We start from the raw sequence: 52,809 nt of genomic DNA, 5'->3' as shown, positions 1-52,809 counted from the left end.
CACCACCCGGCTGCAGCAGTGGTAGAAAGGGGTGTCTTCGACACTGATCTGAGTTCTTCTGGGACGCGGCATGGCAAGACTCCAACATCGACAATTTATCTCAGTCTAGAAGAGGCCGTTGGATCACACCATTTATTGTGGGTGGCCTGATTCAGCATTTGTTGCCTTATAACGCACGCAACAGCCGGGAGCGTAGCGAGTCGGATGCTTGCGTTTGTTATGCATTTTTTTCCAGCAACTGTGAGACAGTAACAAATTTGTAGCCCTTCGACCTCAGTCCATCAATTATCAGGGCTATAGCGCCCCGCGACTCATTATTTTTAGACCCCAAAACATGTAATAGAATAATTGAACCTGGTGAAGAAGACTCAACAACATACTCTGCTATAGCCGAAGAACTTCCTGCTATTTCCGGATATGTTTCAGGCTCCACATCCCATGTAATTGTTTTTATTCCTTCTGACTTCAAGTAGTACGGCAGAACAATAAGCTTTTTTCCATATGGAGGCCTAAAATATATCTCGCCTTCAAATCCAACTTGACGAATTAATGTTGTTGTGGAATCGATTTCCTGCTTTACTTCGTCAAGCCCAATTAGCATCATTCTTTTATGGCTATAGGAATGATTACCTATCTGATGGCCAGCATTGACCAAATCTATGGCCGACTGCATGTTTTGTTGAATCCCGGACCCATTAAGAAAGAAAGTTCCCTTTACATTGTATTCTTCAAGCGTACCCAATACTTGAGTAGTGTATTCCTCACTCCATGGACCATCATCAAAAGTTAATGCGACAACCTTTTCATTTGTTTCGATCTTTGCAATTATTTCACCAAAAAATTGAAAAGTTCTGGATTTGCCTATATTCCATGCGCCTATGACAACAGCCGCGGAAAGAAACAATAAAGATAGAAATACTTTTTTCAACGGTTCTCTTCCTTTGTAGCATAACGCTTCAATAACCGGCGCGCGTTAGCGCGTCCGGCGCCATAGGCGCGTAGTTAATTGACTTGTTAAGCATTTTCTTGAGTACCATCCCGCTTTGCGACTGCCTTAAGAGCTCCCTCAGGAAGAATTTTGTATAAAGCAGCAACTTTATTTGGTCTTGAGATTCGGTCTTCGACAATGAAATTGATCATCTCAAAAATGCTATGCGCAATCTCTGGATTGTCGGTTAATTCAATTTCTCCAGGATGGACTCCGTTATTTCCGATTACTCTGCAATAATCAAGAGCTTGTTGAACTTCAACGGGCAAGCCCTTTTTTACCAAAGCACCAATATCATCATTGATATTTTTTCCTTTCTCTCCCAACTCAAACATAAGCTTTTGAACACACAAGCGGAGTAATGCCGCCGCAGCTCTAGGTGATCGCGCAACAATATCTCTAGCTTCATCGTACTCCGATCTACACGATTCAGGGAGATCAACATGTGGTGGAGGAACCGGAGCTTCGCTAGGGACAATCATTCGGTCTTGATACCAGTAGCAACGCTCCCAACAATGCGTACACCTAGAACTAGTAAAATCAGAAGCGCCATGATGCTGAATAAACAAATTGTGCCACTCTTGCTTTGCGTACACACCGCAGTGAATGCAATGAAATTGCTCTTGTTCGTAAGTTGGTGGGTAGTATTTGCTCATTTTACTCTGCGACTTCCATTTGAGTGCTTAACATTTTAATAGTGCGCATGCGCATATGTACATTAGTCCAATGCAAACCACGTTATCACAAGTTGCTGTTGTGTAAAGCATTAAGTTTGGTTTTAGTCCAATGTCTTCCGGCTAAACGCGCATGCGCGTTTACACCTCTTTATGAGCGGGACAAGATCTCGTTATTTCATTCTGTAACAGAAAAAGATTTGGATGTCCCATCTTTTTGTTTGAGCCCCTTGTTATACGTGTACTTATTCATTCACGGATTTCAAATATAGCGAGGCCATAATCATCTAGTTCATTGCAAACCGTAGGGTAAACTTCTTTACCACGAATTTCATAAACAGCTAGGCCATAGTCATGAATTTCGTTGTGCACGGTTGGATAGATTTCGTTACCTCGAACTTCTAACGCAGGTAAACCATAGTCATCACGTTCGTTGTGAGCGGTCGGATATAGTTCGTTTCCACGAAGTTCAAAAGCAGGCAGCCCATATTCGTAGCTATCACAATATGAAGTAGGATAAAAATGAGACATGCACTCCTCCAATATTTTTGTTGACTGAGCCTAATAGTAGGCGCTGGCTATGCGCGTATAACGCCCGGCTCTAGCGAATCCCCAGATAATTCCTTTTGGTAGACACGCATGGTGTTGTTTGATCTAATCAATTTCGCCAAAAACCTACCAGATCCAACACCATGCGTGACATCCGTATCTTACACGATTTACTCAAAAAGCAATGCCCTCAAATACACCAAAAACGCCTTAATTCTCTGGTGGTTGCTACAGAAGCCTTACTCGATGGCAATCAGCTTTCATTGACTCAGTTAGGGCGTAATATTTCCGGCTCCGTGGCCCCTAAACACAACATCAAGCGTATCGACCGTTTGCTGGGAAATCCTCATCTGGTTGCTGATAAGTTTCTGATTTACAGCTGGCATGCGCTGCATCTTTGCGGTGCATTCTTTTAAGACAAGAGTTATGCCCATCATTCTGGTTGATTGGTCTGATGTCCGCGAACAGCTCAGGATGATGACGCTGCGTGCATCGGTCAGTGTTCAAGGCCGTTCGGTGACCCTGTATGAGCGCACTTTCCTCTTTGCCCTAATCCCTCAGAGAGAGCAATGCGCCCCGCAGTCATGATGCTTTCCTGGCCGAGCTGGCTAAGGTCTTGCCGCCACGCTGTTGTCCGCTGATTGTCACCGATGCCGGTTACCGAAATACCTGGTTTCGAGAAGTTGAGCGCCATGGCTGGTTCTGGCTTGGGCGTGTTCGTGGTGATGTCAGCTACCAGCCTTGTAAGCAGTCGTCGTGGTACTCAAATAAGTCTTTGTATCCAAAGGCAACAAACATAGCCAAACATATAGGTCAGGTGAGATTGGCCCGCAAAGCTCCCTTGCTGTGTCACTTGCATTTGTACAAAGCCAAGCCCAAGTCGCGTAAAGATACCCGTTCGTCCAAGGCTGGTCGCAACCACACTGCGCAAAAAAGCTATCGTCTGGGAAGCAAAGAGCCTTGGCTGCTGGCGACCAACTTACCCCCCGAGTCTTTCCCGGCAGTTAAGATAGTGGCGCTATATGCCAAACGGATGCAGATAGAAGAAACCTTCCGGGATTTAAAGAGCCCTCAATATGGCATGGGTCTGCGGCAAAGCCGAAGTAAAGATCCAAGACGCTATGATGTGCTTTTACTCATCGCCATGCTGGCCGAGATGCTCTTGTGGTGCATAGGTATCGCAGCGATGCATCTTGGTTGGCAGAGGCATTTTCAGGCCAATACGATAATAAACAGGGCTGTATTATCAATCGTCCGGCTTGGGAAAGAAGTCCGACGGCGACCTAAATACCAGATTAAAGAGTCAACTTTTCGTTGGGCTATGATGGAATACATCAAACGGGTTCATGCCGGAGGCATGCCTGGATTATGAGGGGATCCTCCAGCGCCTTACTAATGGGCGCAAAAATGCTTGGCTAAAATTAGCGACGAAGGAGCGCAATCCAAGCGTTTTGCGTCCTTTTGAGTAACTTGTTAGCTGTATAAACTTGCAGATACAGCTTTTAAACTTTCTATGAAAGATGGCAAATAACTTTGATCGAAAGCAAAACCAAAATAAATATTCTGTTGAATTTCACCATATTCCAGAAACTCCCCAGTAACTTCAATATGCCCTAATGATTTAGCTTCAAATTTAATATAGTCACTTTCATGGTGAAACCTTAATTCAGCAGAGCCTTTTAGTTTTGAGTACATAAACTCTAGATTTTCTATAAATTGGGGGAAACCTTCAAAGTAGAACTCTTTTTCAGAGTAAGTCAGCTTACTACTGACAATATTAATGGCTGCACAACATGAACCGTCCAATTGCTTCTCAAAAGAGGATAAAGAGATTTTTCTATTTGTATCGACGATTAACTCAACTTCCATGATTTCCCTGTACAGCTAGACATAATGATTCCCTGTGCAAGTGTCGGCCTCCGTGTTTTCTCGTGGGTTAGCAAAACCAGAGCCACACTGTTTGTTGAACATCAAACATTCACAGGAGGCCGACATGTCTAAAGCTAACACGCTTTTTATCGGTTTGGACGTGCACAAGGAGACCACAGATGTGGCCTTGGTTTCAGATAAGTTAACCGACGCGGTCCAATACTATGGCACCTTGCCAACCAACCTGCGTTCTTTCGATAAACTCATTAAAAATCAAACTGCCAAGGCCAGCAAGCTGTGCGTCGTTTATGAAGCCGGTCCTTGTGGTTTCTGGCTCTATCGTCATTTGCAACGCCGAGGCATTGCCTGCTGGGTGATCGCGCCGGCACTCATCCCCAAAGCTCCTGGTGACAGAGTGAAAACCGATAAGCGCGATTCCATGACTTTGGCCAGACTGGCACGCAGTGGTGATCTCAAGCCTATCTATGTCCCGGACGAACGGGACGAGGCCATTCGCGATCTTATCCGCTGCCGGGAAGACGCCATGCTCGATTTGCGCCAGGCGCGGCAGCGGCTGAAATCCTTCCTGTTGCGCCATGGTCACCCCTGCAGTGGACGACAAAACTGGACCGAGGCTTATCGGCGCCATCTGGCCGACATTAGCTTTCAGGAAAGCGCCACCAAGCTCACCTTCCAGCATTACGTCAACATAGTCACCGAGCGTCACGAACGTCTGCAACGACTGGAACTGGAGCTGCAGAGCCTGGCAGAAAGCTGGCGTTGGTATCCGCTGGTGCAGCGCCTTACCGTGCTGCGGGGGATCCGTTTCTTGTCGGCCATGACCATTATGGCCGAGCTGGGCGACTTGCGACGCTTTGACTCACCGCGCTCCTTGATGAACTTTGTTGGCCTGACACCCAGTGAGCGCTCAAGCGGACAGCGGGAGCGACGCGGCGGGATCACCAAATGCGGGAATGGCCATGTACGACGCATTTTAATAGAGTCTGCCTGGGCCTATCGTTTTCCAGCCAAAGTATCTCGGGAGCTGGAGAGTCGGCAACAAGGGCACTCAATCCGGCTGCAAACACGTGCCTGGGAGGTACAGCAGCGATTGTGCCGCCGCTTCCATGCCCTGAAAGCACGAGGCAAGGAATACAACAAGGTTGTCACCACGGTGGCCCGGGAACTGACAGGCTACCTTTGGGACATTGCCCGGGAATTTGAGGTAGATATGCCGATAACGGCTTATTAATCTAGCGTTTAGAGTTACGAATACACTCTGACAGTAAAGGCGGCGGCAGCGGTGAGAGCAACCCTCGAGGGCGTTAGGCGGTCACATCCGCGCTCCTAGACTGAGGCAAGGCTCCAGCGGCGCAAACAAGTAATGCGGTTAAAATCCGCGGATATCAGCAAGGTCAACCGCCGACACTTACTGGCCAAAGCCCACTGTCAGAGTGTCCTTACCGGAAATTTTTTGGGTTTCCGGTAAGGACACTATTTGCCTATTTGACAAAGGGAATCATATCAACGCCCGGCTCAGGCGCAAACAATCAGAGCGGGATTTGTGCCAAAATCGGCGCTCGCGCCACTAGCACAAATGACGCGGCGGTTGGTTGTCACTTGGAGCCGTTTGTTAGGCATTTGTTAGTTTCGATGCAGCAATAGACTTGGCTACTGTAAACTTATGAATCTTAATTGGGTGATCAACACTGGGCCATCCACGGCTTGAAGCTAACGCTAGCCTATTGTGCATACTTAAAGTATCTTCTCTAGGCTGATCAAAGTCTTTGCCACGGTAGTCAATGATACAATATGCTCCATTGTCTGTGTCATGACTGGCCATGTAACTGGGTAGTTGAAACTCAATGCCTCGATAAAGATCTCTAGAATGTGCAAGCTTAAATTCTGCACAAACTTTCGCCATTCCAACTCCCTTAACATATCCTATAAATAAAAAGTCTAGGCGACCCACGCTGCTCAATGCCTCAGGTATAACTTCTATAGATGCTAAGAAAAACTGATCTGACAACATTGCATGTATGACTCCATGCAAGTCTTCTTCTTTTTTTGGGCTGCGACACTTGACCTGATTCCCATTGCGGGAAACATTCCAGAAAATATCTTTACTGCTCATTAAGTCTATTTTGTCTTGAAGCATAGACAATCCAGTATGTACTCTGGCAACAAAATCAGCTTCACGGTGATAGACCTCAGTAGGGATCAGAGATTGGTGCCTAGTCCAACGAATGAGGCTAGCAGGCACAGGCCGTGGTTCTATTTTCATCTGCTTTCGTATGCTCGGTCCATCAAAGCCTCTTTTCCCAAGCAGTACAGTCAATGAATCAGGCGTCCATGAAGCAATAAAGCTGGTATCTTCTGGTAGTTTTTTAAAGAGCTCTTCAGAGACCCTCAAATCGTAGTCACATCGCTGTAGTGTTAATTCCCCATCAATAAAACCCAAGTTAAACCAAAAGTTTTCACCCGCCACATGGAAGATACAGACTTTTTCTTTGGGAAAAGCATTCATCTTTAGGTTGACATCAACGCTCCCAGTGGATCTTAATAAAGCTTCTGTGGTTAAGCGACCACCACTATTTTCATTAATATAGACTTCTTCCATAAACTCCTACATGGCGTCAGTGCCTAACGCCGCCAGCACGCGCGGCTTTGTAGTGAAGGCGTAGCCGCAACGAAAAAGCCGTCGCTGTGCCTGGCCTTGTTAGCTGTGCTATCTGCCCATAGATGGACCACTGCGCTCGTGCTTTATTTCTCTCTTTATTTCAGGTTTTGGCTCTAGCTTTAAGCCATGATCCAAACCAAACTCATATAGATTCATACAGCTTGTTATTTTTTTGTCGTTGCTGATGCCAGCAACGAAAGAATAACTACCGACGGAGCCGCCACTTGATTCATCAACTTTTGACTTATGCACAATAAGTCTTTCAAGGTAAGAGATAAACTCTTCTTTTTCTTTACCCGCTTCGAATATCTCACTGATTTTCGATACAGGACTATTTGAAAAATACGTTTTACCTCCAAGGCCAAACTTTCCATTTTTAATTTGGCCATAAATTAAGAAATGATGACTGTCATTCGGAGATAGTTCAGTCACTGCCAAATCATAGTTCTTATATTTTTTCTTTTCAGAAGCCAAAGATTCGAAGTTTTTTTTAAACTCTAAAACGACCCACTTTTCATTACTAGAGAGAAATGCGTCTCCAGCTTTTTCTTGCTCGCCGTCTAGGGGAGATAGGATCATCTCATCAGGAATAAACTTCCTAATAAAGTAATACTCAACGGTTTTTTCCCACCACTTCATTCATCACTCCTTGTACAGCTAACGCCGCGCTCTGCGGCAATTTTGGAGCGCAGTGGAAAAATTGTCCGACAGCAGCGCCTTGTTATAAATCTCATGCTTCATTTGTAATCTTTCCGAAGAATGCTATTTGAAAGGTAAATACGGCCATCTTCCTTTTCATTTAGAGCTTTGTCACGAACAGCAAATACGAACGAAAAAATTGCAGAACGAGTTAACTGAAAAAGACGTTCAAGGTGGTTAATGAAATCGTCCTCATTAATAAAAACGATATTTTTTATAAACTCATATGATTTATAAATATCACTAGGGCTATCTGTTTTGTGAACAACCACAAACTCATGCTCCAAATCATTCCTCAACTGCTTAAAGAATGACCATTCACCTTCTTTTCTATCATTCAAATCTGTTGCAATGCTATACAAAGCCAAGAGTCCTGGGCTTTTATGGATATTGAACTTTTCTCTCCGTTTGTCTCGGTCGAGTTGCCAAAAACTCTGAAAATAAACTGTGCCGTTAGGAGGATAAAGGTCGAATAATTCGCAAATAGCGATGGCTATTTTATCTAATATGCCAAAACATGACCTAAAAGCTGTTCTAAGTTTCTCAACATCTATACCCAACATCTCGTCATTAAACAGCTCGGAAAAACATGAATCATGAAGCAATTCATAATCTTGCTCTTCAGTTCGATATTCGAAATACAAGTGTCGGGCAAATGAAAACTCTGATTTTAGCCTATTGAGTACCATTTCCATTGGAACAACAAAGTCGCCGACTACTCCGCCTGAAGTTGGTATAGTTAAGTTATCTCTGGAGCTCCCCGCACAAGAACAGTACAACCCATGCTCTGACAAACTTAAATTATTGTCTAAACAAAATTTTCTGTAATCACTTAGCTCATTATACTCAGAATCAGTTTTGTCCAAATCATGAGCATCCATCTCAATTTCAGCGTCTTTACAGGCCTCTACTATCTTAATTTGATGATAAGCAACTTGTTGCCTGTAATATTCTAACCACGAAGGAGGAATCTCTTTCGACGATAATACATTCTCATATCCGTTTTTAATCTGCTCTAACATCTGAATGGAGTATGTATTAGAAACCTGATTCAACATCATGAGAGTTTCAGATCTATTGATCCAAGATTGTGGAATATCTAGATCAAGTGAGTTAACTCTTTCATAGCAGTCTAGGGCTTCAGATATACGGAACTGCTGCTTTAAGGAATTACCTAAATTAACAACATAGGTTGGCTGAGCCGTCACACTATCAATGTCGCCACAAGACTTTATGGCTTTCCAAAGGTCATTTTTTACTTCAACAAGCTGTTCAATAGTTGAGAAGGTATGATTGAATGGATTTTTCTCAACTATAAAATTTGATTTTGCGTTACTCAGGTTGTAAAAGTAAGCATCCTTTCCAATCTGCTCGACTATTTCATCTTTGTATTGACTAAGAATATCCATGCCTTTTTGAGACGATTCAACGCATGGCTTCATATGTCCGACATCAACAAATAGACTCGCAATATTAGATACGATTCTGAAAAACACAGCGTTTCTTTCGCTGCCTTCATTGATGAAGGCATATAGCGTGTCGATACCATTCAAAGCTTCATCAAACTGTCCTATACCTACCATTTCTGACAGTCTGGCAAGTTCGAATTCTATGCTCTCGATGTCCATGAGATCTCCGATCGAGATTTATAACGCTTTGCTAATGGGCTGCCGCAGCGCAGGCAGTCCCGTGGAGGCCACGCTGTTTGTGGCCGGAACGAAATTAAGCAACTTGTTATAAAGCTACTCTCGGAACCCAATACATTACTTTGTTTACACCTTCATTTTCAATAACTTGAGGATGAGATGCAAAAGTCATTATTCTGGATTTAACTTGCTCAATTCCAAAGGATCTTACACATGGTGCGATAAACCATTTATTAAAACTCGGATCATTTTCAATAAGTGCAGCAAAGACCAAGTCATCAAAGAGTGCTCTAGGCACGGGATTAACTTTTTCCAAAATCTTTGCGACAAACCATTTTTTATCGTCGTGGACTAAGCCCGCTGTAAACCAAGCTAGAGCTTCAGGATTATCCCTCGGAAAATTAGAAGCAATCCTGCCCACAATTTTACGAATAGCATGATGCCCAGCATTTTTATCTTTCAACGATTTTTCTTGAGCATATTCTACGAAAAGTGCGTCGAGGTTCATCCGATACCTTAGGCTTTATAACATTTTAATAGTGCGCATGCGCATATGTACATTAGTCCAATGCAAACCACGTTATCACAAGTTACTGTTGTGTAAAGCATTAAGTTTGGTTCTAGTCCAATGTCTTCCGGCTAAACGCGCATGCGCGTTTACACAAATAACGAGATCTCGTTATTCCAATACAGTATTCATGTAACACACTGAATTATAATAGTTATTTCGTGACACTCTTGTGCAAATGCGCATCGCTCAGATACTTTTTCATGCAAACGCGGCAGTTTTAGGCTAAAACCAAAAAATCAACTGGATAAACATCCAGTACTCCAGTGCAATAACTCATGCGAATAAATTTTATGTTCAAGAGCCGCTTTCTCACTCAAATAAGTGAGAGTCTCAGATTGCGGGGCTACTGGCTGCGGACAGAAAAACCTACCTGTATTGGATCACATGCTAGATACGTTTCCATTGTCTTTGAGCATCCTGACACTATGGGGGCACCGGAGGTCATGGCATTTCTGTCCTACCTGGCGAACCGACATCATGTAAAAGGATAAAGACAGCTTAAACACTCTTGCCCTGTCATAAAACATCCTGAACAGAGCGCATGCGCGACACATTGATGAGCACGCCCAAGGCTGCAACCTGGCATCTATCGGCAGCATTATGCCGGTAGTGTCAGTCGGCCAGTCTCTGCTGAGTGGGGTCACACGAGAAAGGCAAAACCGGAGGCCATGGCTACCGCAGGACGCCATGGTTATTGCATGGCATCTGGATTTTTAGCAACCAGCGGTTAAGGCATTTTTGTCGGCAAGCAGTGAAGGCGGCCTGCAACAGGGCGGCTGCGTGGCGGGACAAAGACGTGGGGGGATTGGCAGTTTTGTTGGTTATCTTCCCTGAATCTGTGTCCTTGGCCTTATGTGTGCGGGCGCCGGCCGGCCGCACACAACCGGGATCAAGATTACAGCAGTAACAGTGGCTTAACAAGTAGTGGCGTGGAGATAGGGCATGAGAGCTGGGATATAGATAGTTGGGATATGGATAGTTGGGACAGGCATGACTTTGGTTGGACTTTGATGCCACATGGGACACAAGTACAGGCATTGTCACGCCAGTGGTCGTTGGCGGCAGGGTGAGCATCGCAGAGTTTAGGAGTGAGTGTTTAGACCACCTTGGTGATGGATTCTGCCAAGTAATCTACATCGGCTTCACTGATGCGGCTGGCACTTACCATTGCAGTGTCGCAACGGCTATCTGGGAGTCAGCTTGAGAGGGGGGGAGTGCGATTTTGGCCTTCGAAAAGAGGGCCATTTGCGTTCCATACGCAAATTGGCATTTCCACCATCCTTGGCGGTCAGATATTTTCGTAGAGCCCACAGGGAGGTGCTCGTGGCGTGCCCAAAAGGGCACTCGCGCCTGCGCAATTGAGTTCGTCATTCCGAAATTTTGGGCCAGGAATCATTCCATTTGGCTTGGAACTTAGTGCTTACAGCACCTTGGCTTTAGACTCGGCCAAGTTGTCGACTTTGGTTTCGCTGATGCCGGGGAAGGAGAGCATGCCTTTCTGGCGGGCGATGAAGCCGAAGTCGCGGTCGACGCCTTTGGCCTTGAGTCTGTCGACCAGGACGGCGCTGCTGCCTTCGATGCCTTCAGCAATCTTGAGCTACTTGGAATGAATCCATGATATCTCTTAAGCGAAGCGCCAATTCCCGGCATTCTTCTTCGGTGCCGATATTGGTGAAGCTGAGAATTAAGCTCGGGTGAACGGGTCTCGATGACCACTGGGATAACCCCTGGGCAAACAGGCCTGCCTGCATCATCTTATCGGCGAGCTCAGCATCATCAATATTGGGGTCGGTAAGCTTGACCAGCATGTGCATGCCGCCGGGTTGGGGTTCAATAGCTATCCTGGAACCCAACACTTGCTTAAAGACTCTGGCGGTTAATTCCCGGCGTTCACGATAGAGTTTTCGCATACGTTGAATATGCCGGGAAAGGTGGCCTTCCTGCATGAAAGTCTGCACGCAAGCCTGAGTTAATCCAGATACATTGCCGCCATAGAGCTCGGAGCATTGCTCAAATGCCGGGACTTGGCTTTTTGGCACCACTATATAAGCCATGCGCAAACCGGGAAACAGCACCTTACTGAAGGTGCCCGAATAGATGACCCTGTCTTGAGTATCCAAACTTTTTAATGCAGGCAGTGGCTGCCCTGTATGTCGGTATTCGCCGTCATAGTCGTCTTCAATGATCCAGCTTTGGTTGTGCTCGGCCCAATCGAGTAATACCTGCCGGCGTTGAAGTGATAAGGACACACAGGTTGGACTCTGGTGCGCCGGCGTCACTATCACGGCTGTGGCCTGGGTGTTCGGCGGCAGATTGATGCCTTCGCCATCGACAGCTATCGGCACAATATTGACGTTATGATTGGCGAGGATTTTCCGGGTCAGGGGGTAACCCGGATCTTCCACCGCGACCTTGGCTTGTGGCCTGAGCAGTACATGGGCTATCCAGTTAATGGAATGGACATATCCTGAGGTGATAAACACTTGGGAGGGCTCACATTGAACCCCACGGGCAAGTTGCAAATACTGGGCTATGGCGATTCTGAGTTGCGGGCTGCCATAAACGGAAGGATAAGTCAGATCATCAAGGTTGATGTTGCGGGCACACCTTGCCGCCATCCTTGCCCAGGCTTGCCTGGGAAAAGCATCCAACGCCGGAATACCCAATTGGAAGGGGAGGACGGCGGAGGTTGCTACTTCAGTGTCAAAGCCGGGTTGACGTGTACTTACCTGACTGGGTTTGAGCTTGGCGGGGTCGAACAAGTGCTGACTGACCAAGGTGCCGGCTTGGCCTCTAGACTCAATGTAGCCTTCGGCTTTCAAGATGGCATAACCTTCCTCTACCGTGCCGCGGGCGACGCCCATTTCCTTGGCCAGGGTACGGGCCGAGGGGAGGCGCTCTCCGGGCTTGAGTATCCCTTGCATAATTGCCGTATGAATTCGTTGATAGACTTGCTTATAGGCCAAGACTTTAGCCATTTATCTGCTCCCGGGCCCAAGGTATGAGCGACATGCATCTGCCACTATGATCTACACGAATGGTCTATAAAAATAGACAATTTATGGCTCTTATTGTGAGCCATGGCTATTTGTATCATATCGGCGCAAAGGGCGAAACCGGTGCATGCCAGTGTTTATCTGTAGGATGAAAATATGAACGTTTTAGTGATCAACTGCAGCCCGCAAAGCCAGCCTCTTCAACCTCTAAAGTTTTTACTCTTTCAGTTTTTATTCTTGCAGTAAAAATCACGATAGGAAAATTGTTATGAAAACAGGCTTTAACACCTTGGTTAAAACGCCACTGATCGCATTTTTATGTTTATTGACCTTGGCTCAAGTTGCCCACGGCGCGGACGATGACTATTCGGCCGAGGGGGAACGAAGAGCAAAATCGGCAGGGGAGTCTTTAGTGGGGACGCCGGCCCCTCAAATGCAGCTCCAAACCCTTGATGGCAGGACCCTAGATCTTGCCGAGCTTTATGGGACAAAGCCGGTTTACATTAAATTCTGGGCAACCTGGTGTGTACCCTGCCGTGAACAGATGCCTGGCTTTGAAGATATCTATAAGCAATACGGTGACAAGATCCAAGTGATCGCGGTGAACACAGGGATCAGTGATTCCGTAAAATCTGTTACCGAGTTCAGCAAGAAAATGGGGTTGACCATGCCCATTACCATAGACGATGGCAAGCTGGCTCGAGCCTTTCATTTGCGTGTTACCCCTCAACATTTGCTGATTGATAAAAATGGTAAATTTGCCTATTTCGGCCATAGGGATGATGCAGAGTTCCATCAGGCTCTGGATAAGGTTATCGCCGAAAAAGCCAGTGGCAAGCCTTTAGCCAATCCGACCTTCGTCGCTAAGGATTCAGGTTATAACCTGGGTGATACAGTGCCGGATCTTGCTTTCTCAACCATAGATGAACAGCCGCTCAAGTTTACATTTAATACCGACGGCAGTAAAAAACTGGCCCTGGTGTTCTTCGGCCCCTGGTGTGAATGGTATTTGGAGAAGACGGAGCCCAAGACTTCCCAGGCCTGTACTCAAGTGCGTGAGCTGCTTGAGCAAAAATCCCAAGCGGCCTCGGTGCAATGGGTGACGGTATCGACCAATTTATGGTCATCGGTTGCCGAGCTTGAGGACTACCGTAAAAGCTATGGCACCAGCATGCCAATAGTGTTCGATAAGGAAGGGGACTTATTCAAGCAATTTGGTGTTAATCAAGTGCCGAGCATTACCTTAATCGATGCCGACGGTAAGGTAAGCCTTAAATCTTCGATTCAGGATGAGGATTTCGATGCCGCTTTACACGCAATTTCAACATTGAAATAAGCCCGCCATCCTGAAAACCAAAGGTTAAACATGAAGCAGTTAATTAAGTTTGTTGCCGGGTTTATTATCCTGATAAGTTCATTGCAGGTCATTGCCGATGAGGTTAATGAAAAGCAGCACCTGATTGCCATTTCCATGATGCTGGCGTCTGGAAAGACGGCCACAGGCACCCGGGAATTGGCCATCACCATGAGGCCACAAAAGGGCTGGCATGGGTATTGGCTGAATCCGGGAGATGCAGGTTTCCCAACACGTTTTAATTGGCAGCTGCCAAAGGGCGTGACGATAGGAGAGGTGCAATACCCGGCCCCAAGCCAGCTGGTGACCCGTGATATCATGAATTACATTTATCACGGCGAATATACCTTGCTTGCACCTGTCACCGTCGACAGCAGCATCGCCGTTGGCACTTCACTGCCCATAATACTCGATATCGGCTATCTGGTGTGTAACCCGACGAGTTGTTTACCAGAGCAACAAATTATCACGCAACACTTCACCCTGGGTGATGCCCAGGTTGGGCAGGATGAGCAGCAGCAATTTAGCCAATGGCGGCAAATGTTGCCCAGGCCATTGGACGTCAATGGCCGGTTTTCAATCGAAAACGGGGTATTCAGGCTTGCTTTGCCGCTGCCCGCCTCGGTCGATAGCAGTGATGCGCATATCTACCCCATCATCAATAATACCTTGGTAAACAATGCCAAGCAGACACTGACCCATGAAGGTGATGTGCTGAGTATGCAAACTCAAGCGGGTGATGCGTCGGTGGCATTGTTTCAAGGTGTCCTGGTGTTGGGCGATGGTACGGCACTGAGCTTCGATGCCCATAAAACTGACGCCAGCGCCTTTGCCGCGCCATCGATAAAGGAACAGCACTCCGGCAGCCATGGCAGCTGGTCCCCCAGTGTCACCATGGTTGGCATCACGGCTTTTTTTGGCGCGGTGCTAGGCGGCTTATTGCTTAACGTCATGCCCTGCGTGTTCCCTATCCTGAGCTTGAAGATCTTGAGCCTGTCACACTCAGGCTCGGAGAAAGACGCCAGAATGGGCTCGGTTGCCTATACCTTGGGAGCCGTGTTGGTCTGTGTCTGCTTGGGCGGTGTGATATTGGGTCTCAGAGCCTGGGGGCATCAAGTCGGCTGGGCATTCCAGTTGCAAAGCCCTGCCGTGATTGCCGGCTTGATCCTCTTGATGAGCGCCATCGGGTTTAACTTGGGGGGCTTATTCGAAATAGGGACATTAACCTCAGGCTCCAGATTGCAGGATCAGAAAGGCCCCATGGGGGATTTCTGGACCGGGGTGTTAGCGGCATTTATCGCTACTCCCTGTACCGGCCCCTTCATGGCGACGGCTTTAGGCGCCGCCCTGGTATTGCCGACGGCGGTGGCATTCGTGATTTTTGCCGGTTTAGGTTTTGGCATGGCCTTGCCGTTTCTGTTGGTGGGATTTGTGCCGGCCTTACGTACGCGCTTGCCCAAGCCCGGGGCCTGGATGGTCACAGCAAGGCGGATCCTCGCTCTGCCCATGTTTATTACCGCATTGGGCCTGGTGTGGATTCTGATGCGTCAATCAAACGATGCTTATGTCTTGTCTGTGCTTGCAGCCACCATGTTATCCACCTTTGGTCTGTGGCTTACAGGTCTGTGGCAACACTCGCAGCATAAAGGCAAATGGTGGCCGAGCTTGTTGTTGACCTTATTGCCTTTATTGGCCCTAATTTACTGGGTTCCACAGGCGAATACGGCTCCACAGCATGGGCCGGAAGAGGCCTCGGAAGTGACTGTCTTTAACAAGGAACAGCTCAAACAGTTAGCTGCGAAGCAAGATGTGTTCGTGTATTTTACGGCCGACTGGTGTTTAACCTGCAAGGTGAATGAGCAAACATCGATAGCGCGCCAAGAAGTCAAAGCGGCGTTTAGACAACATAATGTCGTGACCATGATTGGCGATTGGACTCGGGGTGACAGCCGGATCACCGAGTTTCTATCACAACATCAACGCTCGGGTGTGCCTTTGTACTTGTGGTATAAAAAGGGCACAGATGAGCCCATAGTACTGCCGCAAATCTTGTCGCCCTCGATACTGATTGACCTGGCCGAAATTGACCAGGCCAAAAGCTAGCCACAGGCTGAGGCTTACCGCTACAGAGTGCTGATTTTCCGCTGCAGACAAAAAAGCGAATGCCGGGGCATTCGCTTTTTTATGTTTGTAAACCTGAAGGCTTACAGCACCTTGGCGATGGATTCTGCCAGGTAATCTACGTTGGCTTCGCTGATGCCGGCGATGCTGATGCGGCTGGAACCTACCATGTAGACGCTGAACTCGCTCTGCAGTCTGGCGACTTGCTCTGGATTGACGCCGAGGAAGGAGAACATGCCTTTCTGGCGGGCGATGAAGCTGAAGTCACGGTCGACGCCCTTGGCCTTGAGTCTGTCGACCAGCATGGCGCGGTTGCCGTTGATGCGATCGCGCATCACCTTGAGCTCGTCCAGCCATTCCTGTTTCAGCTCGGCCGAGCCCAGGATGGTTTCCACTATCGCCGCGCCATGGGCCGGTGGCATGGAGTAGATGCAACGCACCACATACAGCAGCACCGACAGGGCCACGTTGGCCATGGCACTGTCTCTGGCGATGATGGAGCAGGCACCGATACGCTCACGGTAGAGACCGAAGTTTTTCGAGCAGGAGCTGCAGAGGATCATGTTGTCGACGGCCGCCGCCATCTTGCGCACCCCATAGGCGTCTTCATCCACGCCGTCGCCGAAGCCCTGGTAGGCCATGTCGATGAGCGGGGTGAAGCCCTGTTGGCGGGTGACTTCTACGACCTTATCCCACTGCTCTGTGGACAGATCCATGCCGCTGGGGTTATGGCAGCAGGCATGCAACAGCACCACGTCATCGGCGCCTATCTGCGCCAGGGTGGCCAGCATCTCGTCGAACTTGAGGCTCTTGCTGTCGTAATCATAGTAAGGGTAGGTCTTGACCTTGATGCCCGCGGCCTCGAACAGCCCTGTATGGTTGGCCCAGGTCGGATCGCTGACCCAGAGCACGGCATTGGGATTGCAACGTTTGATGAAGTCGGCGGCGACCCTCAGTGCGCCCGTGCCGCCCGGGGTAGATACGGTGCGGATGCGGTTGGCCAGCAGGGCGGGATGATCAGTGCCGAAGGCCAGCTGGGTCATCAACTCGTTGAAGGCGGCCGAGCCGGTAGGGCCTATGTAGACCTTGGTGTCTTCGGTATCCAGGCGGTATTGTTCGGCTTTCTTGACGCAACTGAGGATAGGCGTATGGCCCTGGGGATCTTTATAGACACCGACGCCTAAATCCACCTTGTTGGGGTGACTGTCTTCGCGGTACTTGGTCAACAAACCCAGAATGGGATCTGCAGGCATAGCGGTTAGGGTGTTAAACATGGCTCCATCTACCTTCTTATCAGTTGCTGTGACCCATGGATTGCGTCTTGGTGTCGGATAGGGCGACCCATTGATGGCCAGTGAGCTGTTTTTGCGAGTTGTCCGTTAGCATAACGTGAATGCCGGCGTTTATTAAAGACAAATGATGTATTTATCCCGGTCCGGGGCGGCAAATTTAACTGCCGAAATGCGCCATAAAACCCAAGGAAACGGCGTGGTTTTTATGTTTTTGTCATTTTTGTACCAAATCAGGGTGAAAATTTCGACTAAATGCCGCATTTAGCCGAAAAAACGGTTGAATCCTGGCGGACAATGGGTAACTTTATCACCACGACCAGCCAATTCTGTCTGAATAACCTCAATTTTGGAATGTTAACTTGACGCCATGTAGCGTCAGGTTGCCACTGTCTTTATGCTATCAGCGTAGATCAACTTGCGACCGACACACAGCTCGGCGCCTAAATGGAAGAAGACCCAGTCAATGAAACAGTTACGTCTCGAGCCAATTCAAAGTGTCAACGGGGTGGTGAACATTCCCGGCTCCAAGAGCATCTCCAACCGGGCCTTATTGCTGGCGACCCTCGCCAAAGGGAAAACGACCCTGACCAATCTGCTCGACTCGGATGATATCCGCCACATGCTGGCAGCGCTGAAACAACTGGGTGTCGGCTATCAGTTGTCCGCTTGCAAGACCGTCTGTGAGGTCGAAGGCCTCGGCGGCCCCTTGTCCGCCACCCAGGCCCAGACCCTGTTTCTGGGGAATGCCGGCACCGCCATGCGTCCCCTGTGCGCCGCCCTGACTCTGGGGCAGGGCGAGTTCACCCTGACGGGCGAGCCGCGCATGGAAGAGCGTCCGATAGGGGATCTGGTCGATGCCCTGCGCCAGCTGGGTGCCAGAGTCGATTACCTCAAGAACGAGGGCTTCCCGCCACTGACCATCACCGCGACCGGCCTCGACGGCGGTGAGGTCGAGATTGCCGGCGATCTGTCCAGCCAATTTCTGACTGCGCTGCTGATGGTGGCACCGCTCGCCAAGGGCGCGGTGAATATCAATATCAAGGGTGAGCTGGTGTCCAAGCCCTATATCGACATCACCCTCAAGCTGATGGCGCAGTTCGGCGTCGACGTGATCAACCACGACTATGGACGCTTCGAAATTCCTGCCGGCCAAGCCTACGTGTCTCCGGGCAAGGTGCTGGTGGAAGGCGATGCCTCGTCGGCGTCGTATTTCCTGGCCGCCGGAGCCATCAAGGGCGGCGAGGTCAAGGTCACAGGCGTCGGTCGTCTGAGCATCCAGGGGGATGTGAAGTTTGCCGATGTGCTGGCGCAGATGGGCGCAGAGATAGAATGGGGCGACGATTACATCATAGCCCGCGGCGCCCCCTTGACGGCTGTGGACTTGGACATGAACCATATCCCGGATGCCGCCATGACCATAGCGACCGCGGCGCTGTTTGCCAAGGGCACCACCCGCATCCGCAACATCTATAACTGGCGCATCAAGGAAACCGACCGTTTGGCCGCCATGGCGACCGAGCTGCGCAAGGTCGGCGCCGAGGTCGAGGAAGGGCAGGATTATATCTGCATCACTCCGCCTGTCGTGCTCAACACGGCCGAGATAGACACCTACAACGACCATCGCATGGCCATGTGTTTCTCCATGCTGGCCTTCGCCGCTTGCGGCATCACAATCAAGGATCCCGACTGCACCTCCAAGACGTTCCCCGATTACTTCCGCCAGTTTGCCGCCCTGGCAGGCTAGTCCTCTCACCCCTGAGGCTAAAAACCGGGCCGCCGGATGGCGGTCCGGTCGGCTGTGAAAATTTCCACGGATCTTTACTTGCTTGTGATGTACAATACCGCGCGCTCATTTTCGGTGGCCCCAACAGGGGGCACAGGGAAGATGGTTATTTTTTGCGGAGGAATTTATGTCTGAACGGGCTCCTGTAGTCACAATCGACGGCCCAAGTGGTGCGGGTAAGGGTACAATCAGTCAGTTATTGGCTCAGCATTTAGGCTGGCAATTGCTCGACAGTGGTGCCATATACCGTGTGCTTGCTCTAGCCGCTATACATCACGATGTTGAGCTGGAAAACGAAGAAGCCATCACCTTGTTGGCGGCACATCTGGATGTGCAATTCTTAACGGGTGACGACAAGGATGCGATCAAGGTCGTACTCGAAGGCGAAGATGTCACCAGCAGTATTCGCAGTCAGGAGTGCTCCAACGCCGCCTCTAAAGTGGCGGCATTTCCTCGGGTGAGGGAAGCCTTGCTCAGACGTCAGCGGGCGTTTCAGACCACCCCGGGTCTGATTGCCGATGGACGGGATATGGGCACTGTGGTTTTCCCCACGGCACCGGCCAAATTATTTTTAACCGCTTCGGCTGAGGAAAGGGCCCAGAGGCGCTATAATCAGTTGCAGGACAAAGGCTTCGATGTTAACATCGAACGCCTTTTAGCCGAAATTATCGAACGTGACGATCGCGATATGAATCGCCCGGTGGCGCCTCTAGTCCCGGCCGAGGATGCGTTGGTCATAGATACCAGCGGTAAAGGCATTAACGAAGTGCTCGAGTTAGCGCTCAAACACATCGAAACCAAGATATCCGGGATCGGCCAGTAGGCCGGTTTGTCGGGTGGTATTCGTATTAAGGATGATACGGATAATTTGACTGACTCCACGTTCAGGACGAACAGTGGTTTATTAAAGAAAGTAACCTAAACATGACTGAATCTTTTGCTGATCTATTTGAACAATCCCTTCAAACTCTGGAGTTCCGTCCAGGTTCTATCGTTCGTGGTACTGTTGTTGCCATCGAAAACGGTATGGTACTGGTTGACGCTGGTCTGAAGTCTGAAAGCCCAATCCCAGCTGAACAGTTCAAAAACGCTCAAGGCGTTTTGGAAATCGCAGTTGGTGACGAAGTTGACGTAGCCCTCGACTCTGTTGAAGACGGCTTCGGTGAGACTCAACTGTCTCGCGAAAAAGCGAAACGTCATGAAGCTTGGATCGTTCTGGAAAAAGCGTACGAAGATGCTGAAACTGTAATCGGTATCATCAATGGTAAAGTTAAAGGCGGTTTCACTGTTGAATTAAACGGTATCCGTGCCTTCTTGCCAGGTTCTCTGGTTGATGTGCGCCCAGTTCGCGACACCGCTCACTTAGAGTACAAAGAATTAGAATTCAAAGTTATCAAGCTGGACCAGAAGCGCAACAACGTTGTGGTTTCTCGTCGTGCTGTTATCGAGTCTGAAAGCAGCGCTGAGCGTGATGCACTGCTCGAAAATCTGCAAGAAGGCCAAGCAGTTAAGGGTATCGTTAAGAACCTGACTGACTACGGTGCATTCGTAGATTTAGGTGGTGTTGACGGTCTGCTGCATATCACAGATATGGCGTGGAAGCGTGTTAAGCACCCATCTGAAATCGTCAACGTTGGCGATGAAATCACCGTTAAAGTACTGAAGTACGATCGTGAGCGCACTCGTGTGTCTCTGGGTCTGAAACAACTTGGTGAAGATCCATGGTTGGAAATCAGCAAGCGCTACCCAGAAAACACACGTTTGACTGGTCGCGTTACTAACCTGACTGATTACGGTTGCTTCGTCGAAATCGAAGAAGGCGTTGAAGGTCTGGTTCACGTTTCTGAAATGGATTGGACTAACAAGAACATCCACCCATCTAAAGTTGTTAACTTAGGTGATGAAGTTGAAGTTCTGGTTCTGGACATAGACGAAGAGCGTCGTCGTATTTCTCTGGGTCTGAAGCAATGTAAGACCAACCCATGGGATGATTTCGCAACTCGTTACAACAAAGGTGACAAAGTCTCCGGTAAGATCAAGTCAATCACTGACTTCGGTATCTTCATCGGTCTGGACGGCGGCATCGATGGTCTGGTTCACCTGTCTGACATTTCTTGGAACGGTACCGGCGAAGACGCTGTTAGCGAATACAAGAAAGGCGACGAAATCCACGCCGTGGTTCTGTCTGTTGACCCAGAGCGTGAGCGCATCAGCTTAGGTGTTAAGCAAACTGAAGACGATCCATTCAACGCTTACCTGGCCGACAAGAAGAAAGGTACCATCGTAAACGGTACTGTTTCTGCTGTTGATGCCAAAGGTGTGACTGTTGAACTGGCCGACACTGTTGAAGGTTACATCCGTGTAGCCGACATCAGCCGTGAGCGTATCGAAGATGCATCTACCGTCTACAATGTAGGTGATGCGATCGAAGCCAAGTTCATGGGTGTTGATCGTAAGAACCGCTCTATCAGCCTGTCAATCAAAGCGAAAGACGAAGCTGAAGAGAAAGAAGTAATGGCGACTCTGAACAAACAAGACGATGCCGTTATCAGCAATGCAATGGCTGAAGCGTTTAAAGCAGCCCGTAAATAATCGCCTGTCGTGTGGGGAGAGACTTCTCCCCATTTAGGCGACTGTGTTTGGCTTGATAATAGGGGATAGCTAGGATGACTAAATCCGAACTGATCGAAAAACTCGCCACCAGGCAGTCGCAACTGTCGGCGAAAGAGGTTGAAGGGGCCATCAAAGAGATGTTGGAGCAAATGGCGACAACATTGGAAGGCGGAGATCGTATCGAGATCCGTGGCTTTGGTAGCTTCTCGCTTCATTATCGTGCACCTCGTACCGGCCGCAATCCCAAGACAGGTACCTCTGTCGAATTGGATGGCAAGTATGTCCCGCACTTTAAGCCAGGCAAAGAACTGCGCGAACGGGTTGATGCTGTTAATCAGTGATTAATGCCAATAAAAAAAGCCTCCGTCAGGGGGCTTTTTTGTGCCTATTGAAAGGCAAAGCTGGTCAGCTCAGTAAATTTCTTGGATAATCATCGTATTGAAACGCGTGTAGGGAGTGTGGCGTGAAATCATTTGTCGCAACTGTGTTGGTGGCCTTGTTATTCTTTCTGGCATTGATCTTCGGCGCCCGCAACGAGCAGCTGGTGACCATCAGCTATTTTGTCGCTCAGGGAGAGTACAGATTACCCGTGGTGCTCGCCTGTGTCTTCCTGGCCGGCTTCGCCATAAGTTGGTTATTCGCCTTCTATTACATCACCCGCATGAAGCTGGCATTGAGGGCCGCCAGGAAAAGAATCCAAGTCTTAGAGGCTAAGGATCCCAAGGACACGGCAGCTTAATATGCTAGAGATCCTCTTTCTGTTGTTACCCATAGCCGCCGGATATGGCTGGTATATGGGACGACGGAGCATAAGACAGAATCAGACCAATCAGCGTAAAAAGCTCAGCCGGGATTATTTCACCGGCCTGAATTTCCTTCTGTCCAACGAATCGGACAAGGCCGTCGACCTCTTCATCAGCATGTTGGATGTCGACGACGAGACCATAGACACACACCTTGCCCTCGGCTCGCTATTCCGTAAGCGTGGCGAGGTCGACCGCTCCATCCGGATCCACCAGAACCTGATCGCCAGACCCAGCCTGACCAACGAGCAGCGCGATGTCGCCATGATGGAGCTGGGCAAAGATTACCTGGCCGCAGGTTTCTACGACAGGGCCGAGGAAATCTTTCTCAACCTGGTCAGCCAGGAAGATCACAGCGAAGAATCCGAGACCCAGCTCATCGCCATCTACCAGGTCACCAAGGAATGGCAGAAGGCGATAGACATCACCAAGCGGCTGAGCCGCAAGCGGCAACAGACCCTCAAGCCCATCACGGCGCATTTCTACTGCCAGCTGGCCGATGAGGCGACGGATAAGGCCGACAAGCTGAAGAAGCTGCAACTGGCACTGAAACAGGATGCCGCCTGTGGCCGGGCCCTGCTGTCCCTGGCCAAGGCGTGCCTGGAGAGCCAAGACTACACCCAGTGCAAGCAGATGCTGCAGGCGCTCAAGAGTGCCGACATAGATCTGTTCGGCGACGCCTTGGCCACGGCCAAACAGGTCTACCGCGACACTCAGGATGACGAAGGTTATCAGGAGTTATTGGCCGCTGCCATGGCTGCCGGCGCCGGCGCTTCTGTGGTGGTGGCATTGGCGCAGCACCTGATCGCCAAGGGCGAGCCCAAGGCCGCCGAGACCCTGGTGCTGGACTCTCTCTACCGTCACCCGACCATGAAGGGGTTTCAGCACCTGATGCAGATGCACCTGCGCCAGGCGGAAGATGGCCAGGCCAAGCAAAGTTTGACTATGCTTGAACACTTGGTCGAGCAACAGATCAAGTACCGTCCTGGTTATCGCTGTAAGGAGTGTGGTTTCCCATCCCATGCACTTTACTGGCATTGTCCTTCCTGCAAGAACTGGGGCAGTATCAAGCGAATACGCGGACTCGATGGTGAATAGCGCAAGACATGCCTGCAATTAACGACAACATACAAGATATCCCGCTGGAGACAAGATGATAGACAAGACGACAGACAAGCCCATTCTGGTAGCCCTGGATTATGATGATAAGGCGGCCGCCTTGCAGTTGTGTGACAAGTTGGACCCTGCCATGTGTCGTCTCAAGGTTGGCAAGGAAATGTTCACCCTGTTTGGGCCGCAATTGGTCAAAGACATTCACGACAGGGGCTTCGACTTGTTCCTGGATCTCAAGTTTCATGACATTCCCAATACCGTCGCCAAGGCGGTAGCGGCCGCGGCCGAGCTTGGCGTCTGGATGACCAATGTCCATGCCAGCGGCGGCCTGGCCATGATGCAGGCGGCCAAGGCCGCCTTGGCACCTTATGGCAAAGACGCGCCGCTGCTGATCGCCGTCACTGTGCTGACCTCCATGAGCGATGCCGATCTCAAGCTTATCGGCATTGAAGTGCCGGCCGCCGAGCAGGTACTGAGGCTGGCGGGTTTGACCCAGCAGGCCGGGCTCGACGGCGTGGTGTGCTCGGCGCAGGAAGCGAGCTTGCTGAAATCCCAGTTTGGCCGTGAGTTCAAGCTCGTCACTCCTGGGATCCGTCCCGTGGGCAGCGAGGTGGGCGATCAGCATAGGGTGATGACGCCGCCACAGGCCATAGCGGCAGGCTCGGATTATCTGGTCATAGGCAGGCCCATCACCAAGGCGGCCGATCCACTGGCGGCATTGAATGCCATACATGGATCTTTGAGTTAGGCGGAGGCTGTCGGTCAGGGCATTGGGCCGCTAGACTCATAGCTGGCAGTCAGTGACAAGAGACAAGGGACAGGGGACAAGGGAAAGAGGACAAGGAGACTGAGATGTTTGATTACCAAGGTAAGAAAGTTGTCGTCATAGGCGGCACCAGCGGCATCAACCTCGCCATTGCATTGGCCTTCGCCGGGGCCGGCGCCAGCGTCGCCGTGGCCAGTCGCAGCCAGACCAAGGTCGATGCCGCCTTGGCCCAGTTGCAACTGGCGAATCCGAACGGTCACCATCTCGGGGTCAGTTTGGACGTGCGCGATCTCGAGGGCCTCAAGGCCGGCTTTGCCGACATAGCCGCGGCCTTCCACCACATAGACGTGCTCGTCAGCGGCGCCGCCGGCAACTTTCCCGCGAGCGCGGCCAACCTATCGGAGAATGGCTTCAAGTCTGTGATGGACATAGACTTGCTCGGCAGTTTCCAGGTGCTCAAGCAGGCCTATCCCTTACTCAGGCGGCCCAAGGGCTGCATAATACAGATCTCGGCGCCCCAGGCCTTCATCGCCATGCCGATGCAGGTCCATGTGTGCGCCGCCAAGGCCGGGGTCGACATGCTGACCCGCACTCTGGCGATGGAGTGGGGCGCCGAAGGCTTGCGCATCAACTCCATAGTGCCTGGCCCCATTGCCGGGACCGAAGGTTTCAATCGCCTGGCGCCGGGTGAGAAATTGCAAGCTCAGGTGGCCCAGAGCGTGCCGCTCAAACGCAACGGCACAGGGGATGACATAGCCAATGCGGCGCTGTTTCTGGCATCGGATCTGGCGAGCTATATCACAGGGGCTGTGGTGCCGGTCGACGGCGGCTGGTCTCTGGGCGGCGCCAGCAGTGCCATGGCGGCATTGGGGGCTTTGGCGGCCAAATAACTGTGATAAAATAGCGCACAGCGGACACAAATAGTTTATTGAGATAGGTAATAAAGATGGCCAATGCATTACAGGAACAGCTGCTCAAGGCTGGGCTGGCGAGTAAACAGAAAGCACGGGACGTGAAGACCCAAAAACGCCGTGACAAGAAATCCAAGGTCGACGATGGCTCGGCGGCATTGAAGCAGGAAATTGCCGCCCGTAAGCAGCAGCAGGCCGAGAAAGATAAGGCGCTCAACGAACAGCGTTTCCGCGAGGCGAGCGAGAAGGGCCAGGTGCGGGGCCTCATCACAGAATTCACCAAGTTTGCCATCAAGCTCCCCAGCCATGCCGAGGTCAAATTCAACTATACCCTGGAGAATAAGATTTACTCCGTCTATCTGGATGACAAGTTGCAGGGCGAATTGCTCAAGGGGCAGCTGGGCATAGTCAGGTATGAAGACAAGAGCTACCTGGTGCCCCATAAATTGGCGGAGCGGGTTAAGTTGTTGGTGCCTCAGTGGTGCGGTTATCTCTGGACCCAGGAGGATAACAGTCAGGCCCAAGTGGTCGAAGACGATCCCTATGCAGATTATGCCATTCCTGACGATCTCATGTGGTAAGGCGCCGCCTCATATGAGGCCGATGCAGTAAGAGTGTCTCTCGAGCCCCGGGTATTCCCCGGGGCTTTTCTTTTAGCGCGACTCATTCAGTGCGGCTTGCCGGATTGCGTTATGGACTGAACTGGTATAAATTAAAACAACTGTTTAAATCTCCCGTTTGAGAGCCGAAGGATGAATCCATACCAAGCCCCATTGACCGACATGCGTTTCCTGTTAGAACAGGTCTTCGCCGCGCCCGATACCTGGGCGGCCTTGCCCGCCGTTGCCGAAGCCGTCGACCTGGACACAGCGCTGGCCATCCTGGAGGAGGCGGCCAAGATCAGCAGCGAGCTGATCCACCCACTCAATCGCAGCGGCGATGAGCAAGGGGTGTTGCATCAGGGCGATAAGGTGATAACCCCGGATGGCTTCAAGGCCGTGTATGAGCAATATTCCCAGGGCGGCTGGGTCGGCCTGTGCGGTGAGCCTGAATTCGGCGGCATGGGCATGCCCAAGATGCTCGGCGTCCTGGTCGACGAGATGGCCTACAGCGCCTGCAACGCCTTCACCCTGTACGGCTCGCTGACGGCGGGCGCCGCCCTCTGCATCAAGGCCCATGGCAGTGAAACCCTCAAGCAAACCTATCTGCCCAAGCTCTACTCGGGCGAATGGTCGGGTGCCATGGATATGACTGAGCCCCAGGCCGGCTCGGATCTGCGCAACATACGCACCCGCGCCGTGCCCCAGGACGATGGCAGTTATCTCATCAATGGCAGCAAGATCTTCATCACGGGTGGCGATCATGACTTGACAGCCAATGTGATCCACCTGGTATTGGCAAAATTGCCGGGATCTCAGGGCATTTCGCTATTCCTGGTACCTAAGTTGAGCGTCGATGTTAAGGGTGAGCTCGGCGGCAGCAACGGCGTCAGTGTCGGCGCCATAGAACATAAGATGGGCCTGAAAGCCTCGGCCACCTGTGTGATGAACTTCGACGATGCCAGGGGTTACCTGATAGGCGAGGCGGATCGCGGCCTGGTGTGCATGTTTACCATGATGAACTATGAGCGTCTGGCGATCGGTATCCAGGGGCTGGGCAGTGCCCAGGCCGGCTATCAGATGGCGGCAGATTACGCCAAGGAAAGACAACAGGGGATTGCCGCCGGCGGCTCGCCCACCGGCAGCACTTCGGATCCTATCCTGGTGCATGGTGACGTGCGGCGCATGCTGTTGACCATACGTGCCATGACAGAGGCCGGTCGGGCATTGGCCGTCTATACGGGCCAGCAATTGGATCTGGCCAAGTATGGCGAAGGCGAGCTGCAGGCCAGGGCGGCGAAGAATGTCGGCCTGTTGACGCCGGTTGCCAAGGCCTTCCTCACGGATCGGGGCCTGGATGCCACCATAATGGCGCAGCAAGTGTTTGGCGGTCATGGCTATATTCGCGAGACAGGCATAGAGCAGCTGGTGCGCGATACCCGCATAGCGCAGATCTATGAGGGCACCAACGGCATCCAGGCGATAGACTTCCTCGGCCGCAAGACCACGGGTGACGATCTGGCGGCCCTGACGGCCTTCGTTGGCGATCTGCGGACTCAGATTGGCGATCTCAGCCGGGTCGAACCGGCCCACAAGCAGGCAGTGACTGAACGCCTGGATAGCCTGCTCGCTGCCGCCGACTATATCAATCGGCATAAGCGCAGCCAGCCGGCATTGGTGAATGCCTGCGCCGTCGATTTTCTCGACGCCTTCGGTTATAGCCTGTACGGTTTCTACTGGCTGCTGATGGCGGATGCGGCGGCGGTTCATCCGGACTCCGACTTCGGCGCCCAGAAGCGCTATCTGGCGAATTTCTATTTCGACAAGCTATTGCCCAAGGCAGACTGGCATCTGGCTCAGGTCAATGCGGGCGACAGCGCCATCATGGCGATGCCGGCGGAATTTTTCTGAGCTTTGGCCCTGACCGAAAAAGCACTCGTTAGAGTGCTTTTTTATGTCGGCGGGCGCGGTTGGCTGGGTCATTCGGCCGCCGGCTGACCCAGTTGCTTGTCTTGCGCCTTGCCTGGGCGCTCGGCCTTGCCAAGACGCCTGTCATGTCCTTCGTCGTGCTCCAGCGAGTCGATCAGCCGCTGCAGGAATAAGGCGCCGAATGGGGCCTGCTGTTGCTGCTTCGCCTGGGGGCTGAGGCCATTCTCCAATACCACCACCAGATAATCTTTGTTGGCCCCCAAGCGCACGAAACCGGCGAGATTGGCGACCCCCTGCATGGAGCCCGTCTTGGCGATGACATGTTGTTTCAACGGCGCCCTGGTGTAATGCCTGCCGTATCTGAGGGTGCCGCTGACCCCCGCCACCGGCAAGGAGTCGAGCAAGTCCTTGAAGCGGGCGTCTGTGTACATGAGGCCGAGCACGGCGGCGAGTTGACTGGCGCTGAGCAGGTTATAGCGCGACAGGCCCGAGCCATCGACGAGCTGGGCGCCGGAGAGATCTATGCCCAGTGTCGTGAGTATCTTGCGCATGGCGGCGACGCCGTTGTCGAAATTTCCCGCCTGATGGTAGACACTCTCGCCCAATTGCTTCAGTAGACTGTCGGCGATGAGGTTATCTGAATCGAGCAGCATGGTATCGAGCAGCTCGGGCAGCGGCGCCGAGCTATGGCTGGCGAGCAGGCTGACGCCATTGGGCAGGCGCTGCAACAATCCCAGTTGGCCGCTTAAACCCAGTCCCTGAGCCTGACTCAGTTGCAGCAGGGTTTCCTGGGCAAACACTCCGGGATCCGTGACGGCGATCGCCAGGGGCAGGGGTTGCCGGCCCTTATGGCAGCCGTCGATATGATAGCTGTTGTTCGCCAGTCGCTGCAGCGCCAGGTTACAGAAGGGCCGTTTGGCCTGGGTGTCGAACACGGCATCGCTGCTGATGCGCACCGGCAGATAGTCGGCGAATCTCACCCTGCTTGGGAGGCTGGCCGGACTGCCTGTCTGACCGCCGCCATGGCTGGGCTGCAGCTGCCCCTGGATGCAGTTCTTGTCTATGATGAAGCTCGACACAGGGGCCGCAAAACAGATACCGAGATCGTCCCATACCCAACCCGGCGCCTGCAGTTGTGCCTGCTTGCTGCCGACCAGATAGATATTGCCTTGGATGCGTTTCAGGGCCGGTGCCAGGGCCTGGCTCCTTGGCCCCGTGACTTGTTTGAGCAGCAACCGCAGATCCTCGCGGGTCAGGCTGGGATCGCCGCTGAAACTGATATAGAGGTTGCCCTCGAGTATGCCTTCCCTCGGCTGGGCATCGGCATAGATCTGGGTCTGAAAGCGGAAGTTTTTCCCCAGCTGCGCCATGGACGCCACGGCGGTCAGCAACTTCTGGGTACTGGCGGGCAACAGCAGGGTGTCGGCATTCTGGCTGAGAATGGCATCGCTATGCCCGGCTGCCATAGGCCTCACCAGGAGTGCCGTCTGCGACTGGGGGGGATTGATGGCGCTCAATAACCGGCTTAAATCCGGGGTCGAGCCTGCAGACGCCCAGCCGCTGCTCAGTGCCCAGCCGAGGATGCAGGCCGAGGCCAGAGTCCGGGGATGCTTTGGAGTCACATTATTGTCCCTGTTGATTTGTTATGCCATGCCGGCTGGTCTGTTGCCGATTGGCGCGGCGTCATTGTTATCTCAGTTTCCCTGGGTCGAATGCCTTGAGTGTAGCCTGAAATGCCTTCCCGGGAGAGTGACATTTTCCTTACCCGGACGCCGGCGGCGGCACAACTTGGGGTGATACGGCCCCTGTGGCGGGCGGCATGGCTATTTTACAAGCAAAACCACGGCCTTATCCTGTGCTTTAGCGAGAAAAGCCTTGCCCGCGGCCGGTGAAGTCGGTAATTTCTATCCCCTCATGATTCTCGGTAGTGATTCTCTATTCGGCGACGTCGGTGACAGTCGTGCTAGAGCCTGTGTCTGAGCCCAAGGAGCCGCTTCATGCCCCATATACGAATGCGTGGTTTGCCTGAAGAGGCGGTCGCAGACATCAGCCGGCATCTGTTGGATGAATTGGCGAACCTGTGTGGCACCAAGGCGGAAAATTTTACCCTGGAGTGGATCCCCAGCCGCAGTTATCGCAGCGGCGAGCTTGAGCTTGGCTTCACCCAAGTCGAAGTGCTCTGGTTTCCCAAAGACAGGCAAACACATCACAGGGTGGAGCAGCTTATCAGGCAGGCGGTCGGCCGGGCGCATCCCGGCCTCGAACGCCTGGCGGTGATGTTTTTCACCCTGGATCCCTGTGCCTACTACCGAGACGGTCAGCATTTTTAAGGAGGATACCTTGCTCGAGAAGCTAGGTGGAATACCCATACAGGCCAGTGCATTAAACTGGCTGCTAACACCGGGCCAATTTAAGGCCGAGCTACTGGCGCGCATCGCCAAGGCAACCAAGGCCATCACCCTGGCCGCCCTTTATCTCGAAGATGATGAGGCGGGGCGGGAGATTTTGGCGGCCTTGATGGCTGCCAAGGCCGCCAATCCGGCGCTGGACATCAAGGTGTTGGTGGATTTTCACCGTGCCCGTCGTGGTCTGATCGGCCATAAGGGCGATTCGGGTAACTATCTCATGTACCGCAGTGTCATGGCGGCGGCCGAACATCCGATCGAGATCCTGGGCGTGCCGGTGAAGTCCCGTGAATTCATGGGGGTGCTGCACCTTAAAGGTTTCATCATAGACGATGCGGTGATCTACAGCGGTGCCAGCCTGAACAACATCTATCTGCAACAACAGGATAAGTACAGGTTCGATCGCTATCATCTGCTCGAGTCGGCCGAACTCGCCGCCAGCATGCGCGCCATGGTCCAGACCCATCTGGTGCAAGATACGGCCGTCAGTTCCCTGACCCAGAGCGCCACCGATGAAGTCCTGCCGCCCAAACAGGAGGTGCGCAGCCTTAAGTTGCGCTTGTCCCAGGTGCGTTATGACTTCGAGGCGACACACTCGGGCAACAGAGTCACCCCCTTGCTGGGACTGGGGCGCAAGCACAATGCCCTGAACAGGGTCGTGCTGGCCTTGATCGACGAGTCCAGAGAGTCACTGTTCATCTGTACCCCCTATTTCAATCCGCCTTACATCCTGGTGCGGGCATTGGCCCGGCATCTGCGCAAGGGAAAACGCATAGACATAGTGGTGGGTGACAAGACGGCGAATGATTTTTATATTCCGCCGGAGCAGGAATTTTCCACCATAGGCGCCTTGCCCTATATGTATGAGCAGTCACTGCGCAAGTTCGCCAAGCGGCATCAGTGGGCGGTCGATTCCGGGCAGCTCAACATCCACCTGTGGCGCCATGACAGGAATAGTTTCCATCTCAAGGGCATCAGTGCCGACGGCAACAAACACCTGATCACAGGCTCCAACCTCAATCCCAGAGCCTGGGCATTGGATCTGGAAAATGGCCTGCTGTTGCAGGATGAAACCGGCAGTTGGCAGCAGGGGTTCGCCGAGGAGCAGGCCCATATACTGGAGCATACCCAGCGCCTGTACCATTACAGCCAAATAGAGACGCTGCAGAGCTACCCGGCGCCGGTGAAGAAGCTGATGAACCGCATTCGGCGGCTCAAGGCGGATTTTCTGCTGCGCCGCATCCTCTGACCCGGGCGCATTGTGGCATTGCGGTCCTTGAGCGCCGCGGTGCCTGCAGCTTGGCTATGCTTGTTGAATACAGCGAATAGATCGGCAGCATCACATTCAGTGACATAGATTCAGTGACATAGAAGGCCAACATGGCAGCAGCACACTCGGTTCATCGCCTCTACCAGCATCGCAAGGCGCTTTCGACCAAGCCCTATGGCGCCAGGGGGAAAAACCTGGTCCGTTGCCAGCAATGCCTGATGGGCCAGGCCTTCTGCATCTGTAGTCATCGCAAGCCGCTGCTCAGCGGCGCCAGTTTCCTGTTGATCATGTATGACGATGAGGTGTTGAAACCGAGCAACAGCGGCAGGCTGATCGCAGACTTGATCCCCGATACCCACGCCTTCATCTGGTCGCGGACCCACATTGCCCCTGAGCTGCTGGCGATACTGCAAGATCCCCAATATCGGCCCTACCTGGTGTTTCCCGGCGAATATGCCCACCCAGATCAGCCTGTGCTGAGCCGGCTGCCGGCGCCCCGTGCTGCGGCGTCGGGGACAGAGCCTGCAACAGAGCCTGCAACAGAGCCTGCAGCAGACCCGGCCGCGTCCCGGCCCTTGTTTGTCATGCTGGATGGCAGCTGGCGCGAGGCGATAAAAATGTTTCGCAAGAGCCCTTACCTGCAGCACTTGCCCATGCTGTCTTTCGACGCCGGCACAGTGGCGGCCTATGCGCTGCGCAAGGGCAGTCGTGACTTCCAGTTCGGTACCGCCGAAGTGGCCGCCATGGCGCTGGCGGTCATGGGGGAAGAGGCTAACGCCAGGGCCCTGAACGCCTGGTTCGATTTATTTATCGAGACCTCGCTGCTATGCCGCAACAGGCGCAACCATGCCCAGTTGCAGCCCCTGACAGAGTACATAGAGGCGTTCGAACAGGCCCATGCCCTGGCACAAGAGGCCCATGCCTTGGGACGATAGGGCTCAGGGGATGAGGCTGTTGAGATAAGTGGCCAGCTGGCCTGGGAATGTGCCCAGGCCGACGATGAGCAGTATCACCAGGCTGCTCAGCAAGGTTTCTGCCAGGCCGGTCTGCCCCATGGGCAGGCTCACCCCATAGCCAGCCGTTGCCGCTGCCTTCCCGAGAACCAGGGGGTCATCCCGGCGCTCGAGCATCACCATTATCACCCTGAGGTAGTAGAAGAGGCCTATGACGCTGGCGATGACCAGGACATACAGCAGCCACCAGAGCTGCCCGGCGACGGCGGCACTGATCAGGTAAAATTTGCCGACGAATCCCAGGGTCAGGGGCACACCGGCAAAGGACAGCATGAGGAGCGCCAGCGCCGCGGCGGTCAAGGGCTTATACCAGAACAAGCCGCTGAGCTGCTCCAGGCGATTGATGTGCCGCAGACGCAGCAGGAGTGAGAAGGTCGCCGTCAGCGTCAGCAGGTAGGCGATAAGATAGAAGAGCAGTGCCTCGGTTGCCAGGCCCATTCCGGCATCGATGCCTGAGCCGGCATGCAGGGATGAGGTCGCTGTTGGCGCCTGGCCGGTCGAGTCGGGGCGGCCGAGCAGCAAGAGCGTCAGCAGCAGGTAGCCGAAATGGGCGATGGAGGAAAAGGCCAGCAGCCTGAGCAATTGCCGCTGTTGCAATGCCAGGAGATTGCCCAGCAGCATGGAGGCGGCGGCCACCAGGGCGATGAGCTGCATCAGCAAGGGATTGTCATACCAGAGCGCCATACCGAACAAACGCCACAGCAGAATAAAACTCGCCAGCTTGGAGAGCACGGCCAGCAGCGCAGTGCTCGGCAATGGCGCCCCCTCGAAGATGTCCGCCGCCCAGAGATGACATGGCACCAAAGACAGCTTGAACATCAGCCCCGTGATGATGAACACGGCCGCCGTTATGCCATAGGCAGATGCCTGGGTTTCCTGCGACCCAGGCGTGAAAACAGCAGCGAACGCCAGGCTGCCGCTCTGCAGGTAGAGCAGTGCCATGCCCATGAGGATGAGCGCCGAGGCGAGCGAAGACAACACCAGATACTTGATCCCGGCTTCCAGGCTGTCAGACAGGCTTGCCCTGTAGGAGATCAAGCCCACCAGCGACAGGCTCATCAGCTCCAACGCCAGGAAGAAGCTGGCAAAGTGGTTGCTTGCCAGCATGGCCCAACCGCCGAGGCCGGCGAGCTGAAACAGCAGGTAATATTCCTCTCTGGGTTCCTCCTGGCCCGCTAACCAGCCTGGCATTTGCGCCCAGAGAAAGATGAGCAGCAACAAGAGCAGCAGACTCAACAGGGTATTGATGGCGTCGAAGTGGAATAGGCTAGCCGAAGCGGCGGGGGCCTGGAGCAGGGCAAATTGTGCCAGGGCGGCGAGGACGAGTCCGGCGCCCGTGATGACGGCCGCCAGAGCATGGGAGCGTTTGACCGAGATGACGAGCAACAGCAATAGCGTGGCGGCCGTGACTATGATCCCCGGCAGGTAATGCGGGGTGATTCCCGCCCCGGTTCCCTGGCTGAGATAGGTGAACAACTCGATACTCATGAGGCAGCCTCCAGCAGCGCCGACAGGACGGCGTTCAGTTCGCTCAACAGGGGCTGAGGGTGCAGCCCAAGCAACAGCAGCGCCAATGCCATCATCGCCAGGGTCATGGCTTCCCTGACATTGAGATCCGCCGGGATGGCGCTGGTGCCTGCCGCTGCGGCCAAAGTGCCGCTGAGCTGCGTCTGTGAGTCGGGGCCGGTCGAGGCCAGCGCCCCAGCGGCCCTGGGCAACAGCAGCTGGCCCCAGAAACTTTGGCTGATCATCCGCAAGCAATAGATGGCCCCCAGGACCAGCCCGGATGCCGCCAGTATGCTGAAGCCGGCATGCTGCTCGAATCCGCCCAGCAGCACCAGAAACTCGGCGACAAAATTGCCCAACCCAGGCATCCCCAGGGCGGCGATGGCGAAGAAGAGTCCCATGGCGCTGAGCCTGGGCAGACATTGCCATAGGCCCCCGAGCTTATTGAGGTCCCGGGTATGCAGCCTATGCTGCAGCATGCCGACCAACACGAACAGCGCCGAGGTGCTCACCCCATGGGCCAGCATCTGCAGCATCACCCCCTGAAGGGCGAGCAGATTGAAAGAGAAGCATCCCAGCAGCACGAAGCCCATGTGGCTGACGCTCGAATAGGCCACCAGGCGTTTCATATCCGTCTGACTGAAGGCCATCACGGCGCCATAGACTATGCCTATGACCGCCAGGGTCAGCATCAGCGGGGCAAAGTAGTGGCTGGCGCTGGGAAACAGGGGCAACACGAAGCGCAGCAGGCCATAACCGCCAGTCTTGAGCAGCACGGCGGCCAGGATGACGCTCGCCGGGGTCGGCGCCTGGGTATGGGCATCGGGCAGCCAGGAATGGAAGGGGAAGGCGGGCAATTTCACCAGAAAGGCCAGGATGAAGCCGAGGCAGATCCACCTGGCCGATGCCGAGGTGATGGGCGCGGCCAGCAGGCGTTGATAGTCGAAGCTGAGCAGAGCCGTTTGCTGATAATGCACCAACACCAGGGCTATGATGCTCAGCAGCATCAGCAGGCCACCGGCCTGGGTGAAGAGGAAAAATTTGATGGCCGCATAACGCCGATTCTCATGACCCCAGATGGCGATCAGGAAATACATGGGCACCAGCATCACCTCCCAGAACAGGAAGAAGAGCAGCATGTCCATCGCCAGGAATACCCCGAGGATCCCGGCCAGGCTCCAGAGAAAGTTAAAGTAGAAGAAGCCCTTATGCTCGACTATCTCTTCCCAGGCGGAGGATAGGGCCACCAGGCCCATCAACAGGGTCAGCAACACCAGCAGCAGACTTATGTTGTCCAATGCCAGGTGCAGCTGGATGTTAAATCTGGGGATCCACTCCCAGGCGACATCCTGCAGCCAAAGGCCATACCGCAGCCCGGCCGCAGGGTCGGAGGGGCTCATCTGGGCAAGCACTTCCGGCAACAGCAGCCCCAGGCATGACAGCAGGGCAGCCAGGGCTATCCAGGCCGGCAGCCTGGCGTCGAAGCGCTCGGCATACCAGGCCAGGGCGCCGCCCATGAGTGGGAGCAAAATGAGCCAGAGTAAGATCATCCCAGTATCCCCCAAGCTATGCCGACCAGGCAGAAGAGAATGATGCTGGCGGCGTAGCCGCGCAGTTGGCCCGTTTGCAAGCGACTGGTCAGGCGGTGCAAGGCACAGGTAGCGCCGGCGAGCAGGCCATAGCCTCTGTCGATGACATCATGGCGATTGAGGTGGCTGAGGCGCACGAAGGGAGCGACAAACAGCCTCAAGTAGAGGGTATCCATGCCCCAACCACCGCGCAGGAATAGCACCCAGGGTGTCAGCCTTGGGCCGCTCGGACGCGTGAACACCCCAGTGCTGAACAGCCACCAGGCGAGCCCTATCCCCAGCAGCGGCAATAGCAGCGGCAGCCAGTGCTGCAGCGGGCCAAGCTGTGCCTCTGGGGCGGAAATCGACCCCTGCAGCATACTCAAGCCTTGGGGTTCTATGCCTCCCAGGAGCGCCAGCGCCGTCAAGATCAGCAATACCCAGGTCATGCTCCCGGGCAAGTCGTGGCTGAGCTGGGTCTGCTGGCGACCGAAGAAGATGAGGTAGAAGAGCCTGGCACTGTAGAGCGCCGTGATGAAGGCGCCCGTCACCGCCGCCAGCCACAGCAGAGGATGACCCGACTCGGCGGTCTTTTCGAGGATCATTTCCTTGCTGAAGAATCCCGAGGTCATGGGCAGGGAGGCCAGGGCGGCGCAGCCGACGCCGAAGGCGGCGAGCAGCAGCGGCTGCTTATTCCACAGGCCGCCCATCTTGAGGATATTCTGCTGGTGCTGCAGGCTGTAGATGAGCGAGCCCGCGGCCAGGAAGAGCAGGGCCTTGAAGAAGGCATGGGTCATCAGGTGGAATATCGCCGTGGCGGGCGCGCCGATCCCCAAGGCGAGGAACATGTAGCCCAGCTGGCTCATGGTCGAATAGGCCAGCACGCGTTTGAGATCCGTTTGCACCAGCGCCGAGCCGGCGCCGAGCAAGAGGGTCAGGCAGCCTATGGTGGCGATCAGCAGCAGCACGGCCGGGGCCAGCTCGAATAAGGGGTAGTTTCTGGCTACCAAGTAGACACCTGCGGTCACCATGGTCGCCGCATGGATCAGGGCGCTGACCGGGGTGGGACCCGCCATGGCATCGGGCAGCCAGGATTGCAGCGGCAACTGCGCCGATTTGCCGACGGCGCCGGCAAAGAGCAGCAGGCAACTCAGGCCCAGCAGCGGCTCCCCTGTGGCCCCGGCACCCAGGAGCTCGGTGGCTGCAGTTTGGATCTCGGCGATGTTGAGGCTGTTGAAGCGATAGAAGAGCAGAAATAGCCCCAGCATGAGGGCGGTATCGCCGATCCTGGTCATGAGGAAGGCCTTGTTGGCGGCGGCATTATTGGCCGGCACCTTGTACCAGAAGCCGATCAACAGATAACTGCATAGGCCAACGCCTTCCCAGCCCAGATACAGCAGGAGCAAGTTGTCGGCCAACACCAAGATCAGCATGGCGGCGACGAATAGATTCAGGTAGGCGAAGAAGCGGCTGTAGTCGGGATCGTCGCGCATATAGCTGGCAGAGAAGAGATGGATCAGCGCGCCGACCCCGGTGATCACAGAGATCATCACCAGCGACAGGGCATCCAGGTACAGGCCCAGGCCTATCTCCAGTCTGTCTGTGTTGAGCCAGGTACCGAAGGAGGCAGTCTCGACGAAGCGCGTCTGCTGCCACAGCAGCAGCTGCAGGCCGGCGACCAGGATGGCGCTGAGCATCACGGAGCCGACGCCCAGAATAGGCGTGGCGCGTTTGCCGGGCTGCAGCAAGATCAGGGCCAGTGAGCTCAGCAGCGGCAAGAGGGGAATGGCGAGCAACATAGTGTCCATATCAGTTCCTCGTCTGGGATATTTTCTGTGTGTCTGGGTCCGGTGCCGTGACGCTTGGCCTGATTATGTCCGGAGCGACCTTTGGGCCTGCGACTGTGGCGTCTGCCTTGGACAGGTGCCCAGCTGGCATGGCAGTCTGTGGCTGCGTCTGTGCCGGCCCTGGCATGTCCGAGACTCCGCCCGAATTTCGGCCGGCGTCCTGGGCTGCGGCATCCGTGAGTTCATTGAGGGCGTCGACATCCAGGCTCGAGAGGCCGAGGCGGCCATGGACCTGTTGGCGGTGCATGCGTACCACCAATGCCAGTCCCAGGGTGACTTCGGCGGAAGCCAGGGTCAGCACCAGCAAGTACAAGATCTGGCCGTCGTTGTTGCCGTGATAGCCGGCGGCGCCAATGAAGAGCAGGGCGATGGCATTGAGCATGATCTCTATGGAGATCAGCATGAAGATCAAGTTACGCCGGCTCAGCAGGCCAAATACCCCGATGGCGAACAGGGCGAAACTCAGCAATAAGACCCTCTCTATGCTCATCTTGGATCCTCGTCGCGCTTGCCAGTGCCAGTGCCTGGCATCGGCTGGGATGTTGACCTGAGTGCTGACTGGAGTGTTGGCCGGGGCTCGGCTGCCTCTGGGGCCCTATGTGAGGGGCGGGAGACATGTATGGCCGCCACGAGCGCCGCTAACAGCAAGAGTGCCGCCAGGACAACCAGCAGCAGATAGTCACCGAACAGCAGTCGGGCCAGGGCCTTGACGGAGATGTCGCCAGGTGCCGCCAAAGCACTGCCGGCGCCGGCCCCGCCGCTCAGGGCGGCCGTTGCCTGTGCCGGCATAGCATATTCGGGAGGCAGCTGGGTGATTATCACCAGCAGCTCCAGCAGCAAGACTGCCGAGAGCAGCAGCGGGCCACGGGCCATGCTGAAGTAAAACAGCCTGCGCTCCTCGGCCAGGCTGAGCTCGCCCCTGTGCAGCATCATGGTGACGAAAACGAACAGCACCATGATGGCGCCGGCATAGATGATCACCTGCAGCGCCGCGGCGAAGGGCGAGCCCAGCATGAGGAAAATCAATGCCAGGGCGAGCATCATGGTGAGCAAGTAGAGCAGGGCATGCACTGCATTGTGGGCACTGACGGTCAGCAAGGCGGCCAGCAGGGCGAGCCCGGCGGCGACAATAAACAAGGACTCCATCATGGCAACAGGCTCCGGGTATCTATCGGGGCCCGCTCACCCACGGCGGCGCCTTTTCCCTTGCCGGCGATGGCCTTGCCACTATGACGATAGAAGTTGTAGTCGTGGTATTTCCCCGGCCCGCTGATCAGCAGGTGTTCCTTCTCGTACACCAGGTTCTGCCTGTCGTATTCGGCCATTTCGACGTCCGGGGTCAGTTGAATCGCATGGGTCGGACAGGCCTCCTCGCACAGGCCGCAGAGGATGCAGCGGGAGAAGTTGATCCTGAAGCTCTCGGCCAGCCAGCGGCCATCCGGAGCCTCGGTTTTCTGCACCGCAATGCAGTCGACGGGGCAGGCGACCGAACAGAGGTTGCAGGCGACACAGCGCTCCTCGCCGTCGGGATCCCGGGTCAAGACGATGCGGCCCCGGTATCTGGGGGCCAGGTAGGGCTTTTCCTCAGGGTACTGGACAGTGTCTGCCTTGGTGAAGGTATGTCTGAAGACAGAGATTAAGGTTCTGATTTGGCTTAACATAAATCGCTCCTCATGGTTTGCCTCAATGACCGACAGACAATTGCCACAGGGCACTGAGCAGCAGATTGACCAGCGCCAACGGCAGGAGTACGGACCAGCCGAAACGCATCAGCTGATCGTATCTGGGTCTGGGCAGTGCCGCCCGCAGCAGGATGAACAGCAAGACGAACAGGCTGGTCTTGAGGATGAACCAGGCCAGTGGCGGCAGCCAGGGGCCCTGCCAACCTCCTAAATAGAGGGTGCTGATGAAGGCCGAGATGAAGATCACCCCCAGGTATTCGCCGATGAAGAACATGCCGAATTTCATGCTGGCATACTCAGTGTGGAAGCCGGCGACTATCTCGGTTTCGGCCTCCGGCAGATCGAAGGGCGCCCTGTGGCTCTCGGCGACGCCGGCGATGAGAAACAGAACGAAGCCCAGAGGCTGGCTGAGGATAAACCATTGCTCCTCCTGGGCCGCGACTATCTCGTTCAGGCTGAAACTGCCGCTGAGAATGACTATGCCCATCAGCGCCAGTCCCATGAAGACCTCATAGGACAGCATTTGCGCCGCGGTTCTCAGAGCCCCGAGCAGGGCATATTTGCTGTTGGAGGAGAAGCCGGCGAGCATGACGCTGTAGACGGAGATCGAACTCAGGGCGAGCACGAACAAGAGGGCATTATCGAAGCTGGCGATCTGTATGTCCGGGGCGAAGGGAATGATGGCGAACCCCAGCAACATGCTGATCATCAGGATCATGGGCGCCAGCACGAACACCACCTTGTCGGCGAACGGCGGGATCCAGTCTTCCTTGGTAAATATCTTTATCATGTCGGCGACGACCTGCAACAGGCCGAAGGGGCCGACCCTGTTGGGCCCTAGCCTGTCCTGCCATAGTCCCAGGATGCGCCGTTCCAGCCAGGTCGACCAGGCTGCCGCCAGCAGGAGCAGGACTAAGATCACCAGCGGGGGGATGAATTGACTCAGACTAGTCATGCTCGCCTCCCTTTGTCCCATGGGGACCCGCAGTGACCCTGGCAAGCTGCCCCAGTCGGATGAAGACTAGGGTCGGCACCAACAGCTGTTCCCTGGCCACGGCGGCATCCAAGGTGCAGCTCAGGCAGACGTCGGCCGACTCACTGTCCCCGGGACTCGGATAGCGACTCAGGCGTATGTCATCGCCCTGGACCAGGCCCAGCTTGTCGGCAGACTCAGGATGCAGACGGACACGGGGCTCGGGCATGGCGGCGCGGATGGCGTCGCCCAGGCAGGCCAGTTCGGCATCGGCATAACGATTGGCATCGGGTGCCAGCGGCCAGACGCCGACGGGCAGAGCGGCAACAGACAGGGCGGCAGCAGAAAAGACGGCAGTGGCTGCCTCAGGCGCTGACGCTGTGACGGGAATCGCCCCCGGCTCTGTTTGGCCGGACTCTTTCTGATCTGGCTCTGTCTGACTGAAAATGCAGATGCCATGGCGCCAGCAATCGCTTGTCTGGTCCTCTATCTTTTGGTCTGCACCTGGCGCCGGATCTGTCTCAGGTTCCGGCGGCCCTTCGGACAGGCCGAGGCCGCTATCTTGGGGGCTTTGCAGCAGTGCAGTGCGGAGACTGCCCGCCTGATCCGAGTTCCACTTGGGGGACCAGGCATCGGCCGGCAACACAGAGATGATTTGCGTCCGGGCCTGGCGAAAACCTGCGACCCCTTCCATGGAATAGACATAGGGACTGCTTGGGTCCGCAGGGGGTTGCGGCTCCCTGACATGCTCGCCGGCATGGAGTGCGGTTCTGGCGCTGGCTCTCAGTGGCTGGCGGGCGATGGGAAAGGGCGACAGCGTCTTGAACTCCTGGGGTGCGGCGAAGGCATTGATGGCGGCCAATGCCGGCAGTGCTTGTGCCAACCAGGCGATCAGTTCAGATCTGCAGCGCGGCTCATCCTGAGCTTGTGCCCCGCTGAGCCATTGCCAGGCCTGGGCGCGGGCCTCGATGGCCGGCATGGCAGCGAAGGAGAATTGCAACCTGCCTTCGGCACTCAACCAACAGCCCTGGGACTCGGCGAATGAGCTGGCGGGCAACAGGAGATCCGCCATCTGCGCCGTGGGCGTCAGCTGCTGCTCTATGACTATCAGCTGTGTTACCCTGTCCAGCAGCTTATCCAGTCTGTCTTTGTCGCAGTAACGATAGAGATCTGTCTCCAGTATGATCAGTGTCTCAATCGGCTCGTCGGCGAGCCGGGACAACAGGGCATCTATGCCCAGGGGGCTTGGCGCCAGTGATTGGGCCTGGGCTATCAGGCCGAGGAAGAGATCGTTGGGGTGCCGGGTGACGCCATAGAAACCCGTTTGGGTCCTGTCATGTTGCGGCCGCGCTTGCAGCCGCTCGGCAATCTCCAGGCATAGGCGCAGCAGTTCCGGCTCGTTGCTCTGGGTGCCGCAGATGAGTACAGGCCTTCGGGCCGCGAGCAGATCTGCGACTATCTCGCCGGCCTGGGCGGACAGAAGATCAGCATGAGTTTCTGTATGGGCTCCCGCAGGGGGCGTCTGTGTCAGCTGCGCCAACACGGCCCGCAACAGTCTTAGCTGCCCCTCGAGCGGCAAGACTAAGTTTTGCTTGGCGACATCGGCCAGCTCTGTCTCGTGGCTGGCGAGGATATGCAGCGGCGAGCGCAGGCTCTGGGTCAGGTTGCGCACCGCATCGTCCTGCCATATCTGCACCCCAAACGTCTGCGCCTTGGCCTTGCCGGCGTTGCGGCTCATCTGCCGCAGCGTCAGTGCCAGCCTGGGGGCCGTATGGCTTATGTCTTCGGCTATGATGAAGGCCGCATCCGAGGCTTCAATTTCTTTCATGCTGGTTGGCTTGACCCGTCCTTGGCTATAGGCGTCACAGAGCAGCCTCAACATGACGGCCTGGGTATCCGGCACCCCGAGGTAGAAGTTGTCTTTTCCCACCAGTCGCAACAGGGCGGCGTTATTCTCTATGGTGCTGCGCGCCGAACCCAGGGCGATGCAGCCCGCCCTGGCCTGGGTGTTATCTGTTTTTTCTTGATGTGAATTATTTTGATTGACTAGTTCAGCAAGCAAGGCTTTGGCTGCCTCGGCGCCGAGTCTCTCGGTCGTCCGCTCGGCGTTGTTGCGCTGCAGCGGCTGCTCGAGTCTTTGGCTCAGGTTGACATGCTCGTAGCCGAAACGGCCGAGATCACAGAGGAAGTGGCCATTGATGGCGGCGTGGTATCTGTTGCTGATCCTTCGGACCAAGCCGCCCCGCTCGCCGACATTGATGTTGCAGCCCAGGCTGCAGTTGCTGCAGATGGCGGCGCCCGTCTGCAGATCCCACTTGCGCACATAGTGGCGCGAATAGGGCTTGTCGGTGAACACCCCGGTCGGGCAGATCTCCGCCAGGTTGCCGGCGAAGGGATTGGCGAGCATCCCGGACTCGGCGCGGCCGAAATAGAGGTGGTTTTTCGAGCCGAAGACGTCCAGATCCGTGCCGCCGGCATAGTCGCGGTAGAAGCGCACGCAACGGTAACAGGCGATGCAGCGGTTCATCTCATGGTTGAGGAAGGGCCCCAACTGCTGGTTTTTGTGGGTCCGCTTGGTGCCTGGATAACCGCGCTTGATGTGGCCGCTCATGAGTGTCATGTCCTGCAGGTGGCAGTTACCGCCTTCCTCGCATACGGGGCAATCATGGGGGTGATTGGTCATCAGGGCTTCTATGTTGGTCTTGCGGAATTGGCGCGCGGTTTCCTGTTGCAGCGAGACGCGCATTCCTTCGCTGACGGGGGTCATGCAGGCCATCACCAGCCGGCCGCTGTCGTCTTCGTCATTCTGATATTGGATGACGGCACACTGGCGGCAGGAGCCGACCGACCCCAGCGCCGGGTGCCAACAGAAATAGGGCAAGTCCAATCCCAGGCTGACACAGGCCTGCAACAGGTTTTCGCCGGCATCTACCTCATAGCGGCAGCCATCCAGGATGATGCCGACCCGGTCGGCCATGCTTTTGTCAACCATAGTGCTGTTCCCCCGCGGCAGAAGGGTGATAGGGGCAGCAACCTTGGGTGATGTGGGCTTCGAAGTCTGCCCTGAAGTACTTGAGGGCGCTCTGCAGCGGCTCGACGGCGCCGGGGGCGAGGGCGCAGAAGGTGGTACCGGGCGCGGCGAAACGGCATAAGGCCTCGAGTTGGTCGAGATCTTTGGCTTCGCCCAGGCCGGATTCCAGCTTATTGAGAAGCACTTCGGCCCAGGGCAGGCCGTCACGGCAAGGGGTACACCAGCCGCAGGATTCCTGGGCGAAGAAGCGTATCAGGTTGAGCACCATGGCGATCGGACAATAGCTGTCATCCAGCACTATCAGGGTGCCGGTGCCCAGACGGCTGCCCTGACGGCCGACGGCATCATAATCCATTGGGGTGTCCAGATGCGCCTGGGTGAGAAAGTCGGTCGAGCCGCCGCCTGGCAGATAGCCCTTGAGCGAGTAGCCGTCACACATGCCGCCGGCATGGACTTCGATGAGCTCGCGGATGGGGGTGCCCATGGGCAGTTCCCACAGTCCTGGGCGTTTGACCCTGCCACTGACACCGAAGATCTTGGTGCCGCTGTCCTGGCCCAGGCCCAGACCCAGGTACCAGTCGACACCGAAATTGATGATGTGGGGCAGGTTGCAGTAGGTTTCGACATTATTGACTATGGTAGGTTTGCCCCACAGGCCGGCGACTTGGGGGAAGGGCGGTTTGGCCCTGGGATTGGCCCGCTTGCCTTCCATGGCATTGATCAGCGCGGTTTCCTCGCCGCAGATGTAACGCCCGGCACTGGTGTGGATATGGATCTTGAACTTGGCGTTAAGGGGGCCGAGGGCCGGGTTTTCGAGGCAATGGGCCTGCCATTCGGCCAAGGCGGTTGTGAGCCGCTGCTGCGCCAGATAATAGTCGCCCCTGAGGAAGATGTAACCCGTGTCGGCGTCGAGGGTTTGGGCGGCGATCAACAGGCCTTCGATGATCTGGTGGGGCGTCTGTTCCAGCAGATACCTGTCCTTGAAGGCGCCGGGTTCCATCTCGTCGGCATTGACTATCAGGTATTTGGGGCTGGGGGCGGAGGCTCCCCTGGGCATGAAGCTCCACTTGAGCCCTGTGGGGAAACCGGCGCCGCCCCGGCCCCTGAGTTTGGAGGCGGTGATCTGCTCCAGCAGCTGCTCCTGGGTCTGGCCAAGCGCCTTCTCCAGCCCCTGATAGCCGCCCTGGGCAAGGTAGGCGGCCAAGGTCCAGCAGGCCTCACCCGGACGAATGAAGCGGGTCAGGGGCTTGGTTGGCGGCGCGGCATCCACTGGCGCATTATCCATGGGCTCATTGCCAATAGGCTCATCGCTAACAGGCTCATCATTCATAAGAGTTACTCATAAGGTGTCGCCCCCCTGCTCGGCGGCCAGTGTCTCGAGCAGCGCCGGGATTTCCTGTTCGTTCAATCGCTCGAACAAGGTTTGGTTGGCTATCATCACAGGCGCCTTGTCGCAGGCCCCGAGACAGGGCAAGGGAATGAGGGTGAACTTGTGATCTGCCGTGGTTTCGCCGGCAACCAGGTTGAGGTAGAGGCTCAGGCGGCGGCGCAAGCCGGCCCCGCCCATGAGATCGCAGCTGATGCCATCGCAGGGGTGCAACACCGTCTTGCCGACGGGGCGGCGGAAGATCAAGTTGTAGAAGGTGGCGACGCCTTCGAGTGCCGCTAGGGGGAGTCGGGTATACTCGGCCAGAGCCAGCAGGGTATCGTCGCCTATCCAGCCACGGCTGGCCTGCAGCAGCTTGAGCGCATCTATGCTGATCCCCGACGGCTGCGGCGCCGCTGCCAGCAGCAGATCCAGCTGGTGTTTCTCCTGGGGCGACAGCTCACCGGTCGCCTCATTCATCGGCAGTTGGCGTATCGGGATCGGCTGGTATTGCGCATATTTTGACGTCATTTCTCTCCTGCCTCCTTGTCGCCAACTCATCTGTCGACGTCCGCCATCACGAAATCTATGCTGGCGAGTATTGCGATCAGATCGGCCACCATCAGCCCCTTCGCCAGCACAGGTATCATCTGCAGATGGGGAAATGAGGGGGTGCGGATCCGGGTGCGGTAGCTGCTGTTGCTGCCATCGCTGATCAGGGTATAGGCATTGATCCCCTTGGTCGCCTCCACGGCGAAACAGGACTCACCCTTGGGGAGCACCGGGCCCCAGCTGACGTTGAGGAAGTGCTGGATAAGGGTTTCTATGTCCTGTTTGCTGCGGCGGGTGTCGGGCGGGGTGGTGAGCGGATGATCCGCCTTATAGTCGCCGGCAGGCATATGGGTGATGCATTGCTGTATTATTTTGATGCTCTGGCGCATCTCTTCGACCCGCACCTGGCAGCGATCGTAGGCGTCGCCGCCCTCGGCCGTTGGCACCTCGAACTGGTAGTTTTCATAGCCAGAATAGGGCCGCTGTTTGCGCAGATCCCAACTCAAGCCGGTGGCCCGCAGTCCTGCACCCGAGATGTTCCACTCCAGCGCCTGGGCGGTGTTGTATTGGCCTATGCCCTTGGCTCGGCGCTTGAGTATGCTGTTGTTCATCACCATCACCTGGTACTCGTCCAGGCGCTTGGGGAAGTAGTCGACAAATTCCTGCATCTGGGTATGCCAGCCGTTCGGCAGATCCTGGGCCAGCCCCCCTATCCTGAACCAGCTCGGATGCATGCGGGCACCCGTGATGGCCTCTATGATGGCGAACAGCTTCTCCCTGTCGATAAACAGGTAGAAGATAGGGGATAGTTGGCCGACATCCTGGGCGAAGGTGCCGAAAAACAGCATGTGACTGAGAATGCGAAAGCATTCGGCCAGCATGACCCGGATGCATTCGACTCTCGCCGGGACCCTTATGCCCGCCAATTGCTCTATGGCCAACACATAGGGGAAGTTATTCATCACCCCGCCGAGGTAATCTATCCTGTCTGTGTAGGGAATGAAGCCATGCCAGGTCTGGCGTTCGGCGATCTTCTCCGCCCCTCTGTGATGAAAGCCTATGTCGGGTACCGCCTGAACTATGTGCTCGCCATCGAGCTGCAGGGCGATACGAAATACGCCGTGGACACTGGGATGATTGGGGCCGAGATTGAGATAGAGGAAGTCATGATCTGCCTCCTCGGCCGTCATGCCCCAGTGTTGGGGATCGAATCTCAGCGCCGCTTGCTCTTCGCTCTGGCGCTGTTCATCCAGTGCGAAGGGAGCATTCTCGGTCGCCCGGCAGGGGAATTCCTTGCGCAGCGGGTGGCCCTTGAAGGTCGGCGGCAGCAGGATGCGCCTGAGGTTGGGGTGATTATCGAAGACTATGCCGTACAGATCCCAGGCTTCCCGCTCGTACCAGTTGGCCGAAGGCCAGATGGCACACAGGCTGGGCATATGCAGCTCGCTTTCCTCGAGTGCGACCTTGAGCCGCAGATCCTGGTTGCGCTCGAGCGACAGCAGATGATAGACGAGGGTAAAGTCCTGCGCCGGCAGCAGGTGGCGATCTTGCCTGAGGCGCTCGTCGACACCATAGAGATCGAACAGGAAGTTGAACGGCCTGACCTGGGTCTTGAGCAATTGCATGGCGGCGAGCAGTTGGTCTTTGGCTATCCAGAGGGTGAGTATCTTATCCGCTGTGCTCTGCTGCCGGGGCGGGCGGTCGCCGAGCAGACGCTCGAGTTCGGGGAGATCGGCCAGGGTCAGCGCCTGACGCCATTCATGCCGAACTTGGGGCGTAGCTGGTTGGGAGACTTCCGCTTTGGCTGGTCGCATCTCAGACTCCATCCGGTGGTGCCAGCTTGTCGGCCCGGACGCGCTGCGGCGTTTTTTCATCGCGCAGACTGCGACAGGCGAAAGCCTGGATCTCTTCGGCACTCACGACCCGTTTCAGCGGTCTTTGCTGTCTCGAATAGCCGTCTCTTATCGCCTGCTGCAGCAGGGTCAGGCCGTACATCAGCGCCTCGGGTCTTGGCGGGCAGCCAGGGACATAGACGTCTATCGGCAGGAAGCTGTCCGCGCCCTGTACCACGCTGTAGACATCGTACATGCCGCCTGAGTTGGCACAGGAGCCCATGCTGATGACCCACTTGGGTTCGAGCATTTGGTCATACAAGTGTTTGATAACCGGTGCCATCTTGAGAAACACCGTGCCTGAGATGACGATGAGATCCGCCTCCCTTGGCGTGGCCCGTATGACTTCGGCGCCGAATCTGGCGATATCGTGGCGACTGGTGAAGGCCGTTGCCATCTCGACATAACAGCAGGACAGGCCGAAGTTGAACGGCCAGAGCGAGTTGCTTCTGCCCCAGGCGACCAAGTCTTCCAGGCGAGTGACCAGAATATTCTTCTCGACCACCTCTTGCAGGGTTTCAGTGTGTGTCGGGATTATCTCGGGTTGAGTGAGTTGCCAGCGCATCTTGTTATACTCCTGTCATCCTTTTTCCCCAGTCGAAGGCGTGTTGCCTGGTTTCATAGAGCAGGGCGATGAGCAGGGCACAGATAAAGAAGAGTGCGGTGAATAGCCCAGGCCAGCCCGTATCCAACACCACCAGCGACCATAGATAGAGGAACACCGCCTCTATGTCGAAGATCACGAAGGAGATGGCGATCAGAAAGTAATTCACGCTCCAACGTATGTCGGTGTTGCCCACGGGGACTATGCCGGATTCGAACGGGTAGTTATTGCTTCTGGTTGGTGTAATGGGGTTCAGCACATGGGAGACCAACAACATGGTTAGCGTCAGGATAACGATGGCAACCGCATAAAACACAAAGCTGGCTGGGAGCATGAATTCGCGCCTTCTTGATAGTGTCCTTTCCCAAAATAGCAACGCATGATGCAACTAACGCGCTCGGCTAAAGCATAGTAGATAATTGACTTTATGGTTTTTTTGTCGGCCTTTGCCCCGGAGCCACAGTCTCAAATCTCTGCCGGGGCCGGGCCGCAGTCCTTCATACCATGCGGGTGTGGCCCTTCTCATACATGGATTTGAGTTGGTTATCTATCGCCCTGAGGACATCCGAGCGGTTGATCACCCCGATCAGTTGCTCATTTTCATCCAGTATCGGGTAAATCTTCGGCTTGGCGTGGGTCATCTGTTGGGCGATATCCAATACCGAGCCATTGGCGTGGACGGTCAAGGGCTCCAGGTGCATTATGTCGCCGACCACCTCATGGTATTCGTTGAGGTAAGTGGCCTCGATCATCTTCTTGAGGCAATCCTGCTCCGACAGGAAGCCGATCACATGCCTGTGCTCGTCGATAACAGGGCCGCCTATCTGTTTGGCCTTCAGAAACAGTTCAACGGCCTGGGCCACTGTCATGTCTGTGGTGAAGGTGACCGGATGTCTGTTCATATAGTCGGATATTTTGAGCGATTCCATACCCATCTCCTGCATTGCAATAAGTCCACTCGGGTGCCATCTGAGCCGAGCCAACGATTCGCACCAAGTGTAGGTTCAGGGTGTGACATCCATGGTGTGATGTCTCAGTCCCAGAGTTAATATTAAGATTAGACGGGATTTTTTCGTTTGTTCGACAAAAATGAAAAATATTGAAACAGAAACAATGACCTCAGGCCCGGCGCTATCTTGCCGCCAGGATCGCGGCTTGGAAACCGCCCCGGGACAGTCGGTCCGTCTATGAAGACATGGCCGGGCAGGCGGCGAAGGTGCCATCACCAGCCAGTTGCCAACATCTTGGGCAAGAGTCACCTCCGGGCTTGGGTTTGGGTGACGCCAAGGCTGTCAGTCGGGCTGTAGCTTATTTTTTACGCAGGGGCGTATTGAGAAGTATCTTTGTTCACTTCTGGGCAGCGGCCAACAAAATTGCACCTCGTTATTTAGTCCTGTAAGGCCTGTCAACTTGACGCTCGGACAGCCTTTTCCTGGCGGCTATTTCTGTACAGTAAAATCTACAGCTGGCCGCTTTTCACTGGCTTGCAGCCGGACTATTCGGGGCTATTGTTAGGAGTGAAGGAGGTGTTCTCCTTCAGTTCAGTGTGAGTTTCAATCAACAAAAATAAGGAGGACAATATGAACCTGATCCCCAGAGATCCCTGGTTGGATGTAGATCGCATCTTTGACAATTTTCTACCACTGCCACTGACTCTGAAGCGTAATGGTGATGATGCCAACTTTTTCCGGCCAAGGGTCGATGTTGTTGAAAAAGAGGATCATTACGAAATCATTGCCGAGCTGCCAGGGGTGCAGAAAAACGACATTAACGTACAGTTAGAAGAAGGTGTGTTGACCATAGAAGCACAAGTCGCTGAAGAGAAAACCTCTGAAAAAGATAAAGTTATCTGTAAAGAACGCAGAACCGGTTACTTCAGCCGTAGTTTCAATATAGGCACCAATGTTACCGCCGATGATATCAGCGCCAGTTTCGACAATGGTCTGCTGAAGCTGACTGCGCCCAAGGCTAAGCCAGTAGCGGAAGAGAAACGCCGAATAGCCATTAAATAACCCGGTTAAGACGGCGAGTCATTCGGTTCAGACGGCGAGGACCCATGTCATGTAGGTCCTCGCATTTTATGGCGCGCCGACTATGGCATCCTCAAGTGACAGCAGACCAACAGTCGCTGAGCCTGTTAAACCAGATCACAGCTGCCGGCAACATCGGTTGTGCCTCCATGTTGCTGCAGTATCAGGCCTTCCAACAACTTGCATGCCGGCCCCTGTCTGTCTCTGTTGGGGACAACCAGGCTGAGCACCAGCTTACGGCTGCTGCTGCCCTGTAATTTGAGTCGTTGCAGGCTGCCGTTGGCCAGCTCGGCTTCAACCATGGGGGCAGGGATCCAGCAAAAACCTATGCCCTGACCGAGGATCACCTTGGCTTCGTGAAAGTTGGAGACCGTCCAGCGCTGTTCTGCCTTGAGCCAGCCCATGTCGGTATCCGATTGCGGCCCTGTGTCCTTGATCACCAACTGCAGATGCTGTGCCAGCAGCTTATCATCTTCGATCCCGCCGACTTGGGCCAGTGGATGGGACGGGTGACATACCAGATAGAACTCCAGTTCACACAAAGGCTCGGCTATGTGGCCCTTGGGCGTGCTGGCGCTGATGGCGATGTCGACGCTCTGCGCCCGTATCAGTTCCTGGGTACCGCTTATTACCGAATCCAGCACTGTGACCCGGGTGCCGCGGCTGTCGGGCAAAAAGGCCTTGAGCGCCGCCACCAGCATCTCCATGGGATAGATGATCTCCCTGGCTATGGTCAGCGCCGGTTCCCAGCCTTGCTCCAGATTGCTGGCCAATTGCTCCAGTTCGCCGACGGCCTGGGTCAGGTGGCGTGAACGCCTGAGCAGGACTTCCCCCTGTTTGGTGAGATAGGCCTTACGCCCCTTGACCTCCAGCAGCTGGATGCCCAGCTGATGCTGTAACTTGGCGACGGCATGATTGAGTGACGATTGGCTCTTATTCAACTGTTCCGCCGCCTGGGCATAGCCGCCATGATCGACGACGGCCTGCAGGATGCGCCATTGCTCTAAGGTAGATTTGGCTCGGGTCATAGTGATGGGATAATTGTCTTAAAAAATGGCCGGGTAGAGCAAGATAATGGCGCTTTCTTACGATTTTTTCAAACCTTTTGTCCGCCAGGGTCCGGTTGCCGCTCGCGGCCAGGGATGGCAGGCGAGTCGGAACCAGACCCTTAGCCAGGCCTCAGTGGGCGGCCCCCAGAGGCGTGACCTGCTTGGGCAGATTTTTTTGAGTGACAGGCAGCCGGCTCAGGTAGGGGCCTGGATGCAGTCGCTGTGGCCAGTTGAGCAACATAATGGCCAATACGTTTCTGTGTTCGCCCTTGGCAAGATCTGTATCCCCCGTCGGCGAGGGGATCATCCGGCTGCCGGGCTTGAATGCCTTGGCGATAAAGTCCCGGGTTTGAGCCACTGTCTCGCTGTCGTAGCGCTCTGCCAGCAGGAAGCTGATCCCGACCTCGGCGATGATATCTTCGGTGGCATCCCTGAGAATGCGCTCTATGTTCCCGCTGAAGTAATCCAGAATCCAGGCGAATTCCTTGGCGTCAACCGTATGCTGGTAATACTCGCTGGCGGCGAAGATGAAGTGGGTCATGCCATAGAGCTTGTTGCGAAATTGCGCCTGGGACAAGTGTATGTCGTCATCGTCTGGGTAGGTCGCGATGAAGGCCCGCTTATAGTCGGCGAGGTAATCACCCACCCCGAGTTGCTTCGCCCAATAGGCGTAGTTGACCAGTTGCGCCGCCCAGGCCCGGATCATGGCCTTGTCAGTCAGCCCCTGGGTCAGGTCGGTTCGCTTGAGTGCGCTTAGCAACTTGTCATGGCATGGACCCGTGAACCCCAACGCCTGGGTGCGACTGGCGAAGCGCAGCAAGAATTCGGTATAAAAGATGAACTCGGGAAAAGGAGCCAGCGCCTGCCTGCGGGCGACGCCCCTGGGATCATCCCCCAGGGCGGCAATCGCGGCGGCGGCTTCGCGGCGGACGAAATCCGGGTTCTCCAACCGGCAGGCGTAGTAACTTTGCGCCTCGGTCACCGCCAGCAAGTCTACCAGTGCGGCATTGGCATATTGAGGGTCGCCGGTCATCCGATAGAGGCGAATGCCGTAATGTCCCTGCACCCTGGGAGGCAGTTGAAACAGATGCTGCTCCAGGTTGGCCTGGATCTCTTGGTAGACTAGGGTGGGGTCGTGTGGGAGCGGCCTCTGTGGCTGGGGCGGCTCGGCACACACGGCACAGCTAATGAGGGCAAGCGCCAGGCTGGCTGTTTTGATTGGCTGAAACATGGTTGACTCTCCTTATTAAGGACGCAGGGTCGACGGGCTCACCCATCAAGCTGCCGAGTTGTTGCTCCAGGGACAGACCGGGCTCGTTGATGGTCAGGATGGCGAAGACCCGGGCCGGTTCCAGACATTCTTTGGTCTCGGCATAAATAAGCTTGGCCAGTGCCGGTTGCCAGAGACGCTGATAATAGAGCGGTCCTTCGAAGGCGATGGCACTGAAACTGTAAGGATAATCTTCGACCGAGGGCCAGTTTGCGGCGAAACTGGCGCTGAACTGTGCCGCCAGATCCGGGTAGCTCTTGGCTGTATCCGCCTGATAGCTGCTCAGTGCCACCTTGGCGCGAAATACGTTCAGCTGCTCGCTATAGCTCAGCGCCAATGCTTCACGGCTGGGCTCAGCCGGCGCTGAGAGGCCCAATGCCGCTTCCAGATAGTATTGCAGCCATAGGGCAGGGACATGGTTGCTGTCCTGGGAACTGCCCTGCGCATTGAGCAGATAGGCATGACCGCTCTTTCCCAGCGCCGTCACCGCCTGGGCTATGGCGGCAAGGGCAGCGCGCCTATCCCTGGGTGAGGACAAGCTGGGCTTGAGGCTGAGTGACCCTTGACCGAATTGCTGCCCCAGCACCCCCTGGCGCATCAGGCGGTAGCTGTTGGTGCCTTGTTGGTGCGCGTCTGGCGCCAGGAATAGTTCGCCCAATAAGCGTCCCCTATGCCAGACGCGGATGAGCCGCTCGGCCACAGGCTCGAAGCTCAGCCCCAGGGCGCTCATGGCCTCGAAGCTCTGTTCGAGCAGGGCCTGTGCTGTGCTCTCCTGCAACCCGGCGGTATTTGCCT

General features: G+C 54.9%; 45 protein-coding genes and 3 pseudogenes (1 of these 48 cut by a window edge). 18 read left to right on the top strand and 30 right to left on the bottom strand.

The features are described 5' to 3' along the window. From LZP73_RS16370 to LZP73_RS16355, 4 genes and pseudogenes are all read right to left on the bottom strand, one after another. Positions 1 to 72, bottom strand: a pseudogene (locus LZP73_RS16370) (Mobile element protein); the annotation flags it as partial. A gap of 145 nt (positions 73 to 217) precedes the next feature. Next, entirely contained in the window at positions 218 to 928 is a 711-nt protein-coding gene (locus LZP73_RS16365; RefSeq protein ID WP_234236039.1) for a polysaccharide deacetylase family protein, read from the bottom strand. Between the two features lie 86 nt (positions 929 to 1,014). Continuing rightward, positions 1,015 to 1,644: a DUF4145 domain-containing protein gene (locus tag LZP73_RS16360; protein WP_234236038.1), complete on the bottom strand. Its 630-nt coding sequence runs from the start codon at positions 1,642 to 1,644 to the stop codon at positions 1,015 to 1,017. 267 nt (positions 1,645 to 1,911) lie between these two features. Next, positions 1,912 to 2,193 (bottom strand): hypothetical protein, encoded by a 282-nt coding sequence (locus LZP73_RS16355; RefSeq protein WP_234236037.1) that lies wholly within the window; start codon positions 2,191 to 2,193, stop codon positions 1,912 to 1,914. A gap of 161 nt (positions 2,194 to 2,354) precedes the next feature. Here LZP73_RS16355 and LZP73_RS16350 point away from each other — a divergent pair. Further along, a pseudogene (locus tag LZP73_RS16350) lies at positions 2,355 to 3,583 on the top strand (IS4 family transposase). Positions 3,584 to 3,684: 101 nt separating this feature from the next. On the opposite strand, the gene LZP73_RS16345 reads toward LZP73_RS16350, so the two are convergent. Then, positions 3,685 to 4,080: a WapI family immunity protein gene (locus tag LZP73_RS16345; protein WP_169565824.1), complete on the bottom strand. Its 396-nt coding sequence runs from the start codon at positions 4,078 to 4,080 to the stop codon at positions 3,685 to 3,687. 124 nt (positions 4,081 to 4,204) lie between these two features. Here LZP73_RS16345 and LZP73_RS16340 point away from each other — a divergent pair, with 124 nt between their 5' ends. Further along, complete coding sequence (locus tag LZP73_RS16340) at positions 4,205 to 5,332, top strand: IS110 family transposase (RefSeq protein ID WP_234236036.1); 1,128 nt, start codon at positions 4,205 to 4,207, stop codon at positions 5,330 to 5,332. Positions 5,333 to 5,713: 381 nt separating this feature from the next. Here LZP73_RS16340 and LZP73_RS16335 read toward each other — a convergent pair whose 3' ends face one another. The 6 genes and pseudogenes from LZP73_RS16335 to pdxR all read right to left on the bottom strand — a co-directional run bounded on the left by LZP73_RS16335 (position 5,714) and on the right by pdxR (position 12,654). Beyond that, the gene (locus LZP73_RS16335) at positions 5,714 to 6,700 is read right to left on the bottom strand and encodes a hypothetical protein (protein WP_234236035.1); all 987 of its coding nucleotides are present in this window, start codon (positions 6,698 to 6,700) and stop codon (positions 5,714 to 5,716) included. Positions 6,701 to 6,808: 108 nt separating this feature from the next. Beyond that, positions 6,809 to 7,399 carry a hypothetical protein gene (locus LZP73_RS16330; protein ID WP_234236034.1) on the bottom strand — a complete coding sequence of 197 codons (591 nt, stop codon included), beginning with the start codon at positions 7,397 to 7,399 and terminating at the stop codon, positions 6,809 to 6,811. Positions 7,400 to 7,497: 98 nt separating this feature from the next. After that, positions 7,498 to 9,087, bottom strand: coding sequence for an LA2681 family HEPN domain-containing protein (locus LZP73_RS16325; protein WP_234236033.1), 1,590 nt, complete (start codon positions 9,085 to 9,087; stop codon positions 7,498 to 7,500). Positions 9,088 to 9,193: 106 nt separating this feature from the next. Further along, a complete protein-coding gene (locus LZP73_RS16320; protein WP_234236032.1) occupies positions 9,194 to 9,613 on the bottom strand; it encodes a hypothetical protein in 420 nt (139 codons plus the stop codon). Between the two features lie 1,483 nt (positions 9,614 to 11,096). Continuing rightward, a pseudogene (locus LZP73_RS21555) lies at positions 11,097 to 11,255 on the bottom strand (aromatic amino acid aminotransferase); the annotation flags it as partial. Positions 11,256 to 11,259: 4 nt separating this feature from the next. Then, the gene (gene pdxR, locus LZP73_RS16315; RefSeq protein WP_234236031.1) at positions 11,260 to 12,654 is read right to left on the bottom strand and encodes a MocR-like pyridoxine biosynthesis transcription factor PdxR; all 1,395 of its coding nucleotides are present in this window, start codon (positions 12,652 to 12,654) and stop codon (positions 11,260 to 11,262) included. Between the two features lie 286 nt (positions 12,655 to 12,940). Between pdxR and LZP73_RS16310 the strand changes: the two genes are divergently transcribed. Together LZP73_RS16310 and LZP73_RS16305 are read left to right on the top strand one after the other, a co-directional pair. After that, complete coding sequence (locus tag LZP73_RS16310) at positions 12,941 to 14,008, top strand: TlpA family protein disulfide reductase (protein ID WP_234236030.1); 1,068 nt, start codon at positions 12,941 to 12,943, stop codon at positions 14,006 to 14,008. A 30-nt stretch (positions 14,009 to 14,038) separates the two neighbouring features. Beyond that, positions 14,039 to 16,129 carry a protein-disulfide reductase DsbD family protein gene (locus LZP73_RS16305; protein WP_234236029.1) on the top strand — a complete coding sequence of 697 codons (2,091 nt, stop codon included), beginning with the start codon at positions 14,039 to 14,041 and terminating at the stop codon, positions 16,127 to 16,129. Positions 16,130 to 16,230: 101 nt separating this feature from the next. On the opposite strand, the gene LZP73_RS16300 is transcribed toward LZP73_RS16305, so the two are convergent. Further along, entirely contained in the window at positions 16,231 to 17,421 is a 1,191-nt protein-coding gene (locus LZP73_RS16300) for an amino acid aminotransferase (protein WP_234236028.1), read from the bottom strand. Between the two features lie 481 nt (positions 17,422 to 17,902). Between LZP73_RS16300 and aroA the strand changes: the two genes are divergently transcribed. The 10 genes from aroA (at position 17,903) to LZP73_RS16250 (ending at position 27,938) form a co-directional block, all read left to right on the top strand. Continuing rightward, entirely contained in the window at positions 17,903 to 19,183 is a 1,281-nt protein-coding gene (gene aroA / locus LZP73_RS16295; RefSeq protein WP_234236027.1) for a 3-phosphoshikimate 1-carboxyvinyltransferase, read from the top strand. A 166-nt stretch (positions 19,184 to 19,349) separates the two neighbouring features. Then, positions 19,350 to 20,045, top strand: a complete 696-nt coding sequence (cmk, locus tag LZP73_RS16290; RefSeq protein WP_234236026.1) for a (d)CMP kinase — start codon at positions 19,350 to 19,352, stop codon at positions 20,043 to 20,045. A 101-nt stretch (positions 20,046 to 20,146) separates the two neighbouring features. Further along, positions 20,147 to 21,814 (top strand): 30S ribosomal protein S1, encoded by a 1,668-nt coding sequence (gene rpsA, locus LZP73_RS16285; RefSeq protein ID WP_234236025.1) that lies wholly within the window; start codon positions 20,147 to 20,149, stop codon positions 21,812 to 21,814. Positions 21,815 to 21,888: 74 nt separating this feature from the next. After that, on the top strand, positions 21,889 to 22,176 hold the full coding sequence (gene ihfB / locus LZP73_RS16280; RefSeq protein ID WP_169562459.1) for an integration host factor subunit beta: 288 nt from the start codon (positions 21,889 to 21,891) through the stop codon (positions 22,174 to 22,176). 122 nt (positions 22,177 to 22,298) lie between these two features. Continuing rightward, positions 22,299 to 22,574 carry a LapA family protein gene (locus LZP73_RS16275; RefSeq protein ID WP_169562460.1) on the top strand — a complete coding sequence of 92 codons (276 nt, stop codon included), beginning with the start codon at positions 22,299 to 22,301 and terminating at the stop codon, positions 22,572 to 22,574. 1 nt (position 22,575) lies between these two features. Continuing rightward, positions 22,576 to 23,736: a lipopolysaccharide assembly protein LapB gene (lapB, locus tag LZP73_RS16270; protein WP_234236024.1), complete on the top strand. Its 1,161-nt coding sequence runs from the start codon at positions 22,576 to 22,578 to the stop codon at positions 23,734 to 23,736. A gap of 55 nt (positions 23,737 to 23,791) precedes the next feature. Then, positions 23,792 to 24,499 (top strand): orotidine-5'-phosphate decarboxylase, encoded by a 708-nt coding sequence (pyrF, locus tag LZP73_RS16265; protein ID WP_234236023.1) that lies wholly within the window; start codon positions 23,792 to 23,794, stop codon positions 24,497 to 24,499. Between the two features lie 104 nt (positions 24,500 to 24,603). Beyond that, on the top strand, positions 24,604 to 25,407 hold the full coding sequence (locus LZP73_RS16260) for an SDR family oxidoreductase (RefSeq protein WP_234236022.1): 804 nt from the start codon (positions 24,604 to 24,606) through the stop codon (positions 25,405 to 25,407). A gap of 56 nt (positions 25,408 to 25,463) precedes the next feature. Next, positions 25,464 to 26,009, top strand: coding sequence for a DUF2058 domain-containing protein (locus LZP73_RS16255; protein ID WP_169562464.1), 546 nt, complete (start codon positions 25,464 to 25,466; stop codon positions 26,007 to 26,009). Between the two features lie 171 nt (positions 26,010 to 26,180). Next, positions 26,181 to 27,938, top strand: a complete 1,758-nt coding sequence (locus LZP73_RS16250) for an acyl-CoA dehydrogenase C-terminal domain-containing protein (RefSeq protein ID WP_234236021.1) — start codon at positions 26,181 to 26,183, stop codon at positions 27,936 to 27,938. 68 nt (positions 27,939 to 28,006) lie between these two features. Here LZP73_RS16250 and dacB read toward each other — a convergent pair whose 3' ends face one another. Beyond that, on the bottom strand, positions 28,007 to 29,578 hold the full coding sequence (gene dacB / locus LZP73_RS16245; protein WP_234236020.1) for a D-alanyl-D-alanine carboxypeptidase/D-alanyl-D-alanine endopeptidase: 1,572 nt from the start codon (positions 29,576 to 29,578) through the stop codon (positions 28,007 to 28,009). 375 nt (positions 29,579 to 29,953) lie between these two features. Between dacB and LZP73_RS16240 the strand changes: the two genes are divergently transcribed. From LZP73_RS16240 to LZP73_RS16230, 3 genes are all read left to right on the top strand, one after another. Further along, positions 29,954 to 30,286: a DUF1904 domain-containing protein gene (locus LZP73_RS16240; protein WP_234236019.1), complete on the top strand. Its 333-nt coding sequence runs from the start codon at positions 29,954 to 29,956 to the stop codon at positions 30,284 to 30,286. A gap of 10 nt (positions 30,287 to 30,296) precedes the next feature. Next, complete coding sequence (gene pssA / locus LZP73_RS16235) at positions 30,297 to 31,610, top strand: CDP-diacylglycerol--serine O-phosphatidyltransferase (protein ID WP_234236018.1); 1,314 nt, start codon at positions 30,297 to 30,299, stop codon at positions 31,608 to 31,610. 131 nt (positions 31,611 to 31,741) lie between these two features. Next, a complete protein-coding gene (locus tag LZP73_RS16230; protein WP_234236017.1) occupies positions 31,742 to 32,566 on the top strand; it encodes a tRNA-uridine aminocarboxypropyltransferase in 825 nt (274 codons plus the stop codon). A 3-nt stretch (positions 32,567 to 32,569) separates the two neighbouring features. Here the strand turns inward: LZP73_RS16230 and LZP73_RS16225 are convergent, their stop codons facing one another. The 14 genes from LZP73_RS16225 to LZP73_RS16160 all read right to left on the bottom strand — a co-directional run bounded on the left by LZP73_RS16225 (position 32,570) and on the right by LZP73_RS16160 (position 48,594). Beyond that, a complete protein-coding gene (locus LZP73_RS16225; RefSeq protein WP_234236016.1) occupies positions 32,570 to 34,132 on the bottom strand; it encodes an NADH-quinone oxidoreductase subunit N in 1,563 nt (520 codons plus the stop codon). Beyond that, a complete protein-coding gene (locus tag LZP73_RS16220; RefSeq protein WP_234236015.1) occupies positions 34,129 to 35,700 on the bottom strand; it encodes a complex I subunit 4 family protein in 1,572 nt (523 codons plus the stop codon). Before LZP73_RS16220 ends, LZP73_RS16225 begins: the two co-directional genes overlap by 4 nt. Next, positions 35,697 to 37,526: an NADH-quinone oxidoreductase subunit L gene (gene nuoL, locus LZP73_RS16215; RefSeq protein ID WP_234236014.1), complete on the bottom strand. Its 1,830-nt coding sequence runs from the start codon at positions 37,524 to 37,526 to the stop codon at positions 35,697 to 35,699. The genes LZP73_RS16220 and nuoL overlap by 4 nt, the downstream gene beginning before the upstream one ends. A 1-nt stretch (position 37,527) precedes the next feature. Then, on the bottom strand, positions 37,528 to 38,055 hold the full coding sequence (nuoK, locus tag LZP73_RS16210; protein ID WP_234236013.1) for an NADH-quinone oxidoreductase subunit NuoK: 528 nt from the start codon (positions 38,053 to 38,055) through the stop codon (positions 37,528 to 37,530). Then, positions 38,052 to 38,714 (bottom strand): NADH-quinone oxidoreductase subunit J family protein, encoded by a 663-nt coding sequence (locus tag LZP73_RS16205; protein WP_234236012.1) that lies wholly within the window; start codon positions 38,712 to 38,714, stop codon positions 38,052 to 38,054. The genes nuoK and LZP73_RS16205 overlap by 4 nt, the downstream gene beginning before the upstream one ends. After that, the gene (gene nuoI / locus LZP73_RS16200) at positions 38,711 to 39,226 is read right to left on the bottom strand and encodes an NADH-quinone oxidoreductase subunit NuoI (protein ID WP_234236011.1); all 516 of its coding nucleotides are present in this window, start codon (positions 39,224 to 39,226) and stop codon (positions 38,711 to 38,713) included. The genes LZP73_RS16205 and nuoI overlap by 4 nt, the downstream gene beginning before the upstream one ends. Before the next feature lie 22 nt (positions 39,227 to 39,248). Next, on the bottom strand, positions 39,249 to 40,202 hold the full coding sequence (gene nuoH / locus LZP73_RS16195) for an NADH-quinone oxidoreductase subunit NuoH (protein ID WP_234236010.1): 954 nt from the start codon (positions 40,200 to 40,202) through the stop codon (positions 39,249 to 39,251). Beyond that, positions 40,195 to 43,212 carry an NADH-quinone oxidoreductase subunit NuoG gene (gene nuoG / locus LZP73_RS16190; RefSeq protein ID WP_234236009.1) on the bottom strand — a complete coding sequence of 1,006 codons (3,018 nt, stop codon included), beginning with the start codon at positions 43,210 to 43,212 and terminating at the stop codon, positions 40,195 to 40,197. Before nuoG ends, nuoH begins: the two co-directional genes overlap by 8 nt. Next, positions 43,205 to 44,536, bottom strand: coding sequence for an NADH-quinone oxidoreductase subunit NuoF (nuoF, locus tag LZP73_RS16185; RefSeq protein WP_267960219.1), 1,332 nt, complete (start codon positions 44,534 to 44,536; stop codon positions 43,205 to 43,207). The genes nuoG and nuoF overlap by 8 nt, the downstream gene beginning before the upstream one ends. A gap of 54 nt (positions 44,537 to 44,590) precedes the next feature. Next, positions 44,591 to 45,148 carry an NADH-quinone oxidoreductase subunit NuoE gene (nuoE, locus tag LZP73_RS16180; protein WP_234236007.1) on the bottom strand — a complete coding sequence of 186 codons (558 nt, stop codon included), beginning with the start codon at positions 45,146 to 45,148 and terminating at the stop codon, positions 44,591 to 44,593. A 26-nt stretch (positions 45,149 to 45,174) separates the two neighbouring features. Next, positions 45,175 to 46,983 carry an NADH-quinone oxidoreductase subunit C/D gene (nuoC, locus tag LZP73_RS16175; RefSeq protein ID WP_234236006.1) on the bottom strand — a complete coding sequence of 603 codons (1,809 nt, stop codon included), beginning with the start codon at positions 46,981 to 46,983 and terminating at the stop codon, positions 45,175 to 45,177. A gap of 1 nt (position 46,984) precedes the next feature. Further along, complete coding sequence (locus LZP73_RS16170) at positions 46,985 to 47,626, bottom strand: NuoB/complex I 20 kDa subunit family protein (RefSeq protein ID WP_234236005.1); 642 nt, start codon at positions 47,624 to 47,626, stop codon at positions 46,985 to 46,987. Between the two features lie 4 nt (positions 47,627 to 47,630). Continuing rightward, positions 47,631 to 47,999: an NADH-quinone oxidoreductase subunit A gene (locus LZP73_RS16165; RefSeq protein WP_234236004.1), complete on the bottom strand. Its 369-nt coding sequence runs from the start codon at positions 47,997 to 47,999 to the stop codon at positions 47,631 to 47,633. A 163-nt stretch (positions 48,000 to 48,162) separates the two neighbouring features. After that, positions 48,163 to 48,594, bottom strand: a complete 432-nt coding sequence (locus LZP73_RS16160) for a CBS domain-containing protein (protein WP_234236003.1) — start codon at positions 48,592 to 48,594, stop codon at positions 48,163 to 48,165. Between the two features lie 651 nt (positions 48,595 to 49,245). On the opposite strand from LZP73_RS16160, the gene LZP73_RS16155 reads away from it, so the two are divergent. Further along, on the top strand, positions 49,246 to 49,677 hold the full coding sequence (locus LZP73_RS16155; protein WP_234236002.1) for an Hsp20/alpha crystallin family protein: 432 nt from the start codon (positions 49,246 to 49,248) through the stop codon (positions 49,675 to 49,677). A gap of 125 nt (positions 49,678 to 49,802) precedes the next feature. On the opposite strand, the gene LZP73_RS16150 is transcribed toward LZP73_RS16155, so the two are convergent. The 3 genes from LZP73_RS16150 to LZP73_RS16140 all read right to left on the bottom strand — a co-directional run. Beyond that, positions 49,803 to 50,723, bottom strand: a complete 921-nt coding sequence (locus LZP73_RS16150) for a LysR family transcriptional regulator (protein ID WP_234236001.1) — start codon at positions 50,721 to 50,723, stop codon at positions 49,803 to 49,805. A 151-nt stretch (positions 50,724 to 50,874) separates the two neighbouring features. After that, positions 50,875 to 51,975 carry a DUF3541 domain-containing protein gene (locus LZP73_RS16145; RefSeq protein ID WP_234236000.1) on the bottom strand — a complete coding sequence of 367 codons (1,101 nt, stop codon included), beginning with the start codon at positions 51,973 to 51,975 and terminating at the stop codon, positions 50,875 to 50,877. Then, on the bottom strand, positions 51,929 to 52,809 hold the 3' portion of the coding sequence (locus LZP73_RS16140; RefSeq protein WP_234235999.1) for a M2 family metallopeptidase. Its footprint extends 916 nt past the window's final position; only the last 881 of its 1,797 coding nucleotides appear in the window; its start codon lies beyond the right edge, outside the window — the gene reads right to left on this strand; its stop codon occupies positions 51,929 to 51,931. The genes LZP73_RS16145 and LZP73_RS16140 overlap by 47 nt, the downstream gene beginning before the upstream one ends.

This window comes from Shewanella sp. AS16 (assembly GCF_021412365.1).
Lineage (GTDB): Bacteria > Pseudomonadota > Gammaproteobacteria > Enterobacterales > Shewanellaceae > Shewanella > Shewanella salipaludis.
This window is presented reverse-complemented; position numbering and strand designations above follow the sequence as displayed.

Coding starts and splice junctions, on each gene's coding strand:
- LZP73_RS16360 (WP_234236038.1), bottom strand. CDS start 1,644: ATGAGCAAATACTACCCACCAACTTACGAACAAGAGCAATTTCATTGC.
- LZP73_RS16355 (WP_234236037.1), bottom strand. CDS start 2,193: ATGTCTCATTTTTATCCTACTTCATATTGTGATAGCTACGAATATGGG.
- LZP73_RS16345 (WP_169565824.1), bottom strand. CDS start 4,080: ATGGAAGTTGAGTTAATCGTCGATACAAATAGAAAAATCTCTTTATCC.
- LZP73_RS16340 (WP_234236036.1), top strand. CDS start 4,205: ATGTCTAAAGCTAACACGCTTTTTATCGGTTTGGACGTGCACAAGGAG.
- LZP73_RS16335 (WP_234236035.1), bottom strand. CDS start 6,700: ATGGAAGAAGTCTATATTAATGAAAATAGTGGTGGTCGCTTAACCACA.
- LZP73_RS16330 (WP_234236034.1), bottom strand. CDS start 7,399: ATGAAGTGGTGGGAAAAAACCGTTGAGTATTACTTTATTAGGAAGTTT.
- LZP73_RS16325 (WP_234236033.1), bottom strand. CDS start 9,087: ATGGACATCGAGAGCATAGAATTCGAACTTGCCAGACTGTCAGAAATG.
- LZP73_RS16320 (WP_234236032.1), bottom strand. CDS start 9,613: ATGAACCTCGACGCACTTTTCGTAGAATATGCTCAAGAAAAATCGTTG.
- pdxR (WP_234236031.1), bottom strand. CDS start 12,654: ATGGCTAAAGTCTTGGCCTATAAGCAAGTCTATCAACGAATTCATACG.
- LZP73_RS16310 (WP_234236030.1), top strand. CDS start 12,941: ATGAAAACAGGCTTTAACACCTTGGTTAAAACGCCACTGATCGCATTT.
- LZP73_RS16305 (WP_234236029.1), top strand. CDS start 14,039: ATGAAGCAGTTAATTAAGTTTGTTGCCGGGTTTATTATCCTGATAAGT.
- LZP73_RS16300 (WP_234236028.1), bottom strand. CDS start 17,421: ATGTTTAACACCCTAACCGCTATGCCTGCAGATCCCATTCTGGGTTTG.
- aroA (WP_234236027.1), top strand. CDS start 17,903: ATGAAACAGTTACGTCTCGAGCCAATTCAAAGTGTCAACGGGGTGGTG.
- cmk (WP_234236026.1), top strand. CDS start 19,350: ATGTCTGAACGGGCTCCTGTAGTCACAATCGACGGCCCAAGTGGTGCG.
- rpsA (WP_234236025.1), top strand. CDS start 20,147: ATGACTGAATCTTTTGCTGATCTATTTGAACAATCCCTTCAAACTCTG.
- ihfB (WP_169562459.1), top strand. CDS start 21,889: ATGACTAAATCCGAACTGATCGAAAAACTCGCCACCAGGCAGTCGCAA.
- lapB (WP_234236024.1), top strand. CDS start 22,576: ATGCTAGAGATCCTCTTTCTGTTGTTACCCATAGCCGCCGGATATGGC.
- pyrF (WP_234236023.1), top strand. CDS start 23,792: ATGATAGACAAGACGACAGACAAGCCCATTCTGGTAGCCCTGGATTAT.
- LZP73_RS16260 (WP_234236022.1), top strand. CDS start 24,604: ATGTTTGATTACCAAGGTAAGAAAGTTGTCGTCATAGGCGGCACCAGC.
- LZP73_RS16255 (WP_169562464.1), top strand. CDS start 25,464: ATGGCCAATGCATTACAGGAACAGCTGCTCAAGGCTGGGCTGGCGAGT.
- LZP73_RS16250 (WP_234236021.1), top strand. CDS start 26,181: ATGAATCCATACCAAGCCCCATTGACCGACATGCGTTTCCTGTTAGAA.
- LZP73_RS16240 (WP_234236019.1), top strand. CDS start 29,954: ATGCCCCATATACGAATGCGTGGTTTGCCTGAAGAGGCGGTCGCAGAC.
- LZP73_RS16230 (WP_234236017.1), top strand. CDS start 31,742: ATGGCAGCAGCACACTCGGTTCATCGCCTCTACCAGCATCGCAAGGCG.
- LZP73_RS16225 (WP_234236016.1), bottom strand. CDS start 34,132: ATGAGTATCGAGTTGTTCACCTATCTCAGCCAGGGAACCGGGGCGGGA.
- LZP73_RS16220 (WP_234236015.1), bottom strand. CDS start 35,700: ATGATCTTACTCTGGCTCATTTTGCTCCCACTCATGGGCGGCGCCCTG.
- nuoL (WP_234236014.1), bottom strand. CDS start 37,526: ATGGACACTATGTTGCTCGCCATTCCCCTCTTGCCGCTGCTGAGCTCA.
- nuoK (WP_234236013.1), bottom strand. CDS start 38,055: ATGAGCATAGAGAGGGTCTTATTGCTGAGTTTCGCCCTGTTCGCCATC.
- LZP73_RS16205 (WP_234236012.1), bottom strand. CDS start 38,714: ATGATGGAGTCCTTGTTTATTGTCGCCGCCGGGCTCGCCCTGCTGGCC.
- nuoI (WP_234236011.1), bottom strand. CDS start 39,226: ATGTTAAGCCAAATCAGAACCTTAATCTCTGTCTTCAGACATACCTTC.
- nuoH (WP_234236010.1), bottom strand. CDS start 40,202: ATGACTAGTCTGAGTCAATTCATCCCCCCGCTGGTGATCTTAGTCCTG.
- nuoG (WP_234236009.1), bottom strand. CDS start 43,212: ATGGTTGACAAAAGCATGGCCGACCGGGTCGGCATCATCCTGGATGGC.
- nuoF (WP_267960219.1), bottom strand. CDS start 44,536: ATGGATAATGCGCCAGTGGATGCCGCGCCGCCAACCAAGCCCCTGACC.
- nuoE (WP_234236007.1), bottom strand. CDS start 45,148: ATGACGTCAAAATATGCGCAATACCAGCCGATCCCGATACGCCAACTG.
- nuoC (WP_234236006.1), bottom strand. CDS start 46,983: ATGCGACCAGCCAAAGCGGAAGTCTCCCAACCAGCTACGCCCCAAGTT.
- LZP73_RS16170 (WP_234236005.1), bottom strand. CDS start 47,626: ATGCGCTGGCAACTCACTCAACCCGAGATAATCCCGACACACACTGAA.
- LZP73_RS16165 (WP_234236004.1), bottom strand. CDS start 47,999: ATGCTCCCAGCCAGCTTTGTGTTTTATGCGGTTGCCATCGTTATCCTG.
- LZP73_RS16160 (WP_234236003.1), bottom strand. CDS start 48,594: ATGGAATCGCTCAAAATATCCGACTATATGAACAGACATCCGGTCACC.
- LZP73_RS16155 (WP_234236002.1), top strand. CDS start 49,246: ATGAACCTGATCCCCAGAGATCCCTGGTTGGATGTAGATCGCATCTTT.
- LZP73_RS16150 (WP_234236001.1), bottom strand. CDS start 50,723: ATGACCCGAGCCAAATCTACCTTAGAGCAATGGCGCATCCTGCAGGCC.
- LZP73_RS16145 (WP_234236000.1), bottom strand. CDS start 51,975: ATGTTTCAGCCAATCAAAACAGCCAGCCTGGCGCTTGCCCTCATTAGC.